The sequence below is a fragment of the Streptomyces sp. NPDC050806 genome (assembly GCF_055586425.1).
The window spans coordinates 284,691-342,028 of the sequence record NZ_JBVJIF010000002.1 but is presented as its reverse complement, the minus strand read 5'-3'; the positions used below and the strand labels follow the sequence as shown (position 1 = coordinate 342,028).

The following is a 57,338-nucleotide window of genomic DNA, read 5'->3' as shown; positions in this document are numbered from 1 at the left end:
TGAGCACCCCGGTCCCGGACCGCTCTTCCGGGACCTGGGTCTCAGTGCCCCAGCAATCCGGCCACGGACGACGCTTGTGTGACGACGGCTTCCCAGCCGCCGAAGACGACGGCCAGCAGCACCGCCAGCGGCAGCACCATGGCAACCGCCACCAGCGGGTGGCGGGTGCCGGAGGGCTGGTGCCCGCCGAACGCGGCGGCCGCCCTGCGCCCCTGCGTACGGAGAACCGTCCGTCCCGCCGTGTCGGCCATCGCCCCGCTCCCCTCGTTCCAGAAGCGGTGGGCGTCCGACCTCGGGGGACGAGTACCGTGCCCACCGCTTGACCTCCACATTAGGCAGCGAGCGGCCGCGAGGCGTCAGCCCGACGTACTGATCCACTGGCCTCCAGGAGGATGACGGGAGACCCCGCCATCTACTCCCCTGGGTGGAGACCCGGCACCGGCATTCAGGGAGAACCCGGACGGGACGGCGCACCGGGCGACCACTGGATGCCGCCGGATGCCGCCGGAGACCGCCGGAGGCCGCCCGGTCATCCGTACGCCCGGCCCGCGGCCGGGGTACCGGTACGCCCGTCCCCGTGCCCGGATGCCCGACTGTGTCCCGGGACCGCCGCTTCGCGTGACTTTGGTCACTTCCGCCACTCCCCCGCCCGACACCGGCGGGGGCCGGTCGGCGGGCCCTCGCGGGACGCCGCCGCGCCCGCCCCGGTTCCGCTGCGCCGGCCGCCGGCCACGCGGCGCCGCCCGCCGACCCGTCAAACCCCCTGCCGTCGCCGACCCTTGGGCCCGGGCCGCGGAACTCCGCACGTACGCAGGCCCATTCCGGCTGCGCGGCCCGCGCCGTCCCCGCGCCGCCGACAATCCATGGCCGACGCATGCGCGGCCTGACAGCGCAGCGCGCCGTCAATCCGTAAGCTGTGGCACGTCAGACGGATGCAGCGGAGTGGGGCCTCCCCACCGCAGGTAGGGGACGGACATGGCGATGATGCGGCTCCGGCGCGAGGATCCGCGGGTCGTCGGCTCGTTCCGGCTGCACCGGCGGCTGGGCGCCGGCGGGATGGGCGTGGTCTACCTCGGGTCCGACAAGCGCGGCCAGCGGGTGGCGCTCAAGGTGATCCGCCCCGACCTGGCCGAGGATCACGAATTCCGCTCCCGCTTCGCGCGCGAGGTGCAGGCGGCACGGCGGATCCGGGGCGGCTGTACGGCCCGGCTGGTGGCGGCCGACCTGGACGCGGACCGCCCGTGGTTCGCCACCCAGTACGTTCCAGGGCCCTCGCTGCACGACAAGGTCAACGACGAGGGCCCGCTGCCGCCGACGCAGGTCGCCACGATCGGCGCGGCGCTCTCCGAGGGGCTGCTCGCCGTGCACGACGCGGGCGTGGTCCACCGTGACCTGAAGCCGTCGAACATCCTGCTGTCCCCGAAGGGCCCGCGGATCATCGACTTCGGCATCGCCTGGGCGACCGGCGCGAGCACGCTCACGCACGTCGGCACGGCCGTCGGGTCGCCCGGCTTCCTCGCACCCGAACAGGTGCGCGGCGCGGCCGTCACGCCCTCGACGGACATCTTCGCGCTCGGCGCGACGCTGGCGTACGCCTGTACCGCGGACTCGCCCTTCGGGCACGGCAGTTCCGAGGTCATGCTCTACCGCGTGGTCCACGAGGAGGCGCAGCTGGCCGGGGTGCCCGACGCGCTGGTGCCGCTGATCGCCTCCTGCCTGGCCAAGGACCCGGCCGAGCGGCCCAGCACGCTGTCGCTCTCGCTGCGGCTGAAGGAGATCGCCGCGCGGGAGGCGCACGGGCTGACCGACGGTCCGGTGGACGGGCTGCCGGGCGAGGCGCTGGTACGGACGGACCGGGGCACGCCGGACCGCTCCTCGGGCCGCCGGGCGGAGGAGTTCGCACGCCAGCGCGGGGACGAGCGGCGCGCGCCGGGCCAGGGGCCCAGTACGCCGCGTCCGCAGTCCTCCTCGCGGCCTTCCGTCTCCCGCCCGGCCGGTTCCCGCTCGGCGGGCACGGGCGGCGGCTGGCCGCCGGCCCCGGGACAGAGCGGCGGACGGCCCGCGACGGGCGGCAGCGGCGCGCGCTCCGCGTCCGCCGCTCCCCCGCCCTCCTCCAATGGACGTTCCGGTGCCGCGGCGTCGGGTTCCCACGGCAGGTCGGCACCCGCGAGCAGCAACGGGCGCTCGGCCGCCGGGTCGAACGGCCGCTCCGCGCCGGCGGGCTCGAACGGCCGGTCGTCCGGTTCTCAGGGCCGGTCCGGCTCCGGTTCCGTCTCCGCTTCCGGTTCCCACGGCAGGTCCGCCGGGCCGCACTCCGAAGGGCGCTCGGGGGGCCGTGCTTCGGGACGGGTGCCGGGCGCGCGTTCGACTGGGCGAAACGGTTCACGCCCGGCAGCGCGCTCCACGTCGGGCGGCCGCCGCCCGGCGGGCCCGGACCGCCGGCTGCTCCGTCAGCGGCTCATCGTGTTCGTGACGGTGACGCTGCTCGTGGCCCTGGGCATCGCCGCCGCCCAGGGCTGCCAGGGCCCCACCCGCGGCCTGGGCGTACTCGGCTCGGCCCACGACCGGGGAACGCAGGGGACGCACACGGTGGGCGCGCGGGTGACGGGTACGCAGGCGGTACACGTACACGAGGAGCGCGGGGCGCCCGTACACGAGGAGCGCGGGGCGCCCGTATCACGCGGAGCATGAGGCGCCCGTGCACGAGACGCTCGCGCACCCGTCCCACGCGCGTGAGGTGCGTGGGACGGGTGCGAGTGCGGCTGACTGATGTGGCGGGGGCTCGGGCGAGGGCTGAGGAGCGGCCGTGAGAACGGGCCGCGCCGTAGGAACAGGGCCCGCCGTAGGAACGGGCCTCTCCCCGATTCTCAGGCCGTACCCGGGCGTCCCGTGGCGACCGCGTAGAAGGCGACCGCCGCGGCCGCGCCGACGTTCAGCGAGTCGACGCCGTGCGCCATCGGGATGCGCACCCATTCGTCCGCCGCGACCAGGGCCTGCCGGGACAGTCCGTCGCCCTCGGCGCCGAGCATGAGCGCGGCCCGCTCCAGGCGGTGCGGCGCCGCCTCGTCGATGGCGGTGGCCTTGTCGTCGGGGGTGAGCGCGAGCAGCTTGAAGCCGGCCTCCCGTACGGTCTCCAGGCTCCGCGGCCACTGCTCCAGGCGCGCGTACGGTACGGAGAAGACCGCGCCCATGGAGACCTTCACCGACCGCCGGTAGAGCGGGTCGGCGCAGTCCGGTGAGAGCAGCACGGCGTCCATGCCGAGGGCCGCGGCGCTGCGGAAGATCGCGCCGATGTTGGTGTGGTCGTTGACCGCTTCCATGACGACGACACGGCGCGCCGACGCGAGCAGCTCGCCGGGCTCCGGAAGCGGCTTGCGCTGCATGGAGGCGAGCGCGCCACGGTGCACGTGATAGCCCGTCACCTGCTCGGCGAGCTTGGGGTCCACCGCGTACACCGGGGCCGGCACCTCGTCGATGACGTCCCGCATGACGTCGACCCACTTGGCGGAGAGCAGCATGGACCGCATCTCGTACCCGGCGTGCTTGGCGCGCCGGATCACCTTCTCGCCCTCGGCGATGAAGAGCCCCTCGGCCGGTTCGCGCCTGCGGCGCAGTTCCACGTCGGTGAGGCCGGTGTAGTCACGCAGCCGGGGGTCGTCGGGGTCGTCGACGGTGATGATGTCTGCCACGGGTCGATGGTGCCTTGTCGTCGTTGTGGTTCCCATGCCGGGAGCCGGATTTGTTACCTACGGTTACGGCCGACCGTACGGGGAGGGGCGGGCGGCTCGCCGTACGGGAGCGGGTCGGCCTGTGGACAACCCGCTGCCGTCCGGCACACCCCTGTATAACCCCAGCAAAGGGGGGCCAGGTGGCGAAGCGTCACTTCATGCCGTGAGACGGCCGCCGCCGCAGGGCCCACGGCGCCAGGGCCGGTCGAGGGGCCTCGGCGTGCCGCGAAGGGCCACGGGCTCCGGACCCGACTCGGACCCGGAGCTCACGGCGTACCGGCCACGGCGCGAAGGCCCGGGGTTCGGGGTCCAAAGCTCGGCGGTCCAGAGCTCGCGGTCCGAGGCTCGGGGGCCCAGAGCTCGGCGGCCCGCGGCGTGATGGCTCGCGCCTTGGGCCTCGTGGCTCACGGCTTGAAGGTTTTTGCTGCGTTCACCACGTCGCCGATGACGATGACGGCGGGCGGGCGGACGTCCTCTTCCTTGACCCGCGTCCCAACCGTCTCCAGCGTGGCGTCGACGCGGCGCTGGGTCGCCATCGTGCCCTCCTGGATCACGGCGACCGGAGTGTCGGCGCCGCGCCCGTGCTGGACGAGGGCCGCGGCGATGGCGCCGATCTTGTCCACGCCCATCAGGATCACCAGCGTCCCGCGCAGCTTCGCCAGCGCCGCCCAGTCGACCAGCGAGCGCGCGTCGTCGGGCGCGACATGGCCGCTGACCACGGTGAACTCGTGCGCCACCCCCCGGTGCGTGACAGGCACGCCGACCGCGCCGGGGACGCTGATGGAGCTGGAGATGCCCGGCACCACCGTGCAGGTGAGGCCTTCGGCGGCCAGCGCCTCGGCCTCCTCCATGCCGCGCCCGAAGACGAACGGGTCGCCGCCCTTGAGGCGCACCACGGCCTTGCCTGCCTTGGCGTGCTCGATGAGCGCGTTGTTGATGGCCTCCTGAGCCATGAACCGGCCGTACGGGATCTTCGCCGCGTCGATGACCTCGACGTGCGGCGGCAGCTCGTCCAGCAGGTCACGGGGGCCGAGCCGGTCGGCGATCACGACGTCGGCCTCGGCCAGCAGCCGGCGGCCGCGCACGGTGATCAGGTCGGGGTCGCCGGGCCCGCCGCCGACCAGGGCGACGCCCGCCGCACGCCGGCGGTGGTGCGGCGCGGCGATCGTGCCGTCCCGCAGGCCCTCGACGATGGCGTCCCGGACCGCGGCGGCCCGCCGCGGGTCGCGGCCGGCGGAGTCGGTGTTGAGGACGGCGACGGTGACGCCTTCGCTGCGGCCGGTGGCCGGCGTCCAGGCAGTGGCCGCCTCGGCGTCGTCGGAGCGTACGGCCCAGACGCGGTGCTCCTCGGCCTCCTGGGAGGCGGCGGCGTTGGCCGCGTCGTCGTCGGTGGAGATCAGCGCGTACCAGGCGGCGGCGAGGTCGCCGGGCCGGTACGTACGCCGCTCCCAGGCCAGCTCGCCCGCGTCGGCCATGGCCTCGACGGAGGGCGTGGCCGACGGCGAGATCAGCAGGATGTCGGCGCCGGCGGCGATCAGCGCGGGCAGCCGGCGCTGGGCGACCTGGCCGCCGCCCAGCACCACGACCCGGCGGCCGGTCAGGCGCAGGCCGACGGGATAGGCGGCGTGCTCGGAGGGAACGGCCATGGCGGTACGGCTCCTTGTGCGGTGATGCGGGGCCGCTTCGGCACTGGAGCGGCGTGAGGGTGGTGGTGCGGCCGGTACGGGCGGCCACGCGTTCCGGCCCACAGCCTATTTGGCCGCGGGCCCGAGGTCATGCGCGGGCGGCCCTGAGACCGCCCCGTGGACGTGCCGACGAGCCGCGTGGACGTGCCGACGAGCCTCGTAAGTGCGCCGGACGGGCCTCGTGGGCGTGCCGTCGAGCCCCGTGGGTGCGCCCGACGGGGCCCGTGGGGGCGCCCGACGAGCCCGTGGGTGTGCCGACAGGCCCGCCCGTGGGAGTACTGGCGGGCCCGTAGGTGCGCCGGCGGGCACCGGAGGAACGAGGTTCCGGGGACGGCGCCAGGACTGGCAGGCACGGCACGGTGCGGCACGGCACAGCGCGGCTTGCGTGTGTGGCGGTGGAGGGGGCGGCCCGGCTCGGTGCGGGTCTCGGTGAGATCCGTACCGGCGGGCCGTCGCCCTCCCCGCGGGCGGTCAGCCCTTCTCGGTGACTCCGGCGGCGTCGAACGTGGCCACCTCGTGCATCGCCCGCGCCGCGCTCTGCACGATCGGCAGGGCGAGCAGCGCTCCGGTGCCCTCGCCGAGGCGCAGGTCGAGGTCGACCAGCGGGCGCAGGCCCAGCTTGGTCAGGGCCGCGACGTGCCCCGGCTCGGCGCTGCGGTGGCCCGCGATGCAGGCGGCCAGCGCCTCGGGGGCCACGGCCCGCGCCACCAGCGCGGCCGCGCCGGCGCTCACGCCGTCCAGGATCACCGGCGTACGCAGCGAGGCGCCGCCGAGGATCAGGCCGACCAGCGCGGCGTGCTCCAGGCCGCCGACGGTGGCGAGGACGCCGATCGGGTCGGCCGGGTCCGGCTGGTGCAGTTCGAGGGCGCGGCGGACGACATCGACCTTGCGGGCGTGCGTCTCGTCGTTGATGCCCGTGCCGCGGCCGGTGACCTCGGCGGGGTCGCTGCCGGTATAGACGGAGATCAGCGCCGCGGACGCGGTGGTGTTCGCGATCCCCATCTCGCCGGTGAGCAGCGCCTTGTTCCCGGCCGACACCAGGTCACGGGCGGTCTCGATGCCCACCTCGACAGCCTTGAGCACGTCCTCGCGGGACATCGCGGGCCCGGCGGTCATGTCGTCCGTACCGGGGCGCACGTTGCGCGGCAGCAGGCCGGGGGTGGCCGGCAGCTCGGACTTCACGCCGACGTCCACGACGCAGACCTCGGCGCCGACCTGGTTCGCGAAGGCGTTGCAGACCGCGCCGCCGCCGAGGAAATTGGCCACCATCTGGCCGGTGACCTCCTGGGGCCACGGGGTGACGCCCTGCGCGTGCACGCCGTGGTCGCCCGCGAAGATCGCCACGGCGGCGGGCTCCGGGATGGGCGGCGGGCACTTCCGCGACAGGCCGCACAGCTGCGCCGAGATGATCTCCAGCATGCCGAGCGCGCCGGCCGGCTTGGTCATGCGCTTCTGCCGCTCCCACGCCTCGCCGAGCGCCTTGGCGTCCAGCGGGCGGATGCCCTGCAGGGTCTCCTGGAGCAGGTCGTGCGGCTCGGCGCCGGGCAGCGCGCGGCGTCCGTAAGTCTCCTCGTGCACGACCCACGACAGCGGGCGGCGCTTGGACCACCCGGCCTGCATCAGCTCGGGCTCCTCCGGGAACTCGTCGACGTACCCGACACACAGGTACGCGACGATCTCCAGGTGGTCGGGCAGGCCCAGCTCACGGACCATCTCGCGCTCGTCGAAGAAGCTGACCCAGCCGACGCCGAGGCCCTCGGCACGCGCGGCGAGCCAGAGGTTCTCCACGGCGAGCGCGGAGCTGTACGGCGCCATCTGCGGCTGGGTGTACCGGCCGAGCGTGTGGCGGCCGCCGCGGGTGGGGTCGGCGGTGACGACGATGTTGATCGGGGTGTCGAGGATCGCCTCGATCTTCAGCTCGCGGAACTGCTTCGCGCGCGCCTTGGGCAGCGACTTGGCGTACGCCTCGCGCTGCTGCATCGCCAGCTCGTGCATCCGCTCGCGCGTCTCGGCGGACCGGATGACGACGAAGTCCCAGGGCTGGGAGTGGCCGACGCTGGGTGCGGTGTGGGCCGCCTCCAGGACGCGCAGCAGTACGTCGTTGGGGATCGGGTCGTTGCGGAAGCCGTTGCGGATGTCCCGGCGCTCGCGCATCACGCGGTGCACGGCGGCCCGCTCGTCGTCGCCGTAACCCGCGGCGGGGTCGACGGGCGCCGGTACGGCTTCCGCTTCCGCGTCGGCGTCCTGGTCACCCTCCGCGTTGGCGTCGGAAGCTTCGGCCTCGGGAGCATCCGCCCCGGAAGCTTCGGTCTCGGCAGCTTCGGTCTCGGGAGCTTCGGTCTCGGCCGTGGGCTCCTCGGTACCGGCGTCGGCACCGGCACCGGCCGCGGCGGCCGGTGCGAGCTCGGGGCCTGCCTCGCCCTCGGGGGCCGTCTCCGGCTCGGGCTCGCCTTCCGGAGCCGTGGCGTCGGGCGCCGCTACGGCTTCCGCGTCGGCCTCGTGAGCAGGCTCCGCGCCGGACTCGGCCTCGGGCGCCTCGGCGGCGGTCCCGGTCGCGGGCTCGGAGTCGGCGTCGGAGTCGGCCTCAGGTGCCGGTGCCGCTGACGCCTCCGCCGCGGCAACTGCGTCGGTCACGGACTCGGCGGGCTCGGCAGCTTCGGCCTGTGCGGGGGCCGCGGCCACGGAGGGCGCGTCCTCGGCGGGCGCCTCGTCGGCTGCCGTCCCCTCGGCGGGCTCGTCCGCGGCTGCTGCCGCATCCGGCGCAGCCGGGGTCTCGTCCTGCGAACCCTCCGCCGCGTCGCCCGCGTCGGCCTCGGTAGCGGCGGCCTCGGGCTGCGCCACCGCCTCGGCCTGCGCCGCCTCGGGAGTCTCAGCAACCTCGGGAGCCTCGACAGCCTCCGGAGTCTCGGCAACCGCAGGCGCCTCCACCGCATCCGGGGCCGTCTCAGCAGCAGCCTCCGGAGCGGCCTCGGGCTCGGCGACAGGAGCCGCCTCGGCCACGCCCTCCTCAGGAGCCGCCTCGGCCGATGCAGCGGCCTCGGCCGGTACGCCGGGCTCAGCCGGTACGCCAGGCTCCGCCGGTGCAGCGGCTTCCACCGGGGCAGTGGCCTCCGCCGGTACGGCAGGCGTCGGGTCCGCGGCGAAAGCGGCGTTGATCGCGGCCTGAGTGGCCTTCGCCTTGGCCGACCGGGCCGACCGGGCCGACCGGGCCCGGGGCACCTTGGCGCCGGCCGTGTCCTGCGCGCCGTCCTCGCCGAGCTGCATCAGCTCGGCGGCGTCCTGTGGGGCGGGCTGCGCCTCGGCGGGCGCGGCGGCCCGGCCAGGCTCGGCTTCGGCGGCGGGCGCCTGCGGCTCGGCCACGGCCTGTTCTTCGTTGTGCACGTGTTCCTCTGCTACGGGCTCCGCTCCGGGCTGCTCCTCGGCTGCCGGTACGGCCTCGCCGGTACCGTCCGCGGGGCCCTGCTCGCCCTCGGTGTCGTTCTGCTGCGCGGCGGCTCCGGCGTCCGGCGCCCCGGCCGCGGCAGCGGGCTCCGGCGCCGCGGGCGCGTCGGCCGGTGCCTCGGCCCCCTCCTGGCCCGGCACGACCTGGGCTGCGGCGTTGTGTTCCGCCGCATCGGCCTCGGGAAGCGGTGCGGCGACACCGTGCTCCACGGTCTCCTGCTGCTCGACAGGGGCCTGGGGCTCCGGCGCGGCCTCAGCCGCCCCGGCGGCCTGCGGCTGCTCACCGTCCTCGGCCACCACCCCTGCCCCATCCTCAGCAGTGTCAGCGCCCTGGTCGGCCTCGGCACCCGCCTCCGCGGAACCGGCCGTACCGTCAGCGGTACCGGCAGTGGCCCCCGCCGGAGTACCGGCAGTGGCCCCCACCGGCTCGGCGCCCCACGCCGGCATCTGCGCCGGAATGCTCACGCCACCGTGCTCCGGCGCCGGTGCGGGCTGCGCGGCCGGCGCCACCTGCGCCTCCGCCGGAGCCTGGACACCCTGCTCAGCCTGGACGCCCTGCTCGACCTGCTCCCCGGGAACCCCTTGCTCGGCAGACTGGCCCGGCTCAGCAGACCGGCCCTGCTCAGCCGACTGACCCACCTGAGCCGACTCGGCTTCCGGCATGGGCATCGGCATCGGGGCCGCCTGCTGGGCCGCCGGCTGCGTGCCGTCCTCGGGGAGCGGGCCCGGGGCCGCCTCCGGCAGCGGGCCCGGCTCGTCGCGCGGGATGTCGAGGTACTCGGGGCCCACGGTCGGCGGGCCCGCGTGGCGCTGGGGCGGCTGCGGGGTGCCGGCCGGGCCGCGGTCGGCGAGGGAGCGGACAACGCCGCCGGTGTGTGCCTCGGGCACGGGCGGGCCCATGTGCAGCGGGCGGCGCGCGGGCGTGGCCTGCTTCGGCATCGCGGCCTGGCCCGGCATGGCGCCCGGCGGTGTCGCGCCCGGCTGCGGGGCAGCCGCGTGGGCCGGGTCCGGCTGCGCCGGGGCGGCCTCGGGCATCCGTACGCCGCCGACGTCGACGGAGCCGGTGTCCCGGCCGCCGTGCTCGTGCGCGCCGGAGGACTCACCGGCGGCGGGCTGCGCGGCGGACGGGTCGGCCGGCTGCTCCTCGGCGTAGGCCATCGGCTCGTACGGCGTCGGGTCGTAGGCGGCCACCGGGTCGTACACCGCGCCCCGGCCCGGGGTGTAGTCGGCGTACGGGGTCTGCTGCTCGGTGTGGGCGGCCTGCTGCTCGCTGCCCCAGGCGCCCTGGGCGCCCGGCATCAGCAGGTCGTCGTCCTCGGCCTGCTCGGCGGTGTCGAGGTAGGCGTACGCGTCGTGCGGCTGCTGGCCGGCGTCGGCAGGGGCGGGAGCGGCCGCAGGCAACGGCCCCCCGGGATGTCCGCCTGCGTTCTCCGGCAGTCCCTCGCCCGGGACCTGGCCGGTGTCGGTCATGCGTACCCCTCGCCCATCGGTAGTGCTCCTTCCAACCGCTCGTCCGACGCGCTCGACCGCGGCACGCGCCGACCGCCCCCATAGCTAGAACGAGCGAGCGCGCCTCGCGGCACGTCCGCCCTCAAGAGCATCTTGTGCGGTCAAAACCTCGGACTTTTCCGGATATTGACCCACGACTCCGATCGCGGAACGGCGGCGCAACGATCCGCCAGCCTACCTCCCACGGGTGACCGTTCGGGTCAGGGGTGATGCACGCGGTAACCGCACACGAGGAAGACGACGGCCCGCTCCCGCTCCACCCATACGGAGGTGTCCAGCTCGACGGACTGGAGCAGCGCGCACTCGACTTCGTAGCCTCCGTCGGCCAGCGCGCGGCCGAGCGCCTCCGCCTCGTCGCGGGTGGCGGCGTGGGTGACGATGCGTTCGGGGCGGCGGGCCGCGCAGGCGGTGACCACGGCCGTGCCGCCGCCCCCGATGCGGACGACGTCCGGCTCCGGCAGGTCTTCGAGCGCCTGGGGCGCGCGGCCGTGCACGACCTGGAGCTGTACGCCGTACCGGCGGCCCACGGCGGTCGTACGGGCGCAGGCGTCCGCGTCGGAGTCGACGGCGATGACGGCGGCGCCGAAGCGGGCGGCCTCCACCGCGGCGGCGCCGGAGCCGGCCCCGATGTCCCAGACCAGGTCGCCGACGGCGGGGCCGAGGCGGGCCAGTTGGGCGGTGCGCAGCTGGCCGGACTCGCCCTCGGTGAGGCCGCCGCCGTACGCGCTGTCGGAGAGGCCCCAGCCGCGCGGTCCGGAGGGGTAGCCGATCTCGTGGGCGGCGAGCCAGGGGCTGCCCTGGGTGGCGGCGCTGCCGCCGCCGACGACGATGACGACGTTGGGGTCGCGCCAGACGTGGTCGGCGGCCTTGTCGGACGTGAGGACGGTCACCTGCTCCTGAGTGGTGCCCAGCGCTTCGCAGATGACGAAGGTGCGGTGCACGTCGCGCAGCAGGAGGGCCAGTTCGGCGGGGCCCGCGCCGGGCGAGGTGAGGACGGCGACCTTGGTGTGGGCGCGGCAGACGTTGACGGCGCGGCGCAGGTCGCGGCTGTGGGCGACGACGATCTGGGCGTCGTCCCAGGGCATGCCGGCGCGGGCGAAGGCGGCGGCGACGGAGGAGACGGCCGGTACGACCTCGACTTCGAGGCCGTGTTCGGGGGCGCGCAGGGTGCGGACGACGCCGAAGAAGCCGGGGTCGCCGTCGGCGAGGACGACGGCGGTGCCGCGGTGCTGCGCGATGCGGCGGGCGGCCAGTTCGACGCTGCCGAGTCTGATCCGTTCGGCGGCGGGCGGCACTTCTTTGAGCGCCAGGTGGTGGGCGGCACCGGCCACCAGGGTCGCCGCGCCCAGTGCGGAGCGTGCGGCGGCGGTCAGAGGCGAGCCGTCCCACCCGATCACGGTGACGCGGTCGGCCATCTGCAGCTGTCTCCCTGGTCTCGTCGTGCGGTTGTCCGTGCGGCCGACGGTGGTCCGTGCGGCTGTCCGTGCGGTCGTCCGTGCCTGGCCCGTGCGGCCGGGCGGTGGTCCGGCCCGTGCGGCCCGTCGTGCGGGGGTGGATCAGGTGAGGGTACCCCGTGCGGCTGGGCGTGCCGCCGGGTGCGGACGGCGCGGTCCGGGGCCCGGCACCGGTGTCCGGCCTCTCAGTTCCACTCCGGGTAGGCGAAGCCGTTGGCGTCGGCCGTACGGTCCGGGGGCCCGTCGAAGTCCTCGGGCAGCAGGCTCCAGACGATGAGGTCGGTACGGATGTCGGTCCAGCCGCCGTCCTCGGTGCGGGAGCGGGCTATCCAGGCGTTGCGGAGCACGCCCTCGCTGATGCAGCCGAGCTTCTGGGCGACCTGCTGCGCCGCGGTGTTGTCGGCGGCCGTACGGAGCTCCAGGCGCTCGAACTTCTGGTCGCGGAAGAGCCACTGGGCGACGGCCAGCGCGGATTCGCAGGCGTAGCCCTCGCCGCGGGCCCAGGGGGCGGTGATGTAGGAGAGCTCCGCGCCGCGTATCCGCCAGTCGGTGCGGTCGACGCGGACGGTGCCGACCAGGCGCTGGGTGAGGAACTCCGTGACGGCGAGGACGAGGCCGTGGCCGGCGGTGCGGACGGCCGGGGCGCCGGTGGCGACCCACTCCTCGGCGTGCGCCGTGGTGAAGGGGAAGGGCTGCGCGGTCCAGGCGACGACGGCTTCGTCGTTCATCATGTCGCCGAGTGCGGGGATGTCCGTGTCGTCGAAGGGCCGCAGCACCAGACGCTCCGTGCTGATGGAGATGTCCGGAAAGGTGGATGTCATGCAGCCTGCTCCCACGCCGTGGACGTAGAGCTCCGCGAAGCGCCGTACGGCTTCGTGCAGCTCCGTGCATACGTTCGGGCTCCTGCCCGTCTTTGAGTGCACAAGCATGCAGCATCTGCCTGCGAATGTGCCAAGTATGACGGCCCGTATCTGCACTGATAAGGCAGGTACGGGCCGTCTACGGGGGGTGTGGCGGGTCAGCTCGCCTTGCTGAAGGACGGCAGCACGGAGCCGTCCTTGTACTTGGTCTCGATGAACTTCTTGACCTGGTCGGAGTTGAGCAGCTTCGCGAGCTTCTGCACGCGCTCGTCGTTCTTCTTGCTCTTGTCGACGGCGAGGAAGTTGGCGTAGGGGCTGTTCTTGGCCGACTCCAGCGCCAGGGAGTCCTTCTTCGGGCTCAGCTTGCCGGCGATGGCGTAGTTGCCGTTGATCACTGCCGCGTCGTAGTCGGGCAGCGTCGGCGCGAGCGTCTCGGCCTTGGCCTCGGTGATCTTCAGGCCCTTCTTGTCACCGATGTCGTTCAGGCCGGGCACCGCGGGGGCGTCGGCCTTCAGCGCGATGACGCCCTCCTTGTCGAGCAGCTTGAGGGCACGGGCCTGGTTCGGCGCGTCGGAGGGGACGCCGATGGTGTCGCCGGAGCCCAGGTCGGAGATGCTCTTGTGCTTCTTGGAGTACAGGCCCATCGGCTCGACGTGGACATTGGCGACCGGGACGACGTCGCCGTCGTTCTTCTTGTTCCAGTCGTCGAGGAACTCCTTCGTCTGGAAGTAGTTCGCGTCGAGGGTGTTGTCCTTGGTGGCCGGGTTGATGAGCTGGTAGTCGTCGTAGATCTTGACGTCCAGCTTCAGCTTCTCCTTGGGCGCCAGGTCCTTCTTGACGTACTCCAGGATCTCGGCGTGCGGGACGGAGGTCGCGCCGACGACGAGCGGGCTGCTCGCGCTGTCGGAGCGGTCGACGTCCGGGTCGGAGGGGGCGCTGCACGCGCCGAGGGCGAGGGTGAGCGCGGCGGCGGCCGCGACGGCGCCGGTGAGCTTGACGGTGTGACGCACGAAGAGTGCCTTCCTTACAGGTGGTGTTCCGCCCGGCAAAGGGTCCGGGCTCCAGGGGGTCGGTGGCTCAGGCGGCCTCGTCCGCGGTCTCGCGGACCTTGGCCGTGTCGGCGCGGGCCTCGGGCTCGGGGTCCGGTGCCGCGGTGCGGGACTTCGGCGACTTCAGGAGGCGTACGGGGGCGGAGGCGCGGGAGCCGCGGGCGCTGAGCCGACGGACCACCAGGTCACCGGCCAGCTGGATCACGGTCACGATGATGACGATCAGTACCACGGTGACGCCCACGAAACGCATGTCGTTGCGCTGCTGGCCGTAGGTGATCGCGACGCTGCCCAGGCCGCCGGCGCCGACCGCGCCGGCCATCGCCGAGTAGCTGATGAGCGTGACGATCGTGTTGGTGAGGCCGGCGACCAGCGAGGGCAGCGCCTGCGGCAGCAGCACCTTGAAGATGATCGTCCAGGTGCCGCCGCCCATCGACTGGGCGGCCTCGACCAGGCCGCCGTCGACCTCGCGGACGGCCGTCTCGACCAGGCGGGCGAAGAAGGGGATCGCGCCGATCGCCAGCGGGACGACGGCGGCGCTGGGGCCGCTGGCCGTGCCGATCAGGTACCGCGTGAAGGGGATCAGCGCGAGGACCAGGATGAGGAAGGGGATCGAGCGGCCGACGTTCACGATCGCGCCGAGCACCTTGTTCACCGGGGAGTTCTGCAGCTGCCTGCCCGGACCGGTGAGGACCAGCAGGAGGCCGATCGGCAGGCCGCCGATGACGGCCCACACCGTGGACCACCAGACCATGAACAGGGTGTCCAGGGTCGCGATGGACAGCACGTCCCGCATCGCGTTCCAGCTCACTTCGCGACCTCCTTGGTCAGCACGGCGGCGGCGGACTCGGTGGCGCCGTCCCGCCCGACGATGTCCACCTGGAGGCCCTGCTCCCGCAGGAAGCCGATCGGTACGACGTTGTCCTCGAAGCGGCCGGGCAGCTCGATGCGCATCCGGCCGATCTGCTTGCCGCCCACGGTGTCCATGGCGGCGCCGAGGATCGACACGTCGACGTTGTAGGTCCGCGAGAGGGTCGAGATGACCGGCTCGGTGGCCGCCTCGCCGTGGAAGGTGACGTCCACGACCGTGCGGTCCTCGGCCGAGGCCTCGCCGGTGACCGGGAACAGCTCCGTGGCCAGCTCCGAGCCGGGCGTGGCCAGCAGCTCGGGGACGGTGCCCTGCTCGACGACGCGGCCGCCCTTCATGAGGGCTGCGGAGTCGCAGATGGACTTCACGACGTCCATCTCGTGGGTGATGAGGAGGACGGTGAGGCCCAGCTGCTGGTTGAGGTCGCGCAGCAGCTGGAGGATCGAGCGGGTGGTCTCCGGGTCCAGCGCGCTGGTGGCCTCGTCGGAGAGCAGCACCTTCGGGTCGCCGGCGAGCGCGCGGGCGATGCCGACGCGCTGCTTCTGGCCGCCGGAGAGCTGGGCGGGGTACGCCTTGGCCTTGTCGGCGAGGCCGACCAGGTCCAGCAGCTCCAGCGCCTTGCGGCGGCGCTCGCGGCGGGAGACCTTCAGGATCTCCAGCGGGAACTCGATGTTGTCCAGGACGGTGCGCGAGGACAGCAGGTTGAAGTGCTGGAAGACCATGCCGATGTGGCTGCGCGCGGCACGCAGCGCGGGGTTCGCCCGCTGGCCGCTTCCCGCGAGCGCGGTGAGGTCCTGGCCGGCCACGGTGACCGTGCCCGAGGTGGGGCGCTCCAGGAGGTTCACGCAGCGGATGAGCGTCGACTTGCCGGCGCCGCTCTGGCCGATGACGCCGTACACCTCGCCCTCGCGGACGTGCAGATCGACGCCGTCCAGCGCGGTGACCTCGCGGTCGCCTGAGCGGTAGACCTTGGTGAGGCCTGTAGTGGTGATCACAGGGATATCCGTCACGGTTGAGTGCTCGGCGGCTCGTCCGCCGGGCACGGGGCATTCATTGCGGAGTGCGGCATGAGGATCGCGGAGGCACACGGGCGGCGGGCGCCCGGGTCCTGGGTCCGGTGACGCGGGGCGGCCGGCGGGCTTGCGTACGGGAGCCCGGCGTACGGGAGGTACGGGGCGCGTCTGTACGGGTCGTCCGGCGCATGGGAGCGGGTCTCGCTTCGGGGCGCGAGGCTCAGGCGGGGGCCCTCAGCGGTCACACATTCGACACATGCGACGAGCACCGGGCACTTTGTGCGCCTCGGTCGCGGGGGTGCGGCAGCTCGTCGTGGTCATGATGGCCAGTAAACCAGACAGGCGTACGGACCGATCAAGCCAGTCCGGATTCCGGAAGGGTCTGATCAGTCCGTGGACAGCGGCTCAGCCGGCGGTCGTGATCTCCACCCCGTCCGCCGTGGCCTGCGCGGACACGGCCGACAGATCGGGAACGATCACGTCGGCCACCAGCTCCTCCGCCGGGGCCGTTGTGGTCAACGCCACGGTCGTGGCACCGGCAGCGCGGCCCGCCGCGAGACCGGCCGGCGCGTCCTCGAAGACGGCGCAGCGGGCCGGGTCCACGCCCAGGTGCCGGGCGGCGAGCAGGAACGGCTCGGGGTCGGGCTTGCCGCGGGTGATCTCGTCCGCGGTGATCAGGTGCTTGGGGCGGATGCCGACGGCGGCGAGCCGGGCCTCGGCGAGCTTGCGCGTCGCGGAGGTGACCACGGCCCAGCGGTCGGCCGGGAGCGAGTCCAGCAGCGCGCGGGTGCCGGGCAGCAGCACCACGCCGCTCACGTCCTGCGTCTCCAGCTCCTCGATGCGGGCCAGCGCCTCGGGGACCCGCTCGGCGGGCAGCAGGTCGGCGACGATGTCGGCGGCGGGCCGGCCGTGCAGCTCGACCTCGGCGAACGCCTCGGTGACCCCGTACTCCTCGGCCCAGCGGCTCCAGCAGCGGTGCACCGAGTCCATGGAGGAGACGAGCGTGCCGTCGTTGTCGAACAGGAGGGCGTCAACGGAGAGCTTCATGGTCACCGAGGGTACGGGGCGTGCGGGCCCGTTCGCCCGGCCGGGGCGGGAGGGCCGCCGGACCCGCCGTCGGACCGGGGCCGGGACGGGGACGGACCGGTGCCGGGCCGGGGCCGCGCGCGGGCCCGCCGCGGGCGCCGATTAAAGTCGGGGGCATGCCCCACAGCCCCACCGCGCGCAGCCGCGCCGCCGTGCGGAGGTCCCGGTGATCGACGCGCTGACGGTCGCGGTCGGCGTGACCGCCCTTGCCCTTGCCGCCTGGTGCGGCTTCGCCGCGTACCGCGACGAGCCGACCAAGGACTGGCACTTCATCGGGATGGCCGTCGTCTCCCTGCTCGCCCTCGTGCAGCTGGTGACCGCCGTCGTGAAGCTGGCGGGCGGCGAGCAGCCCGACGACGGTACGGCGATCTTCCTCGCCTATCTGATCGGCGCCGCGGCCTGCGTGCCCGCCGCCGGGTTCCTGTCGCTGTCCGAGCGGACCCGCTGGGGCTCGGTGACGGTGGCGGCCGGCGGCGTGGTGCTGGCCGTGCTGGAAGTGCGGCTGTACGACATCTGGGGAGGCGGCCATGGCTGAGCCCGCGACGACCACCACGAAGGACACCTCCGCCGGGGGCGGCCGCCTCTCGCTGGGCTCGGGTCCGGGGCGGCTGCTGGTCTGGCTGTACGGCGTCTTCACCGTCGCGGCCGCGTCCCGTGCCGCGTACCAGCTGATCGCCCAGTACGACCGGGCGCCGCTGTCGTACATCCTGTCCGCGATCTCCGCGGTGGTGTACGCCTTCATCCTGTTCTCGCTGGTGCGCGGCGGGGAGGCGGCGCGCAGGGTGGGGCTGGTGTGCTGCTGTCTGGAGCTGCTGGGCGTGCTCGGCGTGGGCACCTGGACGCTTCTGGAGCCGTCCGCCTTCTCCGACGACACGGTCTGGTCGGGGTACGGCTACGGCTACCTCTTCATCCCGGTCTTCCTGCCGGTCACCGGGCTGCTCTGGCTGCGCCGCGGCCGCCGCGCCGGCTGACCTCGCCTCTGCACAGCAGCGGGCCCGTACGTGCATCCGCACGTACGGGCCCGCTGCACTGCTATGGGGAGGCTCAGGCGCTCGCTACATAGGCCTGCGCCGAAGCGTCCTTCTCCAGCGTGATCAGGCTGAGCCGGCGGCTGACCTCTTCGGTGCCGACCTGGGCGTAACCGCGGCTGCGGTACAGCCGGAGGTTGCCCTCGCTGCGGTGGCCGGTGAGCAGCCGGAAGCGGGTCACGCCGTGCTCGGCGGACAGCCGCTCCTCGACGGCGGCGAGCAGCCGGCTGCCGAGCCCGTGCCGCTGCATCCGCGGATGCACGATCAGCTTGTCGATGCTGCCCACGCCGTCCGCGTCGACCGCGCCCCGCACGGAGCCGACGACCTCGTCGCCGAGGCGGGCGACCACCACGCAGCCGTCCCGCATCTCGGTACGCAACTCATCGAACGTCTGCGTGAGCGGCTCGATGGAGTAGTCGTCGTACAGCGCGGCCTCGGACTGGTAGCACAGGTACTGCAGCTTGAGGATCTGCTCGGCGTCCCTGTCGGTCGCCGCAGAGATGGTCACGCTCATGCCCATGCGTGCTGGCCTCCCCTTTTCGGTTCGGTGAGCCCGGCCGCCATGAGGGTGTGGTGCGGCGCCCGGACGGATCTGCCCTGACTTGATGGCACCACGGGATGCGCGGCGCCGCCATGGCGGGGTCAACGCTCCTTTCCCCGGAGTTCAGGAACTCCAACCTCCGCCGTCAGCATTCTGCGCAGACATCCCAGACAACGGGAACGGAGTGGCCCCATGCTCCCCTGTGACATTCCCAACTCAGATGAGATCTCACGGTAGGTCGGATCCGTCCCGGACAACAGAGCGCGTACCAACGCCGGGCAGCGTCCGGGGAGTTGTCCGGCCGCGGTGAGCAGCTCGCGGCGCCGCTCGGCGTCCAGGGCGAGCGGCTCGGCGACGGCGCCGGCCCGTGGCTGGGCACCGGTCGGGTCGTAGGGGATCTCGCGGCGGGTCCGCCGCAGGGCGCAGCGGACCTCGGCCCGCACGGCCCGGCGCAGCCAGCGCGCGGGATCGGCCGGCGGACCGGCCATTCGGGTGTACCGGAGCAGGCGCGCCCACACGTCCTGCTCGATGTCCTCGGCGTCGGCCCCGGCGGCGGGCGCCTCGGCCGCCGCCTCCGCGGCGAGGAGCGGGCGCAGCGCGGTGATCAGTGCACGGTCGCGGTCCGTCATACCCGCGCCGACAGCGCCGCGCGGGCCCGCGGTTTCACCGCGTCAACGCGGTCGCGTCACGCGTGGGTGCACGGCAGGGCCGGGCGACGCGCGGGCCGGGGACACCACCCCTCGCCCGCCCGCCGCCGGGTCGTCGCCGAAGCGGTCAGCTCTTGCGGAACTCGGCCGCGGCCAGCAGCGCGGTGTCCGGGTTGTCGGAGAAGAGCCCGTCGATGCCGGTCGCGAAGAGGGCCTTGAAGTAGGCGAGGGAGTCGCCGTACGCGTTGGGGTCGCTGCCCTTGCGCAGGTCCACCGGCAGGAAGGTGTTCTCGTTGCGGACCGTGTACGGGTGCAGGACGAGGCCGGCGGCGTGCGCGTCCTTCACCACGGCGGACGGCTCGCCGAGCTTGCCGTCGGCGGTGCGCGGGATGATCACGGTGAGGTCCGGGCCGATGCCCTGCGCGAAGGAGGCGATCCAGCGCAGCCCCTCGGGCTTGACGAGGTCGGCGACGGTACGCGGGTCACCGGCCTCCTTGAAGTCCCAGGGCTGGGTCTTCAGCGTGCCGAGCAGCACGACCTTCGGGCAGTCGACCAGCTTGTCCAGCCGCTGGATGCTGGAGGGCTCGAAGGACTGGAGGAAGTTCGGGGAGTTCTTCTTGTGCCGGTCGTACCGGCGCAGCAGCTTGGCCAGCCGCTCCTCCAGGCCGAGGCCCAGCTTGCGGAAGTAGGTGGGGTGCTTGGTCTCGATGTGCAGCCAGATGCGGCGGCCGCGCCTGCGGCCCTCGCGCTCGGCCCACTGGAGCACCTCCTCGAACTCCGGCACCTGCCAGCGGCCGTCGTAGAGGGTGTTGTGCTGCCGGGTCTGCGGGATGCGCTCCTTGGCGCGCAGCGTCTTCAGCTCGGCGAGCGTGAAGTCCTCGGTGAACCAGCCGGTGAGCTGCACGCCGTCCACCGTCTTCGTCGTCTTCCGCCCGGCGAACTCCGGGTGGTCGGCGACGTCGGTGGTGGCGGTGATGTCGTTCTCGTGCCGGCAGACCAGGCGGCCGTCCTTGGTGGGGACGAGGTCCTGCTCGATGACGTCGGCGCCCATGTCCAGGGCGAGCTGGTACGAGCCGAAGGTGTGCTCGGGGCGGTAGCCGCTCGCGCCGCGGTGGCCGACGACGAGCGGGAAGGGCAGTTCGCCGTTGTTGTGGCCGCCGTGTCCGCGCCCGGCCGCGACGGCCGTACCGGCCCCGCCGCCCAGCACCGCCGCTCCGGCGCCGAGCGCCGCAACGCTCAGTACGGTCCGTCGCCCGGGTCGCTGCGCCTTGTCCATGTGTCCCCGACTCCTCATGGTTCTGTGATGTGCCGCACCTGCCGGTGCCGGGCCGATGTTAGGCCCGTACACGTTTCCGGTGGGAGACATCCGACCGAACACCCGGGTGAAGGCGAGTGACGTATGTGCGCTTTTGGGATCACCCGGAGGCACATACGCCCCACGGCAAGGCCGCAGGGTGTGCGGCATTCCACAGGTCCGGAGCGGCCTTCAGCGGCCATTCGCGGATCTTCGTACGCATCATCGGTCCCACAGGCGGTGTAGCCGCGGCCCCTGCGTTCTTCGCATGGCGGGCCGGTTAACCACCTGTGACGCACAGGAAGGGCGTGTCAACTCTGCGTATCGAATCCATGAACCCGATGTGCGATCGAGGTTGGGCCGCGAGTATCGTCCTCACCTGCAGACTCCTGCAGTGCACTGACCAGTCGACCCGGAGGACCCGTTGTCCCGCTTGCTGCTGAAGGCGATTCTCGGATTCGTCATGCGTGTCCTGTTCCGCCCGAAGGTCGAGGGACTCGACGGCATTCCGGGCAGCGGTCCGGTGATCCTGGCCGGCAACCACGTCACCTTCATCGACTCGCTGTTCCTGTCGCTGATCGTGGAGCGGCGGACCAAGCGCCAGGTGTACTTCATCGCCAAGGACGAGTACGTCAAGGGCAAGGGCGTCAAGGGCCGCCTCATGGCCTGGTTCTTCACCACCGCCGGCATGATCCCGGTCGACCGGGACGGCGGGCACGGCGGCGTCGCGGCGCTGATGACCGGCCGCCGCGTCCTGGAGGAGGGGAAGCTCTTCGGCATCTACCCCGAGGGCACCCGCTCCCCCGACGGCCGTCTGTACCGGGGCCGTACGGGCATCGCCCGGCTGACCCTGATGACCGGCGCGCCGGTCGTCCCGTTCGCGCTGGTCGGCACCGACAAGGTGCAGCCCGGCGGCAAGGGTCTCCCCCGCGTCGCGCCGGTCACCTGCCGCTTCGGCGCGCCGCTGGACTTCAGCCGGTACGACGGCATGGACCGCGACCGCTACGTCCTGCGTGCCGTGACCGACGAGGTGATGAGCGAGGTCATGCGCCTCTCGGGCCAGGAGTACGTCGACGTGTACGCCACGAAGGCCAAGGCCGCCTGACGCACCGACAGCTTTTCGGGCCCCCTGCCGACCGCGGCACTTTTCGGGCCCCCTGCCGACCGCGGCAGGGGGCCCGTCGCGTGTGCGGTCAGCTGCCGCCCAGCGGGGCACGGCGGGCGAGGACCTTGCGGTGGCTGATCCGCCATCCGTCGCCGGTGCGGACGACGGTGTCCTCGTAGGTCACCGTCCCGGAGGTGCCGTCGGCGTTGACGCCGATGCCCTTGGACAGGGCGTGCACCCCGCTGCCGTCCGGCAGTTCGGCGAGGACGACGTTGGTGACGTGGTGGGCCACCGGGTTGGCCTCGCCGAGCGCGAGCGCCGCCTCGCGGATCGCCGTCACGCCCTTCAGCGGCGGCTGCCCGAAGTCGGTGACGTCGTAGACGACGTCGTCGGTGAACAGCTCGTCCAGGCGGTTCAGCTCCCCCGCGTCGAACAGATGCCCGTGCAGTGAGAGCAGATCGGCGATGGCGGCGCGGTCCTCGGCAGCCAGTGCCATGACAGTCCTCCTCCGGAAGCGGTGGATGTCCCGACACGGCGCAGGCTACCGGCGCGGGCGCGCACCCGGGCACGGGGCGCGCCCCGTGCCGGCGTCCCCGTGCGGCGCGCCCCGGGCCGTCAGCCGTCGCCGCCCTCCAGCCGGTGGCCGCGCAGCAGTATCCACGCGGCGGCCGCGGCGGACAGGGAGATGACGCCGCCGACCACGGCCGCCGCCTCCATGCCGTCGGTGAACGCCCCTTGCGCGGCGTGCAGCAGCGCCTCGCCCGCGCGGTGCGGCAGGTCGCCCGCCGTCTCCACCGCGCCGCCCAGCGACTCGCGGGCCGCGCCCACCGCATCGGCCGGCACCCCGCCGGGCGCCGTGAAGTTCCGGTAGACGCCGGTGACCACCGAGCCGAGCAGGGCGATACCGAGCGCGGAGCCCAGTTCGTACGCCGTCTCGGAGACCGCGGAAGCGGCGCCCGCCTGCTCCTTGGGCACGCTGGAGAGGATCACGTCGGCGGTGACGGTGAAGGAGAAGCCCGCGCCGACACCGACCACGAAGAGGATCGTGCCGAGCACCGGCGTCCCGGTGGTGGCACTCACCCAGGCGCACGCGCCGAGCCCCAGCCCCACCAGGACCAGTCCGCCGGAGACCACCGCGCGCACCGACAGCCGGCGCGCGACATGGCCGGCGGCCAGTCCCGCGCCCATCGCGCCGACGGCGGCGGGCAGTTCGACAAGCCCCGCGTTGAGCGGCGACCGGCCCTGCACCATCTGCAGGAACTGGGACAGGAAGAACAGCAGCCCGGCCAGGCCCAGGATGGTCAGCAGGTCGGCCAGCACGGCGCCGGAGAAGCCCCGGTTACTGAAGAGCTTCATGTCCAGCAGTGGTGTGGTCAGCCGCAGTTGGCGGCGTACGAAGCCGACGAGCGCGAGCACGCCGATGACACCCGCGACGGCGACCCCGATCCCGATGCCGTGCGCCGCGGCCTCCTTCACCGCGTAGACCACCCCGATCATGCCGACCAGTGACAGCCCGACGCTGGCCAGGTCCCACGGCCCCGGCTTCGGATTGCGGGACTCCGGCAGCACCTTGATGCCGACGGCGACCAGCACCACCATCACCGGCAGGTTGATCAGGAAGACCGAGCCCCACCAGAAGTGGCCCAGCAGGAACCCGCCGAGCACCGGGCCGACCGCGGTGCCGGCGGAGGCCGCCGCGCCCCAGACGCCCACGGCCAGGCTGCGTTCGCGCGGGTCGTGGAAGAGGTTGCGGATCAGCGCGAGGGTGGACGGCATCAGCGTCGCACCGGCCACGCCCTGCAGCGCCCGCGCCGCGATCATCATCTCCGGCGTCGTCGCGTACGCCGCCAGCGCCGACATGGCGCCGAACGCCACCGAGCCGGTCAGCAGCAGCTTCTTGCGTCCGATGCGGTCGCCGAGGCTGCCCATCGACACCAGCAGACCGGCGATGACGAACGAGTAGACGTCACCGATCCACAGCAGCTGGGTGCCCGACGGGCGCAGATCCTCGCTGAGGTACGGCGCCGCCAGGCCCAGCACGGTGGCGTCGACGCCGACCAGCAGCACCGCGAGGACCAGCACGCCCAGCGCGAGCCAACGCCCCGGGCGCGGCTGTTCCGCCGTCCCGCTCCTGGCCGCCCCCACGGCCGTCGCCCCGCTCATCGCTTGCCTTCCCTTCGTACGCCGCCGAGCAGCAGCTCGGCGATGGAGTGATTACGGTCGGCGCGGGCCAGCCGGCCCTCGTGCACCGACCAGGCGCCCGCGCAGATCAGCCCGTACAGCGCCTCGGTCAGCCAGGCCGGGGTCAGGTCGATGCGGAAGGTCCCCTCTTCCTGACCCCGCCGGAACAGCGCGTGTATCCGGGCGTCGAGCCCCGTCCACCCCTCGTTGATCTCTTCGCCTTCGAAGAGCTGGTTCTCGGTGTAGAGGAACGCCAGCACCCCGGCGACCGGCTCGATCTCGGCGATGAGCCGGCGCAGCGCGGTCGCCGCGTCGTCCTCCTCCAGCCGGGCGGCGTCCAGCGCCTGTCCGGTCTCCCTGATGCCCAGCTCCTCCAGGGCCCGGATGAGCGCGTCCCGCCCCGCGAAGTGGCGGTGCAGCGTCGCCCGGCTGATCCCGGCGGCCCGCGCGATGTCGTCCATCGATGCGGTGCTCTTCCGGGTGAGCAGGGCGGCTGCGTCTTTCAGTACGCGATCTCGGTCCACGGCCATGAGACGGATCGTACTCTAATGAGACATGAATGTCTCATTGAATTCTTGGCAGTCTCATTTCTGCCGACAGCGCCGCACGACAAAGCGGCCGCCGCCCGGTCGGGGAGACCGGACGGCGGCCGCTGCCGCCTTGCGGGGATTACTTCTGCTTGGCCGTGGCCCACGCCTGCTGCGTCGCCAGGTCCGCCTTGACCTCGGCGAGCTGGGCCGCGACCGCGGAGGGGGCCGTGCCGCCGCGGCCGCTGCGCGAGGCGAGCGCGCCGGGCACGTTCAGGACGGTCCGCACCTCCGGCGTCAGGTGCTCGGAGATCTTCGCGAACTGCTCGTCGGTGAGCTGGTCCAGCTCGATGCCCTGCGTCTCGCACTCCTTGACGCACTCGCCCGCGACCTCGTGCGCCACCCGGAACGGCACGCCCTGCTTGACCAGCCACTCCGCGATGTCGGTGGCGAGCGAGAACCCGGCCGGGGCCAGCTCCTCCATCCGCTCGCGGTTGACGGTCAGCGTGGCCATCATGCCGGTGAAGGCGGGCAGCAGCAGCTCCAGCTGGTCGCAGGAGTCGAACACCGGCTCCTTGTCCTCCTGCAGGTCGCGGTTGTACGCGAGCGGGAGGGCCTTCAACGTGGCCATCAGGCCGGTCAGGTTGCCGATCAGCCGGCCGGACTTGCCGCGCGCCAGCTCGGCGATGTCCGGGTTCTTCTTCTGCGGCATGATCGAGGAGCCGGTGGAGAAGGCGTCGTGCAGGGTCACGAAGGAGAACTCCTTCGTGTTCCAGATGATGACCTCCTCCGCGATCTTGGAGATGTCGACGCCGATCATCGCGGTGATGAAGGTGAACTCCGCGACGAAGTCACGGGACGCGGTGCCGTCGATGGAGTTGCCCACCGAACCGTGCTCGAAGCCCAGGTCCTTGGCGACCGCCTCGGGATCCAGGCCGAGCGAGGAGCCGGCCAGCGCACCCGCTCCGTACGGCGAGACGGCCGTCCGCTCGTCCCACTGGCGCAGCCGCTCGGCGTTCCGGGACAGCGCCTGGACGTGCGCGAGGACATGGTGCGCGAAGAGGACCGGCTGGGCGTGCTGGAGGTGCGTACGGCCGGGCATCGCCACGTCCGGGTGCGCCTCGGCCAGCCCGACCAGCGCCTCCTGGAGCTCGGCGAGCAGCCCGCCGATGGCCCGGGCGCGGTCCCGCAGGTACATCCGGAAGAGGGTCGCCACCTGGTCGTTGCGGGACCGGCCCGCCCGCAGCTTGCCGCCGAGGTCGGGCCCCAGCCGCTCCAGCAGCCCGCGCTCCAGCGCGGTGTGCACGTCCTCGTCGGCGATGGTGCCGACGAAGCTGCCGTCGGCGACGTCGCCTTCGAGCCGGTCGAGGCCGGCGATCATGCGCGTCAGCTCGTCGTCCGTGAGCAGCCCGGCCTTGTTCAGCACGCGTGCGTGGGCTCGCGACCCGGCGATGTCGTACGGCGCCAGCCGCCAGTCGAAGTGGACGGACGCGGACAGCTTGGCCAGCGCCTCGGCGGGGCCGTCGGCGAACCGGCCGCCCCAGAGCCGGACGTCACCGCTGTTGCCGTTGCTCACTTGCTGCTCCTCGTAGTGATGAGAGTACGACCGGCCCGCTTCGGGCCAGGTTCCGTCGGGCTATGCCCGCAGATCACGCCGCGCGGCGATCTTGCTCGACATGCCGAAGATCTCGATGAAGCCCTTCGACAGCGACTGGTCGAAGGTGTCACCGGAGTCGTAGGTCGCCAGGTTGAAGTCGTACAGCGACTGCTCGGACTTCCGGCCGGTGACGACGGCCCGGCCGCCGTGCAGGGTCATCCGGATGTCACCGGAGACGGCTTGATTGGCCTCGGCGACGAAGCCGTCCAGGGCGCGCTTGAGCGGCGAGAACCACAGGCCGTCGTAGACCAGCTCGCCCCAGCGCTGCTCGACCTGCCGCTTGTAGCGGGCCAGCTCGCGCTCGACGGTGACGCTCTCCAGCTCCTGGTGGGCGGTGATCAGGGCGATCGCGCCGGGGGCCTCGTAGACCTCGCGGGACTTGATGCCGACCAGCCGGTCCTCGACCATGTCGATCCGGCCGACGCCCTGGGCGCCGGCGCGCTCGTTGAGCTGCTGGATGGCCTGCAGGACGGTGACGGGTTCACCGTCGATCGCGACCGGTACGCCCTCCTTGAAGGTGAGGACGACCTCGTCGGCCTCGCGCGGGGTGGCGGGGTCGGCGGTGTACTCGTACACGTCCTCGATCGGCGCGTTCCAGATGTCCTCCAGGAAGCCGGTCTCCACGGCCCGCCCGAAGACGTTCTGGTCGATCGAGTACGGCGACTTCTTGGTCGTCGCGATCGGCAGGTTCTTCTCCTCGCAGAAGGCGATCGCCTTGTCCCGCGTCATCGCGTAGTCCCGGACGGGCGCGATGCACGTCAGGTCGGGCGCGAGGGAGGCGATACCCGCCTCGAAGCGCACCTGGTCGTTCCCCTTGCCGGTGCAGCCGTGCGCCACGGTCGTCGCGCCGTGCTTCCGCGCGGCGGCGACCAAGTGCTTGACGATGGCCGGCCGGGAGAGCGCGGAGACCAGCGGGTACCGGTCCATGTAGAGGGCGTTGGCCTGGATCGCCGGGAGGCAGTACTCGTCGGCGAACTCGTCCTTGGCGTCCGCGACCTCGGCCTCGACCGCACCGCAGGCGAGCGCGCGCTTGCGGATGACGTCCAGGTCCTCGCCGCCCTGGCCGACGTCCACCGCCACGGCGATGACCTCGGCGCCCGTCGCCTCGGCGATCCAGCCGATGCAGACGGAGGTGTCAAGACCGCCCGAGTAGGCGAGTACGACGCGCTCGGTCACGGGTTTCTCCTCACACTCCATGCGCTGACTGGCATAACTATGCAGTACTCCGTATGTTTCGTCAACGCAGCAGGTCAGAGGGGTGCGCGATCCACTCCGAAGGCCGCACGGAAGGGTCAGGAGCCCTGCCGGAGCACGTCCTCCAGCACCGTCACATGACTGAGGTCCAGCTCCTTGGTCGCCGTGAGCAGGGTGACCGGCCCGTCCGCCGCCATCCCCCGCAGCCGCTCCAGCGCCTCGCTGCCCGGCCCGTCGGCCAGCTCCGCCCGGTACCGCTCGGCGAACTCCTCGTACGCCTCGGCCCGGTGCCCGTACCACTTGCGCAGCTCGTTGGAGGGCGCGACGTCCTTCAGCCACTCGTCCAGCCGCGCCGCGTCCTTCGACAGCCCGCGCGGCCACAGCCGGTCCACCAGCACCCGCGCCCCGTCGTCGGGATCCACCGCGTCGTACACCCGCCGCATTCGTACCGTTACGCGCTTGCTCATGGCCGCATTCAAGCACCGCGGCGGCGCCGCACCCACGACCCGCACCGCACCCCGCCCACCCCCGGTTTTGGATTCCGGGCCGCGGACAGGTATTTTTCTTCTGCACGCACCGACCGGGCCCGCCCGGACGGGCGGCGAGCACCGGGACGTGGCGCAGCTTGGTAGCGCACTTGACTGGGGGTCAAGGGGTCGCAGGTTCAAATCCTGTCGTCCCGACGGTGTTTTCACAGCTCAGGGGCCATCTTCGGATGGCCCCTGAGGCGTTTCCGGGGCCGGGGCCCCGGCCGGGTCAGTCCGTCGTCTCGCGGTCCGTCCGGTGCATCGAAGTGGTGGCGCCGCCGGGGAGGTGGCCGGCGGGGTCGCGGCGGCCGACCGTGCCGTGACCGAGGACGCCGTGGTCGTAGGCGGTCTCGGCGTGGATCGTCAGGTCCAGGCCGGTCCGTTCGTGGTCGGGCGCGGCGCGGAAGCCCATGACCTTGTCGATGGCCTTGCCGAGCCCGTACGTGACGAGGAAGGCGTACGCGCCGGTCGCGAGGACGGCCACGAGCTGCTTGAGGAGCTGGCCAGCGCCACCGCCGGAGAACAGCCCGGCCGGGCCGTCGGTCATGGCCGAGGTCGCGAAGAAGCCGATGAGCAGGGTGCCGAGGACACCGGCGACGAGGTGGACGCCCACCACGTCCAGCGAGTCGTCGTAGCCGAAGCGGAACTTCCAGTTGACCGCGTACGAGCAGACCACGCCCGCGATCAGGCCGATGGCGAGGGCGCCCCAGACGCCGACCGAGCCGCAGGACGGGGTGATCGCGACCAGGCCCGCGACCGCGCCGGAGGCCGCGCCGAGGGTGGTGGCGTGCGCGTCCCGCCGCTTCTCCACCAGCAGCCAGCCGAGCAGGCCGGTGCACCCCGCGGCCTGGGTGTTCAGCAGCGCCATGGCGGCCTTGCCGTCGGCGGCGACGGCGGACCCCGCGTTGAAGCCGAACCAGCCGAACCACAGCAGTCCGGCCCCCAGGATCACCAGCGGCAGGCTGTGCGGGCGCATCGCCTCCTTGCCGAAGCCGAGGCGCGGCCCGAGGACGAGGGCCAGGGCGAGGCCGGAGGCGCCGCAGTTGACCTCGACGACGGTGCCGCCCGCGAAGTCCAGCGCGCCCAGCCGGTCCAGGATCCAGCCGCCGGGCGCGAAGACCCAGTGCGCGACCGGCGCGTAGACGAGCAGGCTCCAGAGCGCCGTGAAGGCCACCCACGCGCCGAAGCGGGCACGGTCCGCGATGGCGCCGCTGATCAGCGACACGGTGAGGATCGCGAAGGTGAGCTGGAAGGCGGCGAAGAGAGCCGTCGGGACGGTGCCGGTGACGCTCTTCGGGCCGATGCCGTGCATGCCGAGGTGGTCCAGGCCGCCGATCAGCCCGGCCCCGGTGTCCGGCGCGAAGACCAGGCTGTATCCGATCGCGAGCCAGACGACCGTGACGACGGCGATGGCGGCGAAGCTCATCATGAGCATGTTCAGCACGCTCTTGGCGCGCACCATGCCGCCGTAGAACAGAGCCAGCCCCGGCGTCATCAGCAGCACCAGTGCGGTCGCGGCCAGCAGCCAGGCGGTGTCCCCGGAGTCGATTCCGGCAGGCATGTGCGTCAACCTTCCCGCCCGGCGGAGAGGGCAGGGGGCGACGCCGGGCCAGGGAAGAGAGTGACCTGCCGTAATTTCCGGTGGCGAACATCGACGTTTCGGCGACGTTTCGCGTTACCGCGGCGTTTCCCCGGCCCGGCGTCGCCCGCCGTGGCCGCACGGTGTCAGCCGGCTGCCTCCCGCAGTTCCCGGCGGAGGATCTTTCCTGTCGCCGTCTTCGGCAGATCATCCAGGATGGAGAGGGAGCGCGGGTATTTGTACGCGGCCATCTGCTCCCTGCAGTACCCGATCAGCTCCTCCGCCGTGACGGAGCCATCCCGCTCGAGGGACACAAACGCCTTCACGCTCTCGCCCCGGTACGCGTCCGGCACGCCGACCACCGCCGCCTCCCGGACCGCGGGATGCCCGTACAGGACGTCCTCCACCTCGCGCGGCCACACCTTGTACCCGGCCGCGTTGATCATGTCCTTCTTGCGGTCCACGAGGTAGAACCAGCCCGCGGCGTCCATGAAGCCGACGTCCCCCGTACGCAGCTCCCCGCCGGGCAGCGCCGCGGCCGTCGCCTCGGGCTTGTTCCAGTACCCGGGCACGACCTGCGGCCCCGACGTGGCGATCTCCCCGGTCTCGCCGACCGGCACCTCTTCCCCGTGCTCGTCGAGAATGCGTACGACCGTGTTGAAGACGGGCACCCCCACCGACAGCGCGCCGGAGACCGGGTCGACGGGCGCCTGCGCGCCGAGCGGCACGGCATGCGTGGGCGAGTTGGTCTCCGTGAGCCCGTAGATGTTGTGGATGTACCGGCCCGTCGCCTTCTCGAACCGCTCGGCGACGGCCGGCGCGATGGGCGCGCCGCCGGAGTAGACGACGCGGAGCGAGGCGAAGTCCTCCCGGGTGGCGTCCGGGGCACCGGCCAGGCTGATGAAGACGGTGATGGCGCCGACCGTGAACGTCGGCCGGTGCTCGCGCAGCGCGTCCAGCACGACGCCCGGGTGGAACCGGTGCGCGAGGACCAGCGGGCAGGGCAGCAGCAGCGCGAGCGCCAGATGTCCGATGAGCCCGGTGATGTGGAACAGCGGCGCGACCCCGAGGATGCTGTCGCCGTCCGTCAGCCGCATCCACTCCCGGTACGTACAGGCGTTGAACAGCATCGTGCCGTGCGTGTTCAGCGCGCCCTTGGGCTCGCCGGTCGTACCGGAGGTGTAGGTGAGCACCGCGACGTCACCGGGAGCGGGCGTCGCGGGCGCGGGGGCCCGGCCCGCGTACCGCTCGACGAGCGCACGAAGATCGAGCGTGCCCCGCGGACGGCTCCTCCGCGTACCGTCGAACAACCGGGGGTCGTCGCGGGTCTGCCAGTCCAGCGGCGAGCAGGTGACGACGGTGGCGACCTGGGTGGCACCGCCACCGATGACGCCCCTGGCCACGCTCTCGTACAGCTCGTCCAGGCACAGCAGCGCGCTCGCGCCGGAGTCGGTGAGCAGGTACGTCAGCTCGCGGGCCTTGTTCATCGGATTGACGGCGACCGCGGCGCCGCCGGCCTTCCAGGCGGCGAGCAGCCCGATGACGAACGCAGGGTCGTTCTGCACGTACAGCGCGAGCCTGTCCCCCGGCGCGAAGCCCCGCTCGGCCAGCGCGGCGGCGAGCGCGTCGGACGCGGCGTCCAGCTCGGCGAGGGTCAGCACACCGTCGAAGTACCGGATCGCCTCGGTCCCGGGGCTGCGCGCGACGGATTCCCGGAAGGCGTGGAGGAGGGTGGGGTGCTCCGGGCAGATGTCGGCCGGTGCCCCCTCGGCATACCGCGCCAGCCAGGGGCGCTCCCGGTACGCGCTCACTTGATCACCATGGGCATTCCCTCATCGGTGGGGCGTCGCCGAGCGGTTCTACTGTGAATCAGCTTTCAACTACCCGTCAATGCGCAGGCCCCACGGATACGCGCGCTTCGGGGCCCGAGAACCGATCAAGCTGAGCCGCGACCCGCTCGGCAAACTGCTGAAACTCTTCCGCGAGCGGGCGGGCCTGACGCAGCAGCAACTCGCGGAGTCGGTGGACTATTCGTACGAGCTGGTGGCGTGGGTCGAGCAGGGCCGCCGTCCGGCAAGGCCGTATTCACCGAGGCCGTGGAGGACGTGCTGGAAGCGGGCGGAACGCTGCGGACGCTGCAACCGCAGGTCGAGCTGGCCAGGTTTCCCGCGTTCTTCCAGAACTTCGCGCTGCTGGAGACGGAGGCGGTGGGCCGGTTCTCCTACGATCCCGGGGCAGTGCCGGGGCTGCTCCAGACCGAGGAGTACGCACGGAGTCTGCTCCATACCCAGTACCCACCGCTGGACGACGAGACGGTGGAGCAGCGCGTCTCCGCACGTCTCGCGCGGCAATCCCTGCTCACACGGCAGAAGCCGCCACTGGCCCTGGTATTCATCGTCGAGGAGGCCGTGCTGCGCCGTGCGGCGGCTGCACGGCGCGGCTGACCGTCGACTGCACCGCCGTGGCCAGGGCGAGGGCTGCGATGTCGGGGCCGGAGCAGCCGCGGGAGAGGTCGTGGAGGGGGGCGGACAGGCCCTGGAGGAGGGGGCCGACGGCGGTGGCGTTGCCGAGGCGTTGGGCGATCTTGTAGCCGATGTTGCCGGCGGCGAGGCCCGGGAAGATGAAGGTGTTGGCCTGCCCCGCGATCCGTGAGGCGGGGGCCTTGGCGCGGCCGATCGCCGGTACGCAGGCCGCGTCGTACTGGAGCTCGCCGTCCACCGCCAGCTCCGGATCTGCCGCGCGGAGCATCCGTACCGCGTCGCCGACCCGGTCGGCCTGGGGGTGCTGGGCGCTGCCCTTCGTGCTGAAGGAGAGCAGCGCCACCTGGGGTGTGCCGGCGGTGAGTTGCTCGTACGTGGCGGCCGTGGCGCGGGCGATGTCGGCCAGCTCCGCCGAGGTGGGGTCGACGACGACGGCGCAGTCGCCGTAGCCGAGGACGCGGCCGTCGGGCAGCACCATCAGGAAGCTGCTGGAGAGGGTGCGGATGCCGGGGGCCAGGCCGACGACGTAGAGGCCGGCGCGCAGGACATCGGCGGTGGGCCGGTTGCTGCCCGCGACGCAGCCGTCCACGTCGCCGAGGCGGAGCGCCGTCGCGGTGAGGAAGAGGGGGTCGGCGGCGAGTTCGCGGCGGTCGTGGGAGGTGAGGCGGCGGCGGGCTGCGAGTGCTCCGGCGAGGGCGTCCGTGCAGCGGGGGTCGGCGGCCAGCCGCGCCGGATCGAGGATGTCGAGCGCTTCCGGGTCCTCGGGGAGCTTGAGGTCCAGGTCGGCGGCGAGTTCGCGGACGCGAGTGGGGTCGCCGGTGAGGACGGGGGTGACGGCGCCTTGCTCCGCGAGGTGGGCGGCGGCCCAGAGAGTACGGGGGTCGGTGCCCTCCGCCAGCGCGATGCGGGGTTTGTGCGCGGTGGACCGGAGTCTTCCGGCCCACCCGTCGATCAGGGTCCGGGCCGGGGCATCGTCCGGCGGGTCGAGGGGGTCGAGCAACACGGCGCGGCTCCTTGGGTGGCGAGGCCCCACAGCGGGGGGAGATGACAGCGCGGCCGTACGCAGCGGCAGCTCAGGGGCGCGGGGAACTGCGCGAGCGACCACGGCGGTGGGGCGGCTGTCGACGGCGGGAACGGGGCAGCCCGGAGGGCAATCCCCGTCCACCAGGGGCGCACGCCCCACGCGCCGGGTCCGCCCACGTTGAGGGGCGCGGGCGGACCTGACCGGGGCGCGGCCCCGCGCCCCGGTCAGGGCAGCCGGGCGGCGGAGACCGCGACCGGCGGCGGGCGACGTCCGCACGGCGCCCGCCGGCCGGACCGTACCGGGCGCGGGCCGAGCCCCGACCGGTACGTACTCGGGTGCCGGCTAGACGTAGTCCTGGTACTTCTCCAGGTACCGGGCCGGCTTCTTGAGTGCGTCGCGGCGGAACGGGTCGCCGAGTTCACGCGTGCACATGATCTCGATGACAGTGGTCCGTCCTTCGGTCATCTGTGCGTCCACCGCCCGCTGGAGCGCCGGGCCGACATCCTCCAGCTTCTCGACGACGATGCCGTCCGCGCCCATCGCCTGCGCGATGCCCGCGAAGGACTCGCTCTCCAGCTCGCCGGCGACGAAGCGACGGTTGTAGAAATCGACCTGGTTCTTCTTCTCGGCGCCCCACTGGCGGTTGTGGAAGACGACCGCGGTGACCGGGATGTCGTGGCGTACGGCGGTCATGATCTCGCCCATGCTCATGCCCCAGGCGCCGTCCCCGGCGTACGCGATCGCCGGGCGGTCCATCGCGGCGGCCTTGGCGCCGATGATGGTCGGCAGCGCGTAACCGCAGTTGCCGAAGGACATCGGCGCGAAGAAGGAGCGCGGCTCCTCGAAGCGCAGGTAGCTGTGGGCGACGGAGTTGATGTTGCCGATGTCGGTGGAGACCATCACCCGCGGCGGCATGGCCTTCTCCAGTTCGCGCAGGACCTGGCGCGGGTGCAGCCAGTTGCCGTCCTCCTGCTCCTGTTCGGCGATCATGTCGAGGGAGTAGGGGTCCCTCTCGTGGGTCCAGGAGGAGAGTTCTTCCTCCCAGGCGTCCTTCTCGGCCCTGGTGCGCGCGGCACGCTCCTCGCGGGTGGCGTCGCAGGCGAGCGTGCGGTCCGCCAGCCGGCCGGTCAGCGCCGCGGCAGCGGCCTTCGCGTCGCCGCAGATGCCGACGGTGATCTTCTTGACCAGGCCGAGCATCTTGTGGTCCGCGTCGATCTGGATGATCTTCGCGTTCTTCGGCCAGTAGTCCATGCCGTGCTGCGGCAGCGTGCCGAACGGGCCGAGCCGCGTACCGAGCGCGACCACGACGTCCGCCTGGGAGATGAGCTTCATGGCGGCCTTGGAGCCCTGGTAGCCGAGCGGGCCGCACCACTGCGGGTGGCTCGCGGGGAAGCTGTCGTTGTGCTGGTAGCTGTTGACGACCGGCGCGCCCAGACGTTCGGCGAGCGCCTTGCACTCCTCGACGCCGTCGGCCATGACCACGCCGCCGCCGGAGATGATGACCGGGAACTCGGCGGTGGCGAGCAGTTCGGCCGCCTCGGTAAGGGTCCGCTCGCCGCCGGGCCCGCGGTCCAGCCGCTGCGGGTCGGGGATCTCGGTCTCGATCTCGCCGTAGAAGTGGTCGCGCGGGATGTTGAGCTGGGTCGGGCCGATCTCGGAGTGGGCCCGGTCGAAGGCGCGCGCGGTGTACTCCGCCATCCGCTTCGGGTTGTTCACGTGCGCCTGGTACTTGGTGAACTCCTGGAACATGGGTAGCTGGTCGGCCTCCTGGAAGCCGCCCAGCCCGGTGCCCATCGTGCCCGCCTCGGGCGTGATCATGACGACCGGGCTGTGGGCCCAGTACGCGGCGGCTATCGCGGTGACGCAGTTGCTGATGCCGGGGCCGTTCTGGCCGATGACGACGCCGTGCCGGCCGCTGACGCGGGCGTACCCGTCGGCCATGTGGCCCGCGCCCTGCTCGTGCACGACGGGGACGAGACGGATGCCGGCCGGCGCGAAGATGTCCATCGCGTCCATGAACGCCGAGCCCATGATGCCGAAGATGTCGGTCACCCCGTTGGCGACGAGGGTTTCGACGAACGCCTCCGAGGGGGTCATCCGCTGCTGCCCGCTGACGACGGTACGGCCGTCGGCCGTCTGCTTCTCGCTCAAGGTTCCACTCCTTCGACACGCCGGGAGGCACGGGAGGCGCCGTATGCGCCCACGACAGGGGCTGCATGCGCCAATAATCGGTACGTGGCGTTCCTGAATTCAGGATCTGGCTGGACCATAGGAGGATCGAGCAGAGCCGTCAACGATGCGTTCAGGAAAACGAGACGGTGGTAGCTTGTTTCTGGAATTCAGGCCGGATGACGACTGGTAGACATACAGCCCTGGAGGTACCGTGGTCCCGCCACGCGAGCCCGATCCCGGCGCGGTGAACGGCGACACGCCGACCATGCGCCTCTTCTCCCTGCTCGAACTGATCGCCGCGAAGGACCAGTTGGTCTCGCTGCAGGGCCTGGTCGAGGAGACCGGGCTGCCCAAGCCCACGCTGCACCGGATGCTCCAGCAGCTGGAGAGCGCCGGGCTGCTGATCCGGCAGAGCGACGGGCGGCACTACGGCACCGGCCACCGGCTGCGCCGGCTCGCCGAGAACCTCCTCCTCAACGCCACCCACCACGGCGCGCGCCACACCGTCCTGCGCGGCCTGGTCGAGGAACTGGGCGAGAGCTGCAACATCACCGCGCTCTCCGGCAACGAGGTGGTCTACCTGGACCGCGTGGAGACCCCGGAACCGCTCCGCTTCTACCTCCGCCCCGGTTCCCGGGTACCGACGCACTGCTCGGCCAGCGGGAAGATGATCCTGTCCCAGATGAGCCCGGCGCAGCGCCGCAAGCTGCTCGCGCACGCCCCCCTCAAGGCGTACACCGGCAAGACGATCACCGATCTGGACGCGCTGGAGGAGGAGTTCAAGCGCATCCGGCGGGACGGCTTCGCGCTGGACGACGAGGAGTTCCTGCCGGGGCTGGTGTGCGTCGCGGTGCTGGTGCCGACCGGCGACGGCGGCCGCTCCAACCTGTGCGTCGCGGTCCAGGCACCGGTCATGCGGCTGACCGCGGACAAGGCGCTGTCGCTGCTGCCGGCGCTGCAGCGCGCGGCGGACGCGATCAGCCGGATCGAGGCGGAGGGCACACCGGAGGACGCGGCGGCGTCCTGAATCTGCACACGTACTTCGGAGGAGTTCCGCGCACATGACGACAGCCCCCGACACCACCGTCGCCGTCAAGGACGTCTTCGGCATCGACTCCCCGCTCACCGTCCCCGCGTTCCGCGAACCCACCCCGTACGTACCGGAGGCGGACCCCGCGTACCGTTTCCAGCCGGACGTCACCCTCGCCCTGCTCGCCGGCTTCGCGCACAACCGCCGCGTCCTGGTCCAGGGTCTGCACGGCACGGGCAAGTCCAGCCACGTCGAGCAGGTGGCGGCGCGGCTCAACTGGCCCTGCGTACGCGTCAACCTGGACGGCCACCTCAGCCGCCCGGACCTGATCGGCAGGGACGCGGTCGTGCTGCGCGACGGGCAGCAGGTGACGGAGTTCCAGGAGGGCATCGTGCCGTGGGCGCTGCAACGGCCGATGGCGCTGGTCCTGGACGAGTACGACGCGGGGCGGCCCGACGTGATGTTCGTGCTCCAGCGGATGCTGGAGAGCGACGGGAAGCTGACGCTGCTGGACCAGAACCGGGTGCTCACGCCGCACCCGGCCTTCCGGCTCTTCGCCACCGCCAACACGGTGGGCCTCGGCAACCTCAACGGCCTCTACCACGGGGCGCAGCGGCTGAACCACGCACAGATCGACCGCTGGCACATCGTCGCCGCGCTCGACCACCTCCCCGCCGAGGAGGAGGCCGCGATCGTCCGCGCCCGCGTCCCCTCCCTCGCCGACGAGCGGGGCCGCACGCTGGTGGCGGCGATGGTGGCGGTCGCGGGCCTGACCCGCGAGGGATTCCGGGCCGGCGATCTGTCCACCCTCATGTCTCCGCGTACGGTGCTCACCTGGGCGGAGAACACCGGGATATTCGGCGACCCGGCCGCCGCCTTCCGCGTCTCCTTCCTCAACAAGTGCGACGAGGCCGAACGCCCGCTGGTCGCCGAGTACTTCCAGCGCTGCTTCGACCGCGAGCTGCCCGAATCCCACCGGCTCACCGCCGCGCCCGAGGAGCCCGCCGCGTGACCGCCCGGCAGGCCGCGGCGCGGCGTCGGCAGGAGGCGGAGGAGCTGTGCGCCGCCGCGGTACGGGCACTGAGCGCGGAACCGGCGGTGCATTTCCGCGGCGGGCGCCCGTACCGCGGCCGGCTGCCGGTCCCGGTGCACGCCCCGCACGCACGCGCCTCCCCCGACGACGGCGACTTCGCCTCCCGGCGCGGCGCCACCGACGGCCTGGCGCTGCGGCTGCGCGGCTCGGACCCCGGCCTGCACTCGGAGGTGTGCCCCGCGGACGACCCGGCCGCCCGGCTGGTCTTCGAGCTGCTGGAACAGTTCCGTACGGAGGCGCTGGCACCCGCGCCGCTGACCGGCGTACGCGCCAACCTCCGCCACCGCTTCACCGTGTGGTCCGAGGACTGCGCGCGGTCCGGCCTCACCGAGACCGCCCGCGGCCTGCTCCTCTTCACCGTCGCGCACGTCACCCGCGCCCGGATCACCGGCGAGCCCGTGCCCGCGCACGCGGAGGAGCCGATCGAGGCCACCCGCGCCGCGCTCGCCCCGCTCACCGGCCACGACCTGGCCGCCCTCCGCCGCCACCGCGCCGACCAGCGGGCCTTCGCCCCGTACGCGCTGTCCCTGGCCCGTACGGTCGCCGGCCTGCTCACCGCGGCGGACACCACCGGCGACGAGGCCGAGGAGGACGCCCCCGACGAGTACCCCCACTCCCCCTTCGCCGCCCTCCTCGACCTCGACTCCGAGTCCGTCGAGGAGAGCCCCACCGCCGTGTCGGGCCGCAGCCGGACACTGGCCGAGGCGCCCGGCGGCTACCGCGTCTTCACCACCGCGTACGACCGGGAGGACCCCGTCGGCGCGCTCGTCCGCGCCGAGCTGCTGCGCGAGTACCGTGCCCGGCTGGACCGCCGCGTCGCCGACCAGGGCGTCAACGTCCCCCGGCTCGCCCGCGAGCTGCACCTGCTGCTCGCGGCACCGGCCCGCGACGGCTGGGACGGCGGCCGGGAGACCGGCCACATCGACCCCGGGCGCCTCAGCCGGCTGATCACCTCGCCCACCGAGCGGCGCCTCTTCCGTACCGAACACACCGCGCCGGCCGCCGACGCGCTGGTCACCTTCCTCATCGACTGCTCGGGCTCGATGAAGGAGCACGCCGAGTCCGTGGCGATGCTGGTGGACGTGTGCGCCCGCGCCCTGGACCGGGCCGGCGCCGGCTGCGAGGTCCTCGGCTTCACCACCGGCGCCTGGCACGGCGGCCGCGCCCGCCGCGACTGGCTGCGGGCCGGCCGGCCGCCCCACCCGGGCCGCCTCAACGAACGCTCCCACCTGGTCTTCAAGGACGCGGCCACGCCTTGGCGCCGGGCCCGCCACGGCATCGCGGCGCTCCTCAAACCCGACCTCTACCGCGAGGGCATCGACGGCGAGGCGGTGGACTGGGCCTGCGCCCGCGCAGCGGCACGCGCCGAGGACCGCAAGATCCTCTTCGTCGTCTCCGACGGCAGCCCGATGGACACCGCCACCCACCTCGCCAACGACCGCCACTACCTCGACCACCATCTGCGGGACGTGGTCGCCCGCCGGGCGCCCGACACCGAGATCCACGGGCTCGGCGTAGCCCTCGACCTGACCCCGTACTACCGCCGTTCCCGCATCCTCGACCTGCCGCCGGACCCGGGAAACGGGCTGTTCCGCGAGGTGCTGGGGCTACTGGCCCGCTAGCTGGCGGGCCACCAGCCGCCCCAGGATCCGGATCCCCGGGTCGATGGCGTTGAGGGGCGGTGCGGCGAAGCCGATGCGGAAGTGGTGCAGCGGGGGGCCGTCGGTGCCCCGGGGCAGGAAGTAGATGTCGCCGCGTTCGATGAGGACGCCGTGGCGCTGGGCGCTGTCGACCAGCTTGCGGCAGTCCAGTTCCTCCGGGCCGGTCATCCAGAGGCTGACGCCGCCCGGGGAGGGGGCGGTGTGCCACGGGAGGTGGGCGTTGACGGCCGTGCAGGCCGCCTCCCACTTGCGCATGAGCTGGCCGCGGTAGCGGCGGACGGCGCGCTGGTACTCGCCCGACTGGATCATGAGGGCGAGCGCGCGCTGGGTGTGGCCCGAGGGGTGCCGGACGGAGTAGCGGCGCAGGTCGCGGAGTTCGCGTACCAGCTCCTTCGCGCCGACCAGATAGCCCAGGCGCAGGCCGGGGGCGAGGAACTTGGAGAAGGTGCCGAGATACACGACCTGGTCGGTGGTGTCCAGGCCCTTCAGCGCCGGGGTCGGGCTGCCCTGGTAGCGGAACTCGCTGTCGTAGTCGTCCTCGACGATGACCGTGCCGCTCTCCCTGACCAGGGAGAGCAGTTCGCGGCGGCGGCCGATGCCGAGGGTGACGTTGGTGGGGTGGTGGTGGCTCGGGGTGACGTGCAGCAGATCGACGCCGGCGAGGGTGGCGGGCGGGGTGAGCCCGGCGGCGGTCACCGGCAGCGGCATCAGGCGGGCGCCGGCGCGGACGAAGATGTGGCGGGCGTCGAGGTAGCCGGGGTCCTCGACGGCGACGGTGGAGCCGGTGCCGAGGAGGGCGCGGGTGAGCAGGTCCAGGCCCTGCTGGGAGCCGACGGTGACGAGGACTTCCTCGGGTGTGGCCTCGACGCCGCGTGCCGGGAGCAGCCGGCTGCACACCATCTCGACCAGCAACGGGTCGTCGCAGGCGATGCTGTCCTGGAGGCTGTAGCGGGCGTGCGGCTGGTACAGCGCCTCGTTGAGCGCGCGGGACCAGTCGCGGGCGGGAAAGGCACGCAGGTCCACCTGCCCGGCGAGAAAGGGGTACGGATACTCGGCCCAGTCGGCGCGCTTCTCGATGTGCGGGAGGGTGTCCTCGGGGTGGCCGCGCAGCCGGGCGCTCCAGTCGAAGGGCTCGGCCTCGGGGCGCTGTTCCGCGGCGCAGTGCGGGCGCATGTCGCGGTTGACGAAGATGCCCTGCCGCACCCGGCTCTCGACGAAGCCCTCGGCGACCAGCTCCTGGTAGGCGGCGTTGACGGTGTTCCTGGAAAGGCCCAGCTCACGGGCCAGTTCGCGGGACGAGGGGAGCCGGCTGCTGGCGTCGACGGTGCCGACCGCTATGCCGTGCTCGATGGCCTTGCGGATCTGGCGGTACAGCGGTTCGCCCGAGTCCCGGTCGACCTCGATCAGTGTGCGCGGAATACCGGCCTCCTGCGATGGCGGATGGCGGGGAACGTGCGGCACCGACGCGTACGGGCAGCGGGAAGGGACCGGCGGGCGGAGGCGGGACTGCCCCCATCGGATTGACCGGAATCGCCTTGTCGTGGGGTGCCAGCTGACGGGATCGTAACCGCGTCCGGGCCGCCGCCCAAGAGGTCGGGCGGGAGAAATTGCCCGGACGGACGGGTTCCGGCAGGCCCGGCCCTGGACCCATCAGAAGCCGGAGAACTGGCGCTTACGCCCGGACCAGTTGGCCCCGCACGCTAGCGCCACGAGACGCCACGACCGCCACGGCACGTCAGGCCACGGCGCGTCACGGCGGAGCGCCGCCGCCCCGGACACCGAGAGTCGCCGGGCGCGCTTGCCGCGCCCGCCCCTACCGATGGGAGTTCTTCGTGAAGATCGGAATCCCTCGCGAGATCAAGAACCACGAGTACCGGGTGGCCATCACCCCCTCGGGCGTGCACGAGCTGGTCCGCCACGGCCACTCCGTGTACATCGAGCAGGGCGCCGGCGACGGCTCCTCGATCCCGGACGCCGAGTACACCGCGGCCGGCGCCACCGTCCTGCGGGACGCCGATCAGGTGTGGTCCACCGCCGACATGATCCTGAAGGTCAAGGAGCCGGTCGCCGAGGAGTACCACCGCATGCGCGAGGGGCAGCTGCTCTTCACGTACCTGCACCTGGCCGCCTCCAAGGAGTGCACGGAGGCGATGCTGGAGTCCGGGATCACCGGAGTCGCGTACGAGACCGTGCAGCCCGCCGACGGCTCGCTGCCACTGCTGTTCCCGATGTCGGAGGTCGCGGGCCGGCTGGCGCCGCAGGTCGGCGCGTACCACCTGATGCGCGCGTCGGGCGGCCGCGGCGTGCTGATGGGCGGGGTGTCCGGCACCTCCCCCGCCAAGGTCGTGGTCGTCGGCGCCGGCGTCTCCGGCATGAACGCCGTGGCCGTGGCCACCGGCATGTGGGCCGACGTCACCCTGCTGGACCTGAACATCGAGAAGCTGCGCGCCGCCGACCGGATGCACCAGGGCCGCATCCGTACCGTCGCCTCCAACTCCTTCGAGCTGGAGCGGGCCGTCCTGGAGGCGGATCTGGTCATCGGCGCGGTGCTGGTGCCCGGCGCCCGCGCGCCCAAGCTCATCAGCAACGACCTGGTCTCCCGCATGAAGGAGGGCTCGGTCCTCGTCGACATCGCCATCGACCAGGGCGGCTGCTTCGAGGACTCGCGGCCGACGACGCACGCCGACCCGATCTACCGGGTCCACGACTCGGTCTTCTACTGCGTCGCCAACATGCCGGGCGCGGTGCCCAACACCTCCACCCACGCGTTGACCAACGTGACCATGCCCTACGTCCTGGCCATCGCCGACAACGGCCTCGCCGCAGCGGCCGCCGCCGATCCCGCCGTCAAGCGCGGCATCAACGTGGTCGGCGGCCAGCTCACCTACGAGCCGGTGGCCGAGGCGCACGACCTGAAGTACGTGGACGTGGACGAGGTCCTCGTCTGACGCGCGCCGCGGGCCCGCCCGTTCCCTCGCGACGCGGGCCCGCCGCTCCCCCGCTTCCGCTCCCCCTGCCGAAAGGAACACCGTGAGCACCGAACACTCCTTGCGCGCCAAGGCACAGGCCCACCTCGGCCAGCACTTCACCCGCAACGACGTCTGGCAGGACGAAGGACTGCCGGTGTTCGTCCGCAGCGAGGGCTGCCACCTCTACGACGAGCAGGGCCGCCGCTTCCTGGACGGCCTGGCAGGACTCTTCTGCGTCAACATGGGCCACGGCCGTGGCGACATCGTGGCCGCCGCCACCAAGCAGATGGAGACGCTGCCGTACTCCACCAACTGGGGCGCCGCGCATCCGCCGGCCGTGGAGGCGGCGAGCCTGATCGCGGATCTGGCGCCCGGCGACCTGAGCGTCACCTGGTTCGTCAACTCCGGCTCGGAGGCCGTGGAGACGGCCATCAAGTTCGCCCGGCAGTACCACCGGAGCCAGGGCGCCCCCGAGCGTACGAAGATCATCAGTCGGCACATGGCGTACCACGGGGTGACGCTCGGCGCCCTGTCGGTGACCGGGCTGCCCAAGATCCGCGACCCGTTCCAGCCGCTGCTGCCCGGCGTCCGGCACGTACCGAACACCCTCGGCTTCACCGGCGACTGCGGCCCGGCGGACGAGTTGGCGTGCGTACGCGCCATCGAGCAGGCCATCGTCGAGGAGGGCCCGGAGACGGTAGCCGCGGTCTTCGCCGAGCCGGTGCAGAACGGCCGCGGCGCGCTGGTCCCGCCGGAGGGCTACTGGCGCGAGCTGCGCCGGATCTGCGACACGTACGGCGTGCTGCTGGTCGCGGACGAGGTGATCTGCTCGTTCGGGCGGCTGGGCGAGTGGTTCGGCAGCGGGTACTTCGGCGCCGTGCCCGACATGATCACCTTCGCCAAGGGGTCGACCTCGGGTTACGCGCCGCTGGGCGGCATGATCGCCCGGGAGCCGCTGGTGCGCGGCCTGTTCGAGTCCCCGCAGGGCGGTACGTTCACGCACGGCGCGACCTGGGGCGGCCACCCGGTCTCCACGGCGGTCGCGGTCGCCAACATCACCGCGATGCGGGACGAGAACGTCCTCGGAAACGTCCGCACCCTCGGCCCCGAGCTGCGCGCCGGGCTGGACGCCATCAAGGACCGGTACCGCGTGGTGAAGGACGTACGCGGGATGGGCTTCTTCTACGCGGTCGAGCTGATGGCCGACCGCGAGACCGGCCGGGAACTGACCGAGGCGGAGTCGGCGAAGGTACTGCGCGAGGTACTGCCGACCGCCTTCCGGCGCACGGGCGTCATCCTGCGCCCCGACGACCGCGGCGCGACCATGCTGATGATCTCACCCCCGCTGGTGGCCGACCGCGAGGTACTCGGAGAACTCCTCTCGGGCGTAGACGTCATGATGGCGGACGTACAACGAGCGGTCCTGGGGTAGCGACCGGCTGCCCACAGGGGGCGGCGGGGGCGGCGGAGGGGCCTGGGCGCGATACGGGCGTACGGGGCCGGAGCCACCGGCGTACGGGACTGCTCCACGGGCGTACGGGGTCTGCGCCACCGGCGTACGGCTGACGCCACCGGTGTACGGCTGACGTCACGGGCGCGCCGGCGGGGCCGCTCGGGCAACTCCGCCCCGACGCCGCGGCGTATACGTGGCGGCTCGAACGCCCCTGGTCCCCCAGCAGGGGGTTACCCAGAGGAAGCGGTGCGAACCCCGGCCCCCTCAACACCGCCGGCGCGTATACGTGGCGGCTCGAACACCCCCGTCCCCCCAACAGGGGGTTACCCGAAGGAGGGGGTGCGGAAGCGTCGGGGCTACCCGGAGGAGGCGGCGCGGACACGCCCGCCCCCCTTGGCGTAGCCCGCTCGGCTCGCCCGCGCCTTCGCGCAGCCCTCCCCCTGGTGTGCGCGAAGACGATCATCGTGCAATGCCGACGCAACACGCGCGTCACGCGCGCGTTCTAGGCTCCCCTCTGGTACCGCGATATCGCTGGTTTCTGGCGCTTTCTCCGGAGTTCACCGGGCGGCCATCATCCCCGACAATGCCGATCACCCGAGGAAATGGGGTCTCCGTGGGAGAGAAAAACACCGAAGCCACCGAAAACGCGGGGCTGCGCGGTGAACTGAAACAGCGCCATATGCGGCTCATCGCCCTCGGCGGCGTCATCGGCGCGGGGCTCTTCGTCGGCAGCGGCGTGGTCATCGAGGACGCCGGTCCGGCCGCGATCATCTCGTTCATGCTGGCCGGCGGGCTGGTCATCCTGGTCATGCGGATGCTCGGCGAAATGGCGGTGGCCCGTCCCTCGGTCGGCTCCTTCTACGCGTACGCACGTCTCGCCCTGGGCAATTGGGGCGGATTCACCATCGGCTGGCTCTACTGGTATTTCTGGGTGAACGTGGTGGCGCTGGAAGCCGTGGCCGGCGCGAGCCAGCTGCACGTCTGGCTGCCGGGCATTCCACTCTGGGTCATCAGCCTCTGCCTGATGGTCATCCTCACCGCGGTCAACATGTTCTCGGTGAAGTCCTTCGGAGAGTTCGAGTACTGGTTCTCCTCCATCAAGGTCGCCGCCATCACCGTATTTCTCGTCCTCGGCCTGGTATTCGTCCTCGGAATGTGGCCCGGCGCGCACGCCGACGTATCGAACCTGACCGCGCATCAGGGGTTCGCGCCGCACGGCATCGGCCCGGTGCTCGCCGCCGTCATTCCCGCGGTCGGTTTCTTCACCGGTGCGGAGATCGCCGCGCTGGCGGCATCGGAGTCCAGCGAGCCGCGCCGCAACGTCGCCAAGGCCACCAACTCCGTCGTCCTGCGCGTGCTGCTCTTCTACGTCGGCTCGATCTTCCTGGTCATCGCGATCGTGCCGTGGAACAAGCCGGACGTGGCCGACGGCCCGTACGTCGCGGCGCTCCAGGAGATCGGCATCCCCTCCGCGGGCACCCTGATGCGGATCCTCGTACTGGTCGCCGTGCTCTCCTCGCTCAACGCGGGCCTCTACAGCGCCTCCCGCATCGTCTTCGCGCTCACCCGGAACGGCGACGCGCCACGCGGCCTGACCAAGCTCAGCAAGCGGGGCGTGCCGCGCCGCGCGATCCTCCTCGCGACCACCCTCGGCTACGTCTCGGTGATCATCGCGTACGTCTCGCCGGACGCCGTCTTCTCCTTCATCGTGCACTCCTACGGAGCGGTGGCCCTCTTCGTGTACCTGCTCGTCGCCCTCTCCCAGTTGCGGCTGCGCCGCCGCCTGGAGCGCGAGGACCCGGAATCGCTCCAGCTGCGGATGTGGTGGTACCCGTACCTGAGCTGGTTCACGGTGGCCGCGATGACGGTGGTGATCGTCACGATGGCCGTGCTGCCCTCCACCCGTATGGACTTCGCGGCCAGCGCCGTCACGCTCGTGGTCGTGCTCGCGGCGTACGGCGTGCGCGCGTACCGGCGGCGCGGCCGGGGCGGGCCCGCCGCCGGGGCGCCGGCCGGGGCCCCCGCCGACGCCCCGGGGACGGGCGCCACGGCGGTACCGGCACCGGAGGCGGAGGCGCCCCGGCCCTGAGGCGGTCCCCGGCCCTGAGGCGGTCAGGCGGTCCCCGGCCCTGAGGCGGTCCTCGGGCCCGAGGCGAACCCCCGGGCCCGAGGCGGAGCGCGGGCCGTGCGGGAGACGGCCCGCGCCCTCGGCGGTGCGGTGGGTCGGATCACCACGCCGGTGTCTTCCGTACGGCTGGATCACCGCGCCTGTGTCCTCCGTACGGCTAGACCACCGCGCCCGTGTCTTCCGTACGGCTCGCGCCCGCCCGGCGGCGTGGTCCGGTCAGGGACGGCGCGGGCCCGCGGCGGGCGACCGGCCGGGGCGGCGGCGCCGAGCTGCGGGCCTCCAGCGAGATGGCCAGCGGCATGGCTGTGAACAGCGACGAGTACGTGCCGACGCCGATGCCGATCAGCAGCGCCACCGCGAAGTCGGTGAGCGTGTCCCCGCCCAGGAACGCCAGCGCGGCCAGGATCAGGACGGCGCCGATGCCGGTGTTCACCGTGCGCGGCAGGGTCTGCAGGATCGCGGAGTTGGCGATCCGGTCGAACCGGGTCCTGCGGTTCGCGCCCCACAGCTCGCGCACCCGGTCGAAGACCACGACGGAGTCGTTGACGGAGTACCCGATGACGGTGAGCAGCGCCGCCAGGAACACCCCGTCGACGGGCTTGCCCAGCCAGGCGAAGACGCCGACGAGGATCAGCACGTCGTGCGCCATGGCGGCGACCGCGGAGGCCCCGAAGGTCCAGCGGAAGCGGACCGCGAGGTAGCCGAGCTGGGCGAGCAGCGCCACGCCGAGGGCGATCAGCGCGTTGCGGCGCAGTTCGTCCCCCAGGCTCGGGCCGATCAGCTCGTCCCGTACCTTCTCGGTCTTCCCGCCGAGCCCGGCGACGGCGGCCCGGACCTCGCCCTCCTGCGTGGCGGTCAGCTTCTCGGTGCGTACGGTGAGGCCGCCGTCGCCCGAGGAGTTCACGACGGCGCGCGGGAAGCCGGCGTCGGCGAGCGCCGTGCGGGCCGCTCCCGGGTCCACCCGGGTGGCGGTGGTGTACTCGATCATCCGGCCGCCGGTGAACTCCACGCCGAACTCCAGGCCGCGCAGTCCGATGCCGCCGACGGCGAGGACGAGGACGAGCGCGGAGCCGGCGAGCCAGCGGCGCCGGTGGCGCATCAGGTCGGGCGAGCGGCGGGTGAGCCAGGTGCGTACCCGGCCCTCGTTCGCCAGTCCGGTGATTCGCGGCGCGGCCCGTACGAGGTCCCGGCCGACGGCGAATTCGGCGAGGACGCGGGTGACGACGAGTGCGCTGATCATCGAGGCGAGGACGCCGATGGAGAGGGTGACCCCGAAGCCGCGTACCGGCCCGGAGGCGAAGAAGAACAGCAGGCCGGCGGCGAGCAGGGTGGTGATGTTGGAGTCGGCGACGGCGCTGAGGGCGTTGCGGAAGCCGGCGGTGAGGGCGGCGCGGATGCTGGGCCGCGCGATGTCGGCCGCGCCGCCGCCCCGTTTCCGCTTGCGGCCGGTGACCGCGTACTCCTCCCTGGCCCGTTCGAACACGAGGACGTTGGCGTCGACGGCCATGCCGATGGCCAGGACGAAGCCGGCCAGGCCGGGGAGGGTGAGCGTGGCGCCGAGCGCCAGCAGCGCGGCGTAGGAGATCAGCGCGTAGCAGGCCAGGGCGAGCGCGGCGAGGGCGCCGAGCAGCCGGTAGACGACGGTGATGAAGAGCGCGGTGAGGGTGATGCCGATGACCGCGGCCCGTGCGCTGGCCTCGATGGCGTCGGCGCCGAGCGTCGGCCCGACGGTCCGCTGTTCGACCAGCTCGACCGGGACGGGCAGTGCGCCGCCCTTGATGAGCAGCGCGAGGTCCTGGGCCTCCTGCTGGGTGAAGCCGCCGGTGATCTGGGTGGCGCCGCCGGTGATGCCGGTGCCGCAGGCCACCGACTCGTTCACCTGCGGGGAGGAGATGACCTTGTCGTCGAGGACGATGGCGGCGCGGCGGGCCGGGTCGCCCACCGGGTTGCAGGCGGCTTCCCCGGTGAGTTCCGCCCACTTGCGTTCGCCGTCGCCGCGCAGGTCGACGCTGACGTACCAGCCGCTGCCGCGCTCGGCGTCGAATCCGGCCTCGGCGCCGTCGACCTGCTCGCCGGTGAGTGCGGCCGGGCCGACGCGCAGCGGCTGTCCGGACTCGTCGCGCAGGCTGCGCTCGTCCTTGGGCCCCTGCCGGCGGGAGTCGGCCGGTTCGGTGCCGCGTACGGGGTGGAAGGTGAGCTGGGCGGTGCGGCCGAGGACCTGGGCGGCCTCGCGCGGGTCCTGGACGCCGGGGAGTTCGACGACGATGCGGTTCTCGCCGGAGCGGGCGAGGTTCGGTTCGGAGACGCCGAGGCCGTCGACGCGGCGGCGCAGCACTTCCAGGGTGCGTTCGGTGGCCTCCCGGCCGGCCTCGGTGGTGGGTGTGTCCCGGGTCTCCAGGACCATCCGGGTGCCGCCGCGCAGGTCGAGTCCGAGGCGTGGCGACTGGGTCAGGGTCAGGTAGAGCGACAGGGCGAGGACGGCGAGCGCGAGCAGCGCGCGCAGCCTCGAAGCGCGGTTCATGGGCGGGTGCCTCCAACAGGCGGTCGCGCCGGTGGCGTACGGGCGCGACGGGGATCCGTGCCGATACGCGGTCGCGTGCGGGCACGGCGGGGGACGCCGCGGCCGTTCCGTACGGGCGCGGCGGGGGCACGGCGGTCGCCGCCCCGGCCGGTGGCCGGGTCAGGGTGTGCCGTGGTGGGAGGTGTTCACCTGTGGGAGAGGGGCGGGGCGCGGGCCGGCCGGAGGCCCGCCGAGAACTGCTGCCGGTCGGTGGTGTCCCCGCGTACCGGCAGCCAGGACAGGGTCCGTGGCGGGGGTGCGGCGTGGCCGGCCGGGCCGAGGCCCGGGGCCGGGTGCGCCACGTGCTGCTCGGCCGGCGCGGTGCGGCCGGTGGTGCGCAGGACGGCGTGCAGGTTCGCGGGGTGCGCGGAGCCGTCGTGCGCGTGCGGGGGTCCTGCCGGGTGCGCCGCGGCGTACGGGGTGCCGGCCGTGTACGGGGCGGTGGCGGCCGCCGCGGTGGGGCTGAGCCCGCCGAGGACGAGCGCGAGGACCGCGAGCAGTGCCCGCAGGGCGCCCGCCGGCCGCATCCGCCGGTCCATGCCGCTGCCTCCCGTCCGCCCCGCCGCCCGGACGGCGGCCTGATCGCCGCACCCGGACGGGTGTCCGCACACTCTGCCACGACCGGGCGGTTTTCGAGAGCCTCCGGTGGCGGCCGGTTCCTCGCAGGGCCTCCGGTGACGGCCGACTCCTCGGAAGGCCTCCGGTGGCGGCCGGTTCCTTCGAGGCCCGCCGGACACGCCGGTGTCCTGAGCCGCGCGCGTCAGCGGGTACGCGTACGGCCCGCCCCCGAGGGGAGCGGGCCGTACGTGGGGCGGGCCGGGTCAGCCGTTCTTCTGCGCCAGGCGGAGCAGGTGGTCGGCGAGCGCCTGGCCGCCGTCCGGGTCGCGGCTGATCAGCAGCAGGGTGTCGTCACCGGCGATGGTGCCGAGGATGACGTGCAGCTCGGCCTGGTCGATGGCCGAGGCGAGGAACTGGGCCGCGCCGGGCGGGGTGCGCAGCACCACCAGGTTGGCCGACGCCTCCGCGGAGATGAGCAGCTCGCCGGAGAGGCGGCGCATCCGCTCCTCCTTGGCCGACTCGCCCAGTGGTGCCTTGGGGGTACGGAAGCCGCCCTCGCTGGGCACCGCGTAGATCAGCTCACCGTTGGTGTTGCGGATCTTCACCGCGCCCAGCTCGTCCAGGTCGCGGGAGAGCGTCGCCTGGGTGACGCTCAGCCCGTCGTCGGACAGCAGCTTGGCCAGCTGGCTCTGCGACCTCACCGGCTCGCGGTTGAGGATGTCCACGATCCGGCGGTGCCGGGCGGTCCGGGTCTGCGGCACGGCGGGGCCGTGCAGCGAATCGTTGTCCTGCGCCTCGGTCATCGTCTCTGTCAGTCTCCGGCTCGTCGTTCCCCGTCGGCCGCCTCGACGGCCGCGTCGAGGACGCCGGGGAGTTTCTGGAGGAACGTGTCCACTTCAGCGTCGGAGACGATCAGCGGCGGCGCGAGCCGGACCACGTCCGGTGCGACGGAGTTCACCAGGAGACCTGCGTCCTGTGCGGCCTGCTGCGCCTTCGGCGCGTGCGGCCCGCTCAAGACGATACCCAGCAGCAGGCCCGCGCCGCGGACCGAGCCGACGAGCGGGTGTTCCAGGGCCTCGATCCCGGCCCGCAGCCGCTCCCCGGCCTGCTTCACGTGGTCCAGCAGCCCGTCCGCCTCGATGGTGTCCAGGACGGCCAGCGCGGCGGCGCAGACGACCGGGTTGCCGCTGAAGGTGGAGCCGTGGGCGCCGGGGGTGAGCAGCTCGGCGGCCTTGCCGTACGCGAGGGTCGCGCCGATCGGCAGGCCGCCGCCCAGGCCCTTGGCGAGGGTGATGATGTCGGCGTCGACGACGCCCTGGGCCTGGGACTCCAGCCAGTGCCCGGTCCGGCCGATGCCGGTCTGGATCTCGTCCAGGACGAGCAGGGTGCCGGTGGCGGCGGTGATCTCGCGGGCGGCCCGCAGGTAGCCGGCCGGGGGCACGACGACGCCGTTCTCGCCCTGGAGGGGCTCCAGGATGACGAAGGCGGTGTCGGTGGTGACGGCGGCCTTCAGCGCCTCGGTGTCGCCGTACGGGACGTATGTGACGTCGCCGGGCAGCGGCCGGAAGGGGTCCTGCTTGGCGGGCTGGCCCGTCAGCGCGAGGGAGCCCATCGTGCGGCCGTGGAAGCCGCCGACGGTGGAGACGACGTGGGTGCGTCCGGTGAGCCGGCCGATCTTGAAGGCGGCCTCGTTGGCCTCGGCGCCGGAGTTGGAGAAGTACACCCGCCCCGGACGGCCGCCGGCGATCCGCAGCAGCCGCTCGGCGAGGGCCACGGTGGGCTCGGCGACGAAGAAGTTCGAGACGTGGCCGAGGGTGGCGACCTGGTCGGAGACCGCGCGGACGATGGCCGGGTGCGCGTGGCCGAGCGCGTTGACCGCGATGCCGCCGAGGAAGTCCAGGTACTCGGCGCCGTCGGCGTCCCACACCCGGGCGCCCTCGCCACGCACCAGCGGGATGCGGGGCGTGCCGAAGTTGTCCATCATGGCGCCCTGCCAGCGCTTGGTGAGGTCCGTGTTGCTCGCACCGTCCGTCATGCCGTAGCCCCCTCGTCCGTGTCGTTCTTGGCATCCGGCAGGACCATCGTGCCGATGCCCTCGTCGGTGAAGATCTCCAGCAGGATGGAGTGCTGGACGCGCCCGTCGATCACCCGGGCGGTGTGCACGCCGTTGCGTACCGCGTGCAGGCAGCCGCGCATCTTGGGCACCATGCCGCTGGCCAGGTCCGGCAGGAGTTTCTCCAGCTCGGTGGCGGTGAGCCGGGAGATGACCTCGTCGCTGTGGGGCCAGTCCTCGTACAGCCCCTCGACGTCGGTGAGGACCATCAGCGTCTCGGCGTTCAGCGCGGCGGCCAGCGCGGCGGCGGCGGTGTCGGCGTTCACGTTGTAGACGTGGCCGTCGTCGGCGCTGCGGGCGACGGAGGAGATCACCGGGATCCGGCCGTCGTCGAGCAGGGCCTGGACGGCGCCCGGGTCGATGGCGGAGATCTCGCCGACCCGGCCGATGTCCACCAGCTCGCCGTCGATGTCGGCGTAGTGCTTGGTGGCGGTCATCAGGTGGGCGTCCTCGCCGGTCATGCCGACGGCGAGCGGCCCGTGCTGGTTGAGCAGCCCGACCAGCTCCCGCTGGACCTGCCCGGCCAGCACCATCCGGACGACGTCCATGGCCTCGGGCGTGGTGACCCGGAGCCCGGCCTTGAACTCCGACTCGATGCCGAGCGCGTCGAGCTGCTTGCTGATCTGCGGGCCGCCGCCGTGCACGACGACGGGGCGCAGCCCGGCGTGCCGGAGGAAGACGACGTCCTGCGCGAAGGCGGCCTTCAGCTCCTCGTCGATCATGGCGTTGCCGCCGAACTTGATGACGACGGTCTTGCCGTGGTGCCGGGTGAGCCAGGGCAGCGCCTCGATGAGGATGCGGGCCTTGGGCAGCGCGGTGTGCTTGCGGGTGCCCCCCGAACCTGCGGGGGTGGGCTGCTCGCTCATGAGGAGTACGCGCTGTTCTCGTGGACGTAGTCGGCGGTGAGGTCGTTGGCCCAGATCACGGCGGACTCGTCACCGGCGGCGAGGTCGGCGGTGATGCGGACCTCCCGGTAGCGCATGTCGACCAGGTCGCGGTCCTCCCCCACCGAGCCGTTCTTGCAGACCCAGACGTCGTTGATCGCGACGTTCAGCCGGTCCGGCTCGAAGGCGGCGGCGGTGGTGCCGATGGCGGAGAGCACCCGGCCCCAGTTCGGGTCCTCGCCGTGGATGGCGCACTTCAGGAGGTTGTTCCGGGCGATGGACCGGCCGACCTCGACGGCGTCGTCCTCGCTCGCGGCGTTGATCACCTCGATGCGGATGTCCTTGCTGGCGCCCTCGGCGTCACCGATGAGCTGCCGCGCGAGGTCGTCGCAGACCTCCCGCACGGCCTCGGCGAACTCGTCGAACGCCGGGGCGGTGCCGGACGCGCCCGAGGCGAGCAGCAGCACGGTGTCGTTGGTCGACATGCAGCCGTCGGAGTCCACCCGGTCGAAGGTCGTACGGGTCGCGGACCGCAGCGCCTTGTCCAGCTCCTCCGCGGGTACGTCGGCGTCGGTGGTGAGCACGACGAGCATGGTGGCCAGCCCCGGCGCGAGCATGCCCGCGCCCTTGGCCATGCCGCCGACGACCCAGCCCCCGCGCTCGGCGACCGCGGTCTTGTGGACGCTGTCGGTGGTCTTGATCGCGATGGCGGCCTTCTCGCCGCCGTGCGGGCTCAGCTCACCGGCCGCCTTCTCGACGCCGGGGAGCAGCTTGTCCATGGGCAGCAGCTCGCCGATCAGGCCGGTCGAGCAGACCGCGACCTCCCCGGCGTTCTGGCCGAGCACCTCGGCGACCTTCTCGGCGGTCGCGTGGGTGTCCTGGAAGCCCTTCGGTCCGGTGCACGCGTTGGCCCCGCCGGAGTTCAGCACGACGGAGCCGAGCTGCCCGGCCTTGAGCACCTGCTGGGACCAGAGGACCGGCGCCGCCTTGACGCGGTTGGCGGTGAAGACGCCGGCGGCGGCCAGTCGCGGGCCGTTGTTCACCACGAGGGCGAGGTCCGCGTTCCCGTTCTCCTTGATCCCGGCGGCGATGCCCGCCGCCGTGAATCCCTTGGCTGCCGTAACCGTCACGGCGCGACTCCGATCGTGGAAAGTCCCGTGTCCTCGGGGAGCCCGAGGGCGATGTTCATGCTCTGTACGGCGCCTCCGGCCGTACCCTTCGCGAGGTTGTCGATCGCGCAGATCACGATGATCCGGCCCGCGGCGGCGTCGTACGCGACCTGGAGGTGCGCCGCGTTCGAGCCGTACACGGCGGCCGTGGCGGGCCACTGCCCCTCGGGCAGCAGCCGCACGAAGGGCTCGTCGCCGAAGGCCTTCTCGTAGGCGGCGCGCAGGTCCTCCGCGGTCAGGCCCGGCTTGGCCTTGGCCGTGCAGGTGGCGAGGATGCCGCGGGGCATCGGCGCGAGGGTCGGCGTGAAGGACACGCTGACCGGCTCGCCGGCCGCGGCGCTGAGGTTCTGGATCATCTCGGGGGTGTGCCGGTGCACGCCGCCCACGCCGTACGGGCTCATCGACCCCATGACCTCGGAGCCGAGCAGGTGCGGCTTGGCCGCCTTGCCCGCACCCGAGGTGCCGGACGCCGCGACGATCACGGCCTCCGGCTCGGCCAGTCCCGCCACGTACGCCGGGAACAGCGCGAGGGAGACGGCGGTGGGGTAACAGCCCGGGACGGCGATGCGCTTGGACCCCTCCAGTGCGGCGCGCGCCCCGGGAAGCTCCGGCAGGCCGTACGGCCAGGTACCGGCGTGCGGGGAGCCGTAGAACTTCTCCCAGTCCGCCGCGTCCGTCAGCCGGAAGTCGGCGCCGCAGTCCACGACCAGCACGTCCGGGCCCAGCTCCTCGGCCACGGCCGCCGACTGCCCGTGCGGCAGCGCGAGAAAGACAACGTCGTGCCCGGCCAGCGCCTCGGTGGTGGTCTGCTCCAGCACCCGGTCCGCCAGTGGCGGCAGGTGCGGCTGGAGCGCGCCGAGCCGCTGTCCCGCATTGGAGTTACCGGTCAGCGCCCCGATCTCGACCTCGGGGTGCGCCAGCAGCAGACGCAGGACTTCCCCGCCCGCATATCCGCTGGCCCCGGCCACCGCCGCTCGTACAGTCATCGAATCCTCCTCATCGATGGCATGACTATACGGACCAGTGAAGTTTTATGCAACGCGGCCAGGCGCCCCGGGAATCCCACCCGCGCCCGAGCGGCACTCAGACGACGATGACCCGGCGCCCGCGGGTGTGGCCGGCCCGGCTGTCGGTGTGCGCCGCCGCGGCTTCGGCGAGCGCGTACGTCTTCTCGACCGGGATGTGGAGCCTGCCCCGCGAGATGAGGGCGGCGGCCTCGGCGAGCGCGTCCGGCACGCTCCCGGCCACGCCGGAGAACCGCACACCGAGCTTCGGCGCTCCGAGATCGGCGATGGAGATCACCTTCCGCGGATCCCCGGCCAGCTCGACGAGCTCGCGGAGCACGCCCGAGCCGGCCAGGTCGAGGGCCGCGTCGACGCGGCCGAGCCGCCGCACGCGCTCGGCCCAGCCCTCGCCGTACGTCGTGGCGAGGGCGCCCAGGCTCCGCAGGTAGTCCTGGTTCGCCGCCCCGGCCGTGCCGATCACCGTGATGCCGCGGTCGCGGGCGATCTGCAGCACCGCCGACCCGACTCCCCCTGACGCCCCGCTGACCAGCAGCGTCTGCCCCGGCCGCACACCGACCTCACGGATGATGCGCAGCGCGGTCTCCACCACCGAGGGGTACCCGGCCGCCTCTTCGAACGTCAGGCCCCCGGGCATCCGGGCCCAGGCCGACAGCACGGCGAACTCGGCGTAGGTGCTCGCCCCCTCGCCGAACACGTGGTCGCCGACCTCGATCCCTTCGACGCCCTCGCCGATCTCGTCCACCACCCCGGCGCCGTCCTGCCCGACCCCCGAGGGCAACTCGGTCGGATGAGCCCCCAGGACCTGGCCTTCACGGATCCGCCAGTCGACGGGGTTCACGCCCGCCGCCCGCACGGCGATGCGTACCTGGCCGGGGCCCGCGTGGGGCTCCTCGGCGGCTATCAGCTGCAGCACGTCCGGACCGCCGAACTCGGCGAAGCTCACTTTTCTCATGCGGCCGACCGTAACACTAACTGTTAGCGTTTTGGAGCTGTTCTTGTTTTGCATTTGGTAGCGTCAGGGCATGACCGAGCCGCCCGGACGCCGTGAGCGCAAGAAGGCCGCGACCCGCCAGAAGATCGCCGATGCCGCCCTGCGGCTCTTCCTGGAACGCGGATACGACGCGGTGGGCATCCGTGAGGTGGCCGCCGAGGCGGACGTGGCCGTGACCACGCTCTTCTCCCACTTCGCCTCGAAAGAGGCCCTGGTGTTCGAGCAGGACGAGAACTTCGAGCAGCGCCTCACGCAGGCGGTCACCGGCCGGGAGCCGCACGAGCCGCTCGTCCCCGCGCTGCGCCGCGAGATCCACGCCATGGTGCGCCACTGCACCGCGGACGGCGCCGCGCCGGTCCGGCGCCTGATCGACGCGTCACGTGCCCTGCGGGAGTACGAGGATTCGATGCGGCTGCGCCATGCGGAGTCCCTCGCCGCGGCCATCGCCGACGACCCCGGCCCGTCACCGACCACGACGGCCGGCCGGGCGATCGCGAGGTTCGTGATCGACGCCTATGCGCTGGCCCGGGAGGCGGCCGACCCGGAGGCCGCGGTGGACGAGGTCTTCCGGATGATCGAGGCGGCCTGGCAGGTCGCCGCCCCCGCCGAGGAGTCCACCGGCCGCGCGCCGTCCGCCACTTGACGGCCGCGGCCCTCGCCGGCCGGGTTCACATGACCGACGGGCAACGTTCACGTACGGGCGGAATGGGCGGCCGGCCGGGGGCGGTTCTCGGTACATGACAGTGGGAGTAGCACTCAACGCGACCGATACCGACAACCAGATCGACGCCTCCGTACGGCTGGCCGAGGAGGCCGCGGCCGCGGGGCTGCGGTCCGCCTGGTTCGGGCAGACCTTCGGCGCCGACTCGCCGCAGCTCGCGGCGATCGTGGGGCGCGCGGTGCCCGGCCTCCAGGTGGGCACGTCCGCGATCCCCGTCTTCGGACGCCACCCCCTGACCGTCGCCGGCCAGGCCCTCACCGCGCAGGCCGCCACGCACGGCCGCTACCACCTCGGGCTCGCGCTGGGCACCAAGTTCCTGACCGAAGGCGGCTTCGGCCTCCCCTTCGAGCGCCCCGTCGCCCGGCTGCGTGAATTCCTCACCGCGCTCCGGCAGTTGACCGAGACCGGCACCGCCGACTTCCACGGCGAACTGCTCACCGCCGCCACCCCGATCCCCGCCCGCGTCCCCGGCGCCGACGCGGGCGTACCCCTGCTCGTCGCCGCGATGGGGCCGCAGGCGCTGCGGGCCAGCGGCGAACTGGCGGACGGGATCCTGCCGTACCTCGCCGGTCCGCGTGCCCTGGCCGAGCACATCGTCCCGGCCGTCACCGCGGCGGCGGAGGCCGCCGGCCGGCCCGCGCCCCGCATCGTGGCACTGGTGCACGGCGTGGTCACCGACGACGTGGACGCCGTGCGCGACACGGCCACCGAACAGCTCGCCTTCTACGAGCAGATCCCCTCCTACGCCCGGGTCATCGAGCTCTCCGGCGGCAAACGGGCCGTCGACGTCGCGGTGATCGGCGACGAGCGGACGGTCGCCGAGGAGGTACGGCGCTACCGCGACGCCGGCGCTACCGAGGTGGTCTTCACCGGCACGGAGATCGCCGGGGACGCCGACCGGATCCGCACCTGGGACCTCCTGGGGTCACTGGCGGACTGAGCGGCGTACGCCCCGCGGCCGGCGGATCCGGCCTGCCGGCCGCGGGGCCGCCCCGTCAGCGCCCGGTCAGAGGCCGAAGGCGGCCGCGTACCGGATGACGCCGCCGGGCACGGGCGGCGCGTCCGGCGCGTCCGCGTCCAGCGGCAGGGCCATCAGCGCCTCGTCCGGCACCTCCATCGGCGCGCTGATGCCCCGGCGCGAGGCGGGCACGAAGCCGAACCGCGGGTAGTAGCCGGGGTGTCCGAGGACGACGACGAGGTGTTCGCCCCGCGCCCGTGCGGCGTCCAGCGCGGCGCGGATCACGGCCGAGCCGGCGCCCCGGCGCTGGTGCGCGGGGAGCACCGCGCAGGGAGCGAGCGCGAGCGCGGGCCGGCCGCCAACGTGGCAGCGGGTGAGCAGGGCGTGCGCGGCGACCGTGCCGTCCGGCGCCTCGGCCACCAGCGACAGGCCGTCGAGCCAGGCCCCGGGGTCCGCGCGCAGCGCGTCGACCAGGTCGGCCTCCTCGGCCCCGGGGAAGGCCGCGAGGTTGACCGCACGGACGGCGGCGACGTCCTCGGGGGTCTCGGGGCGGGTGGTCCAGGCGGCGGTGCCGGTGGTGTCGGTGCCGGCGGTGTCGGCGGTGTCGGTGCCGGGGATGTCGGTGCCGGTCATGCGGGTTCCGTTCTGGTGCGGGAAGGGGGTCCCGGAGCGGGGGCGGGCGTCGGAGCGGGGGCGCAGGACGTACGCCGCGTACCGGTACTCGTGGCCGTGTTCGCGGCGCAGGGCGATCTCCTCGCGTGCGCCGGCGACGGCCCGGTCCGTGCCGGGCCGGTCCGGGTCGACGGCGGCGATCCGCTCGGCGAGCGGGTCGTAGAACTCCGCCCACCAATCGCTGTCCGGCTGCGGCAGATGAGCGACGACCCGGTGGCCGGCGGCACCGGAGGGGTGACGCGGGTCAGGCCGGGACCCGGGAAGTGAGGATGGCCCGGGCGCCGCGTACAGCGGCGGTCTCCACGACAGTCATCAACTCACCTCCTCGTCACTCGGTCCCGTCACTCGATCTGCCGGCCGACGGTAGCACGCACCCCGGTGACCCGGCCGGGAATTACGCCGGGCACCGGGGCGCGTGGGCCGCCGTCAGGGGGCGGGGGTGAAGACCAGCGACGCGTTGTGGCCGCCGAAGCCGAAGGAATTGGTCAGGGCAGCGGGTACGGCGGTGCGGCGCGCGGCGCCGGTCACGACGTCCAGCTTCACCTCCGGGTCGAGGGTGTCGACGTTGAGGGTCGCCGGGACGACGCCGTCCCGTACCGCGAGGATCGTCGCGAGCGCGCCGAGGGAGCCGGCGGCGCCGAAGAGGTGGCCGGTCATCGACTTCGTCGCGGTGACGGCCGGGTGGGTGCCCACCGCCTCCGTGA

Annotated in this window: 46 protein-coding genes, 1 tRNA gene and 2 pseudogenes (1 of these 49 only partly in view); 15 read left to right on the top strand and 34 right to left on the bottom strand. The window is 72.9% G+C overall.

Going from position 1 to position 57,338, the window contains the following annotated elements; translation table 11 throughout:
- Positions 1-41: 41 nt before the first annotated feature.
- Entirely contained in the window at positions 42-251 is a 210-nt protein-coding gene (locus ACZ6WH_RS06955; RefSeq protein WP_432851883.1) for a hypothetical protein, read from the bottom strand.
- A 724-nt stretch (positions 252-975) separates the two neighbouring features.
- On the opposite strand from ACZ6WH_RS06955, the gene ACZ6WH_RS06950 reads away from it, so the two are divergent.
- A complete protein-coding gene (locus tag ACZ6WH_RS06950) occupies positions 976-2,691 on the top strand; it encodes a serine/threonine-protein kinase (protein ID WP_469726615.1) in 1,716 nt (571 codons plus the stop codon).
- Between the two features lie 176 nt (positions 2,692-2,867).
- Here the strand turns inward: ACZ6WH_RS06950 and ACZ6WH_RS06945 are convergent, their stop codons facing one another.
- The 9 genes from ACZ6WH_RS06945 to ACZ6WH_RS06905 all read right to left on the bottom strand — a co-directional run bounded on the left by ACZ6WH_RS06945 (position 2,868) and on the right by ACZ6WH_RS06905 (position 16,654).
- Positions 2,868-3,689 (bottom strand): TrmH family RNA methyltransferase, encoded by an 822-nt coding sequence (locus ACZ6WH_RS06945; RefSeq protein WP_469726614.1) that lies wholly within the window; start codon positions 3,687-3,689, stop codon positions 2,868-2,870.
- A gap of 443 nt (positions 3,690-4,132) precedes the next feature.
- Complete coding sequence (cobA, locus tag ACZ6WH_RS06940; protein ID WP_469726612.1) at positions 4,133-5,374, bottom strand: uroporphyrinogen-III C-methyltransferase; 1,242 nt, start codon at positions 5,372-5,374, stop codon at positions 4,133-4,135.
- Positions 5,375-5,884: 510 nt separating this feature from the next.
- On the bottom strand, positions 5,885-10,324 hold the full coding sequence (cobT, locus tag ACZ6WH_RS06935; protein WP_469726611.1) for a nicotinate-nucleotide--dimethylbenzimidazole phosphoribosyltransferase: 4,440 nt from the start codon (positions 10,322-10,324) through the stop codon (positions 5,885-5,887).
- 239 nt (positions 10,325-10,563) lie between these two features.
- Positions 10,564-11,778 (bottom strand): precorrin-6y C5,15-methyltransferase (decarboxylating) subunit CbiE, encoded by a 1,215-nt coding sequence (gene cbiE / locus ACZ6WH_RS06930; protein WP_432851891.1) that lies wholly within the window; start codon positions 11,776-11,778, stop codon positions 10,564-10,566.
- A gap of 224 nt (positions 11,779-12,002) precedes the next feature.
- Entirely contained in the window at positions 12,003-12,638 is a 636-nt protein-coding gene (locus tag ACZ6WH_RS06925) for a GNAT family N-acetyltransferase (RefSeq protein ID WP_432851892.1), read from the bottom strand.
- A gap of 197 nt (positions 12,639-12,835) precedes the next feature.
- Positions 12,836-13,687 carry a MetQ/NlpA family ABC transporter substrate-binding protein gene (locus ACZ6WH_RS06920; RefSeq protein ID WP_469726609.1) on the bottom strand — a complete coding sequence of 284 codons (852 nt, stop codon included), beginning with the start codon at positions 13,685-13,687 and terminating at the stop codon, positions 12,836-12,838.
- Between the two features lie 67 nt (positions 13,688-13,754).
- Positions 13,755-14,537: a methionine ABC transporter permease gene (locus tag ACZ6WH_RS06915; RefSeq protein WP_432851896.1), complete on the bottom strand. Its 783-nt coding sequence runs from the start codon at positions 14,535-14,537 to the stop codon at positions 13,755-13,757.
- On the bottom strand, positions 14,534-15,589 hold the full coding sequence (locus tag ACZ6WH_RS06910) for a methionine ABC transporter ATP-binding protein (RefSeq protein WP_432851898.1): 1,056 nt from the start codon (positions 15,587-15,589) through the stop codon (positions 14,534-14,536). Before ACZ6WH_RS06910 ends, ACZ6WH_RS06915 begins: the two co-directional genes overlap by 4 nt.
- 423 nt (positions 15,590-16,012) lie before the next feature.
- Entirely contained in the window at positions 16,013-16,654 is a 642-nt protein-coding gene (locus tag ACZ6WH_RS06905; protein ID WP_469726607.1) for an HAD-IA family hydrolase, read from the bottom strand.
- Between the two features lie 205 nt (positions 16,655-16,859).
- Between ACZ6WH_RS06905 and ACZ6WH_RS06900 the strand changes: the two genes are divergently transcribed.
- Both ACZ6WH_RS06900 and ACZ6WH_RS06895 read left to right on the top strand, forming a co-directional pair.
- Positions 16,860-17,228, top strand: a complete 369-nt coding sequence (locus ACZ6WH_RS06900; RefSeq protein ID WP_469726606.1) for a hypothetical protein — start codon at positions 16,860-16,862, stop codon at positions 17,226-17,228.
- On the top strand, positions 17,221-17,664 hold the full coding sequence (locus tag ACZ6WH_RS06895; RefSeq protein ID WP_432851904.1) for a hypothetical protein: 444 nt from the start codon (positions 17,221-17,223) through the stop codon (positions 17,662-17,664). The genes ACZ6WH_RS06900 and ACZ6WH_RS06895 overlap by 8 nt, the downstream gene beginning before the upstream one ends.
- A gap of 73 nt (positions 17,665-17,737) precedes the next feature.
- Here the strand turns inward: ACZ6WH_RS06895 and ACZ6WH_RS06890 are convergent, their stop codons facing one another.
- From ACZ6WH_RS06890 to ACZ6WH_RS06880, 3 genes are all read right to left on the bottom strand, one after another.
- Positions 17,738-18,241: a GNAT family N-acetyltransferase gene (locus ACZ6WH_RS06890; protein WP_399705762.1), complete on the bottom strand. Its 504-nt coding sequence runs from the start codon at positions 18,239-18,241 to the stop codon at positions 17,738-17,740.
- A 122-nt stretch (positions 18,242-18,363) separates the two neighbouring features.
- Entirely contained in the window at positions 18,364-18,891 is a 528-nt protein-coding gene (locus ACZ6WH_RS06885; protein ID WP_469726604.1) for a sigma-70 family RNA polymerase sigma factor, read from the bottom strand.
- A gap of 145 nt (positions 18,892-19,036) precedes the next feature.
- Complete coding sequence (locus ACZ6WH_RS06880) at positions 19,037-20,185, bottom strand: glycerophosphodiester phosphodiesterase (RefSeq protein WP_469726603.1); 1,149 nt, start codon at positions 20,183-20,185, stop codon at positions 19,037-19,039.
- 442 nt (positions 20,186-20,627) lie between these two features.
- Between ACZ6WH_RS06880 and ACZ6WH_RS06875 the strand changes: the two genes are divergently transcribed.
- Positions 20,628-21,308, top strand: coding sequence for a lysophospholipid acyltransferase family protein (locus tag ACZ6WH_RS06875; protein WP_399705772.1), 681 nt, complete (start codon positions 20,628-20,630; stop codon positions 21,306-21,308).
- 88 nt (positions 21,309-21,396) lie between these two features.
- On the opposite strand, the gene ACZ6WH_RS06870 is transcribed toward ACZ6WH_RS06875, so the two are convergent.
- The 6 genes from ACZ6WH_RS06870 to ACZ6WH_RS06845 form a co-directional block, all read right to left on the bottom strand.
- Entirely contained in the window at positions 21,397-21,804 is a 408-nt protein-coding gene (locus ACZ6WH_RS06870) for a nuclear transport factor 2 family protein (protein ID WP_469726601.1), read from the bottom strand.
- 119 nt (positions 21,805-21,923) lie between these two features.
- Complete coding sequence (locus tag ACZ6WH_RS06865; protein ID WP_469726599.1) at positions 21,924-23,471, bottom strand: MFS transporter; 1,548 nt, start codon at positions 23,469-23,471, stop codon at positions 21,924-21,926.
- The gene (locus ACZ6WH_RS06860; RefSeq protein ID WP_432851915.1) at positions 23,468-24,019 is read right to left on the bottom strand and encodes a TetR/AcrR family transcriptional regulator; all 552 of its coding nucleotides are present in this window, start codon (positions 24,017-24,019) and stop codon (positions 23,468-23,470) included. Before ACZ6WH_RS06860 ends, ACZ6WH_RS06865 begins: the two co-directional genes overlap by 4 nt.
- Before the next feature lie 139 nt (positions 24,020-24,158).
- Positions 24,159-25,592 carry an argininosuccinate lyase gene (gene argH / locus ACZ6WH_RS06855; RefSeq protein WP_432851917.1) on the bottom strand — a complete coding sequence of 478 codons (1,434 nt, stop codon included), beginning with the start codon at positions 25,590-25,592 and terminating at the stop codon, positions 24,159-24,161.
- 60 nt (positions 25,593-25,652) lie between these two features.
- On the bottom strand, positions 25,653-26,849 hold the full coding sequence (locus ACZ6WH_RS06850; RefSeq protein WP_469726597.1) for an argininosuccinate synthase: 1,197 nt from the start codon (positions 26,847-26,849) through the stop codon (positions 25,653-25,655).
- A gap of 116 nt (positions 26,850-26,965) precedes the next feature.
- Positions 26,966-27,334, bottom strand: coding sequence for a DUF488 domain-containing protein (locus ACZ6WH_RS06845; RefSeq protein WP_469726595.1), 369 nt, complete (start codon positions 27,332-27,334; stop codon positions 26,966-26,968).
- Between the two features lie 142 nt (positions 27,335-27,476).
- On the opposite strand from ACZ6WH_RS06845, the gene ACZ6WH_RS06840 reads away from it, so the two are divergent.
- A tRNA-Pro gene (locus tag ACZ6WH_RS06840) sits at positions 27,477-27,550 on the top strand.
- Between the two features lie 73 nt (positions 27,551-27,623).
- On the opposite strand, the gene ACZ6WH_RS06835 is transcribed toward ACZ6WH_RS06840, so the two are convergent.
- Together ACZ6WH_RS06835 and ACZ6WH_RS06830 are read right to left on the bottom strand one after the other, a co-directional pair.
- The gene (locus ACZ6WH_RS06835) at positions 27,624-28,955 is read right to left on the bottom strand and encodes an ammonium transporter (protein ID WP_469726593.1); all 1,332 of its coding nucleotides are present in this window, start codon (positions 28,953-28,955) and stop codon (positions 27,624-27,626) included.
- Between the two features lie 164 nt (positions 28,956-29,119).
- Positions 29,120-30,784 carry an AMP-binding protein gene (locus ACZ6WH_RS06830; RefSeq protein ID WP_469726591.1) on the bottom strand — a complete coding sequence of 555 codons (1,665 nt, stop codon included), beginning with the start codon at positions 30,782-30,784 and terminating at the stop codon, positions 29,120-29,122.
- 79 nt (positions 30,785-30,863) lie between these two features.
- On the opposite strand from ACZ6WH_RS06830, the pseudogene ACZ6WH_RS06825 reads away from it, so the two are divergent.
- Both ACZ6WH_RS06825 and ACZ6WH_RS06820 read left to right on the top strand, forming a co-directional pair.
- Positions 30,864-30,995, top strand: a pseudogene (locus tag ACZ6WH_RS06825) (hypothetical protein); the annotation flags it as partial.
- A 26-nt stretch (positions 30,996-31,021) separates the two neighbouring features.
- Positions 31,022-31,417, top strand: coding sequence for a Scr1 family TA system antitoxin-like transcriptional regulator (locus ACZ6WH_RS06820; protein ID WP_469726590.1), 396 nt, complete (start codon positions 31,022-31,024; stop codon positions 31,415-31,417).
- Here ACZ6WH_RS06820 and ACZ6WH_RS06815 read toward each other — a convergent pair.
- Entirely contained in the window at positions 31,365-32,456 is a 1,092-nt protein-coding gene (locus ACZ6WH_RS06815; RefSeq protein WP_469726588.1) for a phosphotransacetylase, read from the bottom strand. The genes ACZ6WH_RS06820 and ACZ6WH_RS06815 overlap by 53 nt on opposite strands.
- 363 nt (positions 32,457-32,819) lie before the next feature.
- The gene (gene xsc / locus ACZ6WH_RS06810; RefSeq protein ID WP_469726587.1) at positions 32,820-34,628 is read right to left on the bottom strand and encodes a sulfoacetaldehyde acetyltransferase; all 1,809 of its coding nucleotides are present in this window, start codon (positions 34,626-34,628) and stop codon (positions 32,820-32,822) included.
- 232 nt (positions 34,629-34,860) lie between these two features.
- Here xsc and ACZ6WH_RS06805 point away from each other — a divergent pair, with 232 nt between their 5' ends.
- Genes ACZ6WH_RS06805 through ACZ6WH_RS06795 form a run of 3 tightly spaced genes read left to right on the top strand, consistent with a single transcriptional unit; the run spans position 34,861 to position 38,394 of the window.
- Complete coding sequence (locus ACZ6WH_RS06805) at positions 34,861-35,676, top strand: IclR family transcriptional regulator (protein ID WP_469726586.1); 816 nt, start codon at positions 34,861-34,863, stop codon at positions 35,674-35,676.
- 34 nt (positions 35,677-35,710) lie between these two features.
- Positions 35,711-36,691 carry an AAA family ATPase gene (locus ACZ6WH_RS06800; RefSeq protein WP_469726584.1) on the top strand — a complete coding sequence of 327 codons (981 nt, stop codon included), beginning with the start codon at positions 35,711-35,713 and terminating at the stop codon, positions 36,689-36,691.
- Entirely contained in the window at positions 36,688-38,394 is a 1,707-nt protein-coding gene (locus ACZ6WH_RS06795) for a cobaltochelatase CobT-related protein (RefSeq protein ID WP_469726583.1), read from the top strand. The genes ACZ6WH_RS06800 and ACZ6WH_RS06795 overlap by 4 nt, the downstream gene beginning before the upstream one ends.
- Here ACZ6WH_RS06795 and pdxR read toward each other — a convergent pair.
- On the bottom strand, positions 38,380-39,894 hold the full coding sequence (pdxR, locus tag ACZ6WH_RS06790) for a MocR-like pyridoxine biosynthesis transcription factor PdxR (protein WP_469726581.1): 1,515 nt from the start codon (positions 39,892-39,894) through the stop codon (positions 38,380-38,382). The two genes, ACZ6WH_RS06795 and pdxR, sit on opposite strands and share 15 nt — an antisense overlap.
- 371 nt (positions 39,895-40,265) lie before the next feature.
- Here pdxR and ald point away from each other — a divergent pair, with 371 nt between their 5' ends.
- The 3 genes from ald (at position 40,266) to ACZ6WH_RS06775 (ending at position 44,944) form a co-directional block, all read left to right on the top strand.
- Positions 40,266-41,381: an alanine dehydrogenase gene (gene ald / locus ACZ6WH_RS06785; RefSeq protein ID WP_469726580.1), complete on the top strand. Its 1,116-nt coding sequence runs from the start codon at positions 40,266-40,268 to the stop codon at positions 41,379-41,381.
- Between the two features lie 82 nt (positions 41,382-41,463).
- Positions 41,464-42,834 (top strand): aspartate aminotransferase family protein, encoded by a 1,371-nt coding sequence (locus ACZ6WH_RS06780; RefSeq protein WP_469726578.1) that lies wholly within the window; start codon positions 41,464-41,466, stop codon positions 42,832-42,834.
- Between the two features lie 634 nt (positions 42,835-43,468).
- Positions 43,469-44,944, top strand: coding sequence for an amino acid permease (locus tag ACZ6WH_RS06775; protein ID WP_469726576.1), 1,476 nt, complete (start codon positions 43,469-43,471; stop codon positions 44,942-44,944).
- Positions 44,945-45,140: 196 nt separating this feature from the next.
- Here the strand turns inward: ACZ6WH_RS06775 and secD are convergent, their stop codons facing one another.
- The 8 genes from secD to ACZ6WH_RS06735 all read right to left on the bottom strand — a co-directional run bounded on the left by secD (position 45,141) and on the right by ACZ6WH_RS06735 (position 54,244).
- Positions 45,141-47,504 carry a protein translocase subunit SecD gene (gene secD, locus ACZ6WH_RS06770; protein WP_469726575.1) on the bottom strand — a complete coding sequence of 788 codons (2,364 nt, stop codon included), beginning with the start codon at positions 47,502-47,504 and terminating at the stop codon, positions 45,141-45,143.
- 185 nt (positions 47,505-47,689) lie between these two features.
- Positions 47,690-48,082: a hypothetical protein gene (locus tag ACZ6WH_RS06765; protein ID WP_469726574.1), complete on the bottom strand. Its 393-nt coding sequence runs from the start codon at positions 48,080-48,082 to the stop codon at positions 47,690-47,692.
- A gap of 282 nt (positions 48,083-48,364) precedes the next feature.
- The gene (locus tag ACZ6WH_RS06760) at positions 48,365-48,904 is read right to left on the bottom strand and encodes an arginine repressor (RefSeq protein ID WP_361565035.1); all 540 of its coding nucleotides are present in this window, start codon (positions 48,902-48,904) and stop codon (positions 48,365-48,367) included.
- A gap of 8 nt (positions 48,905-48,912) precedes the next feature.
- Positions 48,913-50,136 carry an acetylornithine transaminase gene (locus ACZ6WH_RS06755; protein ID WP_469726572.1) on the bottom strand — a complete coding sequence of 408 codons (1,224 nt, stop codon included), beginning with the start codon at positions 50,134-50,136 and terminating at the stop codon, positions 48,913-48,915.
- Complete coding sequence (gene argB, locus ACZ6WH_RS06750; protein ID WP_432851962.1) at positions 50,133-51,080, bottom strand: acetylglutamate kinase; 948 nt, start codon at positions 51,078-51,080, stop codon at positions 50,133-50,135. Before argB ends, ACZ6WH_RS06755 begins: the two co-directional genes overlap by 4 nt.
- Positions 51,077-52,228: a bifunctional glutamate N-acetyltransferase/amino-acid acetyltransferase ArgJ gene (gene argJ, locus ACZ6WH_RS06745; protein WP_469726570.1), complete on the bottom strand. Its 1,152-nt coding sequence runs from the start codon at positions 52,226-52,228 to the stop codon at positions 51,077-51,079. The genes argB and argJ overlap by 4 nt, the downstream gene beginning before the upstream one ends.
- Entirely contained in the window at positions 52,225-53,253 is a 1,029-nt protein-coding gene (gene argC, locus ACZ6WH_RS06740) for an N-acetyl-gamma-glutamyl-phosphate reductase (protein ID WP_469726568.1), read from the bottom strand. The genes argJ and argC overlap by 4 nt, the downstream gene beginning before the upstream one ends.
- A 97-nt stretch (positions 53,254-53,350) precedes the next feature.
- Positions 53,351-54,244 carry an NADP-dependent oxidoreductase gene (locus ACZ6WH_RS06735; protein ID WP_469726567.1) on the bottom strand — a complete coding sequence of 298 codons (894 nt, stop codon included), beginning with the start codon at positions 54,242-54,244 and terminating at the stop codon, positions 53,351-53,353.
- A 70-nt stretch (positions 54,245-54,314) separates the two neighbouring features.
- Here ACZ6WH_RS06735 and ACZ6WH_RS06730 point away from each other — a divergent pair, with 70 nt between their 5' ends.
- Together ACZ6WH_RS06730 and ACZ6WH_RS06725 are read left to right on the top strand one after the other, a co-directional pair.
- Entirely contained in the window at positions 54,315-54,926 is a 612-nt protein-coding gene (locus tag ACZ6WH_RS06730; protein WP_469726566.1) for a TetR/AcrR family transcriptional regulator, read from the top strand.
- 94 nt (positions 54,927-55,020) lie between these two features.
- A complete protein-coding gene (locus ACZ6WH_RS06725) occupies positions 55,021-55,944 on the top strand; it encodes an LLM class F420-dependent oxidoreductase (protein WP_469726564.1) in 924 nt (307 codons plus the stop codon).
- A gap of 66 nt (positions 55,945-56,010) precedes the next feature.
- Here ACZ6WH_RS06725 and ACZ6WH_RS06720 read toward each other — a convergent pair.
- A pseudogene (locus tag ACZ6WH_RS06720) lies at positions 56,011-56,763 on the bottom strand (GNAT family N-acetyltransferase); the annotation flags it as partial.
- A 297-nt stretch (positions 56,764-57,060) separates the two neighbouring features.
- Positions 57,061-57,338: the 3' end of a beta-ketoacyl-[acyl-carrier-protein] synthase family protein gene (locus ACZ6WH_RS06715; RefSeq protein WP_469726562.1), read on the bottom strand. Its footprint extends 946 nt past the window's final position; 278 of the gene's 1,224 nt are visible here — the last part of the coding sequence; its start codon lies beyond the right edge, outside the window; it ends in the stop codon at positions 57,061-57,063.

Bases quoted from the DNA above. Each gene is read 5' to 3' on its own strand.
- ACZ6WH_RS06955 (WP_432851883.1), bottom strand. From the start codon at position 251: ATGGCCGACACGGCGGGACGGACGGTTCTCCGTACGCAGGGGCGCAGG.
- ACZ6WH_RS06905 (WP_469726607.1), bottom strand. From the start codon at position 16,654: ATGAAGCTCTCCGTTGACGCCCTCCTGTTCGACAACGACGGCACGCTC.
- argB (WP_432851962.1), bottom strand. From the start codon at position 51,080: ATGAGCGAGCAGCCCACCCCCGCAGGTTCGGGGGGCACCCGCAAGCAC.
- ACZ6WH_RS06800 (WP_469726584.1), top strand. From the start codon at position 35,711: ATGACGACAGCCCCCGACACCACCGTCGCCGTCAAGGACGTCTTCGGC.
- cobT (WP_469726611.1), bottom strand. From the start codon at position 10,324: ATGACCGACACCGGCCAGGTCCCGGGCGAGGGACTGCCGGAGAACGCA.
- ACZ6WH_RS06755 (WP_469726572.1), bottom strand. From the start codon at position 50,136: ATGACGGACGGTGCGAGCAACACGGACCTCACCAAGCGCTGGCAGGGC.
- ACZ6WH_RS06885 (WP_469726604.1), bottom strand. From the start codon at position 18,891: ATGACGGACCGCGACCGTGCACTGATCACCGCGCTGCGCCCGCTCCTC.
- ACZ6WH_RS06845 (WP_469726595.1), bottom strand. From the start codon at position 27,334: ATGAGCAAGCGCGTAACGGTACGAATGCGGCGGGTGTACGACGCGGTG.
- ACZ6WH_RS06895 (WP_432851904.1), top strand. From the start codon at position 17,221: ATGGCTGAGCCCGCGACGACCACCACGAAGGACACCTCCGCCGGGGGC.
- cbiE (WP_432851891.1), bottom strand. From the start codon at position 11,778: ATGGCCGACCGCGTCACCGTGATCGGGTGGGACGGCTCGCCTCTGACC.
- ACZ6WH_RS06765 (WP_469726574.1), bottom strand. From the start codon at position 48,082: ATGGACCGGCGGATGCGGCCGGCGGGCGCCCTGCGGGCACTGCTCGCG.
- ACZ6WH_RS06730 (WP_469726566.1), top strand. From the start codon at position 54,315: ATGACCGAGCCGCCCGGACGCCGTGAGCGCAAGAAGGCCGCGACCCGC.
- ACZ6WH_RS06890 (WP_399705762.1), bottom strand. From the start codon at position 18,241: ATGGGCATGAGCGTGACCATCTCTGCGGCGACCGACAGGGACGCCGAG.
- ACZ6WH_RS06725 (WP_469726564.1), top strand. From the start codon at position 55,021: ATGACAGTGGGAGTAGCACTCAACGCGACCGATACCGACAACCAGATC.
- secD (WP_469726575.1), bottom strand. From the start codon at position 47,504: ATGAACCGCGCTTCGAGGCTGCGCGCGCTGCTCGCGCTCGCCGTCCTC.
- ACZ6WH_RS06735 (WP_469726567.1), bottom strand. From the start codon at position 54,244: ATGAGAAAAGTGAGCTTCGCCGAGTTCGGCGGTCCGGACGTGCTGCAG.
- argC (WP_469726568.1), bottom strand. From the start codon at position 53,253: ATGACTGTACGAGCGGCGGTGGCCGGGGCCAGCGGATATGCGGGCGGG.
- cobA (WP_469726612.1), bottom strand. From the start codon at position 5,374: ATGGCCGTTCCCTCCGAGCACGCCGCCTATCCCGTCGGCCTGCGCCTG.
- ACZ6WH_RS06880 (WP_469726603.1), bottom strand. From the start codon at position 20,185: ATGGACAAGGCGCAGCGACCCGGGCGACGGACCGTACTGAGCGTTGCG.
- ACZ6WH_RS06950 (WP_469726615.1), top strand. From the start codon at position 976: ATGGCGATGATGCGGCTCCGGCGCGAGGATCCGCGGGTCGTCGGCTCG.
- ACZ6WH_RS06865 (WP_469726599.1), bottom strand. From the start codon at position 23,471: ATGAGCGGGGCGACGGCCGTGGGGGCGGCCAGGAGCGGGACGGCGGAA.
- ACZ6WH_RS06925 (WP_432851892.1), bottom strand. From the start codon at position 12,638: ATGACATCCACCTTTCCGGACATCTCCATCAGCACGGAGCGTCTGGTG.
- ACZ6WH_RS06860 (WP_432851915.1), bottom strand. From the start codon at position 24,019: ATGGCCGTGGACCGAGATCGCGTACTGAAAGACGCAGCCGCCCTGCTC.
- ACZ6WH_RS06760 (WP_361565035.1), bottom strand. From the start codon at position 48,904: ATGACCGAGGCGCAGGACAACGATTCGCTGCACGGCCCCGCCGTGCCG.
- ACZ6WH_RS06835 (WP_469726593.1), bottom strand. From the start codon at position 28,955: ATGCCTGCCGGAATCGACTCCGGGGACACCGCCTGGCTGCTGGCCGCG.
- ACZ6WH_RS06870 (WP_469726601.1), bottom strand. From the start codon at position 21,804: ATGGCACTGGCTGCCGAGGACCGCGCCGCCATCGCCGATCTGCTCTCA.